The sequence below is a fragment of the Shinella sp. WSJ-2 genome (genome assembly GCF_003432075.1).
Classification (GTDB): Bacteria; Pseudomonadota; Alphaproteobacteria; order Rhizobiales; family Rhizobiaceae; genus Shinella.
In genome coordinates this window covers 782,678-838,638 of the sequence record NZ_QWBU01000001.1, presented here as the reverse complement: position 1 = coordinate 838,638, position 55,961 = coordinate 782,678, and the positions used below count along the sequence as shown (strand labels likewise).

The window sequence follows — 55,961 nt, the reverse complement described above, 5'->3', positions numbered from 1 at the left end:
CAGAAGCCGATCCGACGCAGAACGTCTATCTCGTGCCCGCCTTCACCGGTCTTGGCGCGCCGCATTGGGATCCGGAGGCGCGCGCCGCCATCTATGGCATGACCCGCAATACGGGGCCGGCGGAATTCGCCCGTGCGGCGCTGGAGGCCGTCTGCTACCAGACGCGTGACCTGCTTGATGCCATGCACAAGGACTGGAAGGCCAACGGAAAGGAAACCGTGCTGCGCGTCGATGGCGGCATGGTCGCCTCCGACTGGACCATGCAGCGCCTCTCCGACATCCTCGACGCCCCCGTCGACCGCCCGACCATCCTGGAGACGACCGCGCTCGGAGCCGCCTGGCTCGCCGGCCAGCGCGCCGGTGTGTGGCCCGACCGCAAGGGCTTTGCGAAATCCTGGGCCCGCGACACGCGCTTCGAGCCCAAGATGGACGAGAAGACCCGCGCGGTGAAGATCAAGGGCTGGAAGGACGCGGTGCGGCGGACGCTGAGCGCGGGGTAACTTTCCGCTCCCTCTTCAAGGCGGCGCAGGCGGATGCTATGCGTCGCCCATGCATCCATCCCCGACCATGGTCCCCGGCCGATCCTGCGGCACCTGCACGCTCTGTTGCCGGCTGCCGGATATCGATCTGTTCGACAAGCCGGCGAATGCCTGGTGCCGGCATTGCATCGAAGGGAAGGGCTGTTCGATCTATGCGGACCGGCCCTCGGTCTGCCGCGATTTTCTCTGTCTGTGGATGACCGACGACGCGCTCGGGGAAGCCTGGGAACCGTCCCGTTCGCATATGATGATCTACCGGCAGGGGCCGCAGATCACGGTTCTCGTCGATCCCGACCATCCCGATATCTGGCGGCGCGAGCCGTATCATGCGCAATTGCGGGCCTGGGCGGATGAGGCCCAGCCCAATGGCGGTTACGTCATCGTGTTCTGGCAAGACGACGTGTTCAAGATCTGAGCCCCGCGATCTTCTGTCAAAAATCAAAAATAATCCGGTGCGCCCTGTCGGCTGAGACGCTACTCCTACGTCTTTCAGCCAACGGGAGTTCACCATGCTGTATGCCGTTCTTTGTTACGATTGCGAAAGCGAGATCAATGCCTGGTCGAAGGAACTGGACGACAAGGTCATGGCCGATCTCGGCGCCGTCAACCAGCGGTACGCCGAGGCGAGCAAGCTTGGTCCCGTCGCCCGGCTGATGCCGACGACGGCAGCCGTCACGGTGCGCAAGGGCGCGACCGACGACATCATCATGGATGGTCCCTTCGCGGAAACCAAGGAGCAGTTTCTCGGCTTCTTCGTGCTGGAAGCGGCGACGCTGGACGAGGCGATCACCTTCGCGCGCGAGCTTTCCGCCGCCAATCCGGCCAACGGCACCTATGAAATCCGGCCGTTGCAGTTCTTCAATCCGGGAGTACCCATAACATGACAGATCTTGCCTGGATCGATCTGGCGCTGACATCGGCACGGCCGCAGGCCATGGGGGCGCTGCTGCGCTACTTCCGCAACCTCGACCTGGCGGAGGAGGCCTTTCAGGAGGCCTGCCTTCGCGCGCTGAAGACCTGGCCCGAAAAGGGCCCGCCGCGCGATCCGGCAGCCTGGCTCATCTTCGTTGGCCGCAACAGCGGCATCGACCAGGTACGCAAACGCGCCAAGCACCAGCCGCTTCCGCCCGAGGAGGTTCTGTCCGATCTGGAGGATACGGAAAGCGACCTCGCAGACCGGCTGGACGGCGCGCATTACCGTGACGATATCCTGCGCCTGCTCTTCGTCTGCTGCCACCCCGACCTGCCGGCGACCCAACAGATCGCGCTGGCGCTACGCATCGTCTCCGGCCTCTCCGTCAAGCAGATCGCCCGCGCGTTTCTGGTTTCCGAGGCGGCGATGGAGCAGCGCATCACGCGCGCCAAGGCCAAGGTGGCCGCCGCCGGTATTCCCTTCGAGACGCCGGATGCCGTGGCGCGGGCCGAACGACTCGGCCTTGTCGCGGCGATGCTCTATCTCGTCTTCAACGAGGGCTATTCGGCCGGCGTGCCTGAAAGGGCCGATACGCCGTTCTGCGCGGAGGCGATCCGGCTGGCGCGCCTGCTTTTGACACTGTTCCCCTCCGAGCCCGAGATCATGGGGCTGACGGCGCTGCTGCTCATCCAGCATTCGCGACTCGATGCCCGTTTCGATGCGGATGGCCAGATCGTGCTTCTGGAAGATCAGGATCGCTCGCTGTGGGACCACGCACTCATCGATGAGGCGCTGGTGTTGATCGACAAGGCGATCCGCCACCGCACGCCCGGTGCTTTCCAGATCCAGGCGGCGATTGCCGCCCTGCATGCCCGCGCGGCCACGGCCGCGGAGACGGACTGGCTGCAGATCGATCTGCTCTACCAGACGTTGGAGCGCCTGCAGCCGTCGCCGGTCGTGCGGCTCAACCGCGCCGTCGCGGTGTCCAAGCGGGAAGGGCCGGAAGCGGCGCTTGCGCTGGTCGAGCCGCTCTCGGAGAAGCTCTCCGGCTACTTCTATTTTCATGGCTTGCGCGGTGGCCTGCTCAAACAGCTCGGCCGTTACCGCGAGGCGCATGAGGCCTTCGACCGTGCTATCGCGCTTGCCAGCACGCCGGCCGAAGCCGCCCATATCCGCCAGCATCTCGACTGCGTGCAGCGGGAAATGGCGGCGGCTGAAAAATAATTTGCATTCGATGTCGGATCGCTTCTCCGTGAGGCGTCCTTGATACGAACCAACCAAACATCCCATGAGGAGGACACCCATGACCGTCAACGCCGACATCAAGCCCGCCAACAACCGCGAACTCGTGCTGACCCGCGTGCTGAACGCTACGCCTGCTCAGCTCTTCAAGGCCTGGACGACGCCCGAGATCCTGAAGGAGTGGTTCATGCCCAAGCCCTATGAACTGGCGCTTGTCGATATGGAACCGCACGACGGCGGCAAGTTCCGCACCGTCATGACCGGCCCGGATGGTTTCCACATGGATTCGACCGGTGTCTTCCTGAAGGTCGAGAAGGACAAGCGCATCATCACGACCGATGCTTTCGGCCCGGACTGGAAGCCGACCGAAAAGGCCTTTTTCAGCGCCGAAATCCTGTTCGATGATCTCGGCAACGGCCAGACGCGCTACACCGCCATCGCCCGCCACTGGAGCGTTGAGGATTGCGAAACGCACGAAAAGATGGGCTTCCACGAGGGCTGGGGGCAGGTAGCAACGCAGCTGGAAGAGGTGGCGTCGAAGCTTTGAATCCATGGACGGGGCGGGAAACGCCCTGTTTTGTTCGGCGTAGACGGCGTCGTGAACACACTGTTTCCCGAAGGGGCCTTTCAAGCTGCGATATCCGCCCATATGTGAGGAGAAAACCTTTCATCTGGAACCTCTCCATGGAACTTGGCCTCTATACATTCGCCGATGTCGATCCCACCGCAGCCGACAAGGGGCGAGAAGGGGAGCGGCGGTTGAAGAACCTGCTGGAGGAGATTGAGCTTGCCGATCAGGTGGGGCTCGATGTCTTCGGGCTTGGCGAGCACCATCGGCCGGATTATGCCGCTTCTGCCCCAGCGGTCGTGCTGGCCGCGGCCGCCGCGCGGACGAAGACCATTCGGCTGTCCAGTGCGGTGACGGTGCTTTCGTCGGATGATCCGGTTCGTGTCTTCCAGCAGTTTTCGACGGTCGATCTCATCTCCGGCGGCCGCGCGGAAATCATGGCGGGGCGTGGCTCCTTCATCGAATCCTTCCCGCTCTTCGGCTATGCGCTTGATGATTACGATGTGCTGTTCGAGGAAAAGCTCGATCTGCTGCTGGCGCTGAACGAGAGCGAAAAAGTCTCCTGGAACGGCACGATGCGGGCACCGCTGCCGGGGCTCGGCGTCTATCCGCGTCCGGTGCATGGCAGGATGCCGATCTGGATCGCCGTCGGCGGCACGCCGCAATCGGTGGCGCGGGCCGGCGCCTGTGGCCTGCCGCTGGCGCTTGCCATCATCGGCGGCACGCCGTCGCGCTATGCGCCGCTCTTCGATCTCTACCGCGAAGCGGCGCGCCGCGCCGGCCAGGACGAGACGAAGCTGAAGACCAGCATCAATGTGCACGGCTTCATCGCCGATACGACCGAAGCGGCGGCGGATGCCTTCTATGGGCCGCAGGCCGCGGTGATGAACCGGATCGGCGGCGAGCGCGGCTGGGGCCCGACGAGCCGGGCGCAGTTCGATCAGTCGACCGGTCCGACCGGCCACCTCTTTCTCGGCGATCCCGAGACGGTGGCGAGGAAGATCGTTGCGCACCAGAAAGTCTTCAAGAACGATCGCTTCCTGTTGCAGATGGCGATCGGCCTGATGCCGCATGATCAAATTTTGCGCGGAATCGAGCTGTACGGCACCCGCGTCGCACCCTTGGTGCGCGAGATGCTGGCGGAGCAATCGGCCAGTCAGGAGCCTGCTTCCGCCTGACAGCTGCGCGCGAGCGTGATAGGACGCCCGCGAAAGAGAGAAACGATGACCCTGGAAAACGACGACGACCTCAACGGCCTGAAGGCCATCGGCCGGATCTGCGCCAATGTGCTGCAGCACATGCAGACGGCCGTGCGCCCGGGCATGACCACGGCCGAGCTCGATCTGATCGGTCGGCGCATGCTGGAGGCCGCAGGGGCGGTCTCGGCGCCGGAAAGCTGCTACAAGTTTCCGGGCGCGACCTGCATTTCCGTCAATGAGGAAGTCGCGCACGGCATTCCGGGCGACCGGGTGATCCAGGAGGGCGATCTCGTCAATATCGATGTCTCGGCGGTGCTCGACGGTTATTTTGCCGATACGGGCGCGTCCTTCGTCGTCGGGCGTTCGACACCTTCGGTGGAGCGGCTCTGCCGGGATGGCAAGCGGGCGCTCTGGGTCGGTCTCAAGGAAGTGAAGGCCGGCAAGCCGCTGGCGCAGGTCGGCAATGCCATCGGCGAATTCGCCCGCAAGAACCGCTACACTTTGATCGCCAATCTTGCCAGCCACGGCGTCGGCCGCTCGCTGCACGAGGAGCCGACGGAAATCGCCACCTGGCCCGATCCGCAGGAAACGCGCCGCATGACGGACGGTCTCGTCTTCACGGTCGAGCCGTTCCTCTCGCTCGGCGCCAACTGGGCCGAAGGCGGCGACCGGGACGAATGGACGCTCTACAGCGAGCCGAACGCGCCGACGGTGCAGTTCGAGCACACGGTCGTTGCCACGCGCAACGGGCCGCTGGTCGTGACGCTGCCAGGCTAACGCGCGCTCCCCCGAGCCTTCACCGGCGCTGATCCGTCGATCAATTAATCTCGTTTGTCGCGACCATGTTGCAGTGCGATGGTCGCGCCATGATGCAACGCACTCCAGTCCTGTCGCATGAGCCCGTCCGGGCAGCCCTTGCCGGTGCGGTCGCGATGGCCGTCGCCATGGGGCTGGGGCGCTTCTTCTATACGCCGGTTTTGCCGGGCATGATGGCGGGCCTTGGGCTGAATGCCGCTGATGCCGGGATTATCGCTGCCGCCAATTTCGCGGGTTACCTGCTCGGTGCGGTGCTCGCCGCCTATGGCTGGGCGGCCGGGCTCGAGCGGCGTCTTGCGATCGGAGCGCTGGTGTCAACCGTGGTGCTGCTCGTCGCCATGGGGTTGCTTTCCAGCGTCGCGGCGCTGTCCGTCGTTCGGTTTCTCGCCGGCCTTGCCAGCGCCTTCGCTATGATCTTCACCTCCGGCATCGTGCTGTCCATCGGACTGCGCCATGGCGATCCACGTGTTCAGATGGCGCATTTTTCCGGGGTCGGTTTCGGCATCGCGGTTTCGGCGCTGCTGGTCTATGTGCTCTCGCTCGCCGATACGGCGACGCTTGCGACCTGGCGCATCGACTGGCTTGCCGGCGCGGTGCTCGGTGCTGTCGGCCTGATCCTGGTGATGGGGCTCTTGCCGCGCCCGGAAAGCCATGCAGGCGCGCGGCGTGAACCGGCCATCGTCTGGACGCGGCCGCTTGTGGCGTTGACGCTGAGCTACGGCTTGTTCGGCATCGGTTATGTCGTCACCGCCACCTTCATCGTGGCCATCGCCCGTGAAGGTGCCCATAGTCCCTTGCTCGAATGCCTGACCTGGCTGGTGACAGGTGCTTCCGCCGCTGTCTCCGTCATCGCCTGGAAACCGGTGGAGCGCCGCTTCGGCGTGGCGGCGGCCTATCTTGCGGCACTGCTGGTCGAGATGGTTGGCGTGGCCGTCACCGTGACGCTGCCGTTTCCTGCCTCCGCACTGATCGGCGGCGTGCTGCTTGGCCTCACCTTCATCGTCATCACCGCCTATGGCCTGCAGCTCGGCCGAATTCTGGCGAGCGAAAGCCCGCGGCAGGTCCTGGCGCTGATGACGGCGGCCTTCGGCGTCGGGCAGATTCTCGGCCCGCTCGGGGCGGGCTTCCTTGCCGCGCGCACCGGCAGCTATGTCCTGCCCAGCCTCGCCGCCGCCGCTATCCTGCTTTTGGCCGCCGTGATCGTCGTGCTGGGCGGAACGCTTTCCATTAAATCTCGGTAATCCGGGCACTTGGCGATTGTTGCCTTCGGCAAACTCCTCTAGGTTCGGCGCGAACCGGCGGCGCTGCTGCCATCAGAAAACGAAAGTTTCGCGCCTTGTTCCATTCCTTCTTCCCGCAGCCGAAGCTGTTCTTCACCTCCGGCGCCGTATGGACCATCATCTGCATCGCCGTGTGGTACACGGTGGGGCCGCAAATGGGTGCGGCCATCGGCCTGCCGCCGCTCGGGCCCGACGAGAAGGCGCCGATCGGCCTTGCCTACTTCTTTTCGCCCGATAATCTCTGGTTCTATCTCTATTTCACGATCTTCGTGCTGATCTTCGGCTTCGTCTGGAAAGCCATCGCGCGCAACCATCCCTGGGCGAACTGGGCCATCTGGGGTTCGGCCTTCATCATCTTCATCGCCTATTTCTCGGTGCAGGTGTCGGTCGCGCTCAACAACTGGCGTGGCCCGTTCTTCGATCTTTTCCAGGCCGCGCTCTCCAAGCAGGGCAATGTGACGACCGACCAGCTGTTCACCTTGCAGCTGCGCTTCCTTGAAATCGGCATGGTTGGCGTGGTGCTCAATGTGGTCACAGCCTTCTTTACCAACCACTATGTCTTCCGTTGGCGCACCGCCATGAATGACTATTACATGTCGCAATGGTCGAAGCTGCGTCATATCGAAGGCGCCTCGCAGCGTGTGCAGGAAGACACGATGCGCTTCGCCAATATCCTCGAGGGGCTGGGCGTCACCTTCATCAATTCCATCATGACGCTGGTGGTGTTCCTGCCGTTGCTCTTCCGCATGTCGGAATATGTCGGCGACCTGCCGGTCATCGGCGCGGTTCCCCATGCGCTGTTCTGGCTCGCCATCGTCTGGTCGCTGTTCGGTACGGCGCTGCTCGCCATTGCCGGTATCAAGCTGCCCGGCCTGCAATTCCGCAACCAGCGTGTCGAGGCAGCCTATCGTAAGGAACTCGTCTATGGCGAGGACCATGCGGATCGTGCCGATCCCGTCACGGTGAAGGAGCTGTTCGCCAATGTGCGGCGCAATTATTTCCGCATGTACTGGCACTATTGCTACTTCAACGTGGCGCGCTTCGGCTATGGCCAGCTCGACGCCATCTTCCTGAACTTCATCCTCATCCCGACGATTGTGGCCGGCCGCATCACCATGGGCACCTGGCAGCAGATTGCCACCGCCTTCGGCGAGGTCAGCAACTCGTTCCAATATCTCGTGAACTACTGGTCGACGATCATCGAGCTGCTCTCGATCCACAAGCGTCTGAAGGCCTTTGAAGCGGCGATCGACGACAAGCCGCTGCCGGATATCGACGAGCGCTATCTGCAGCGGGCGGCGGATGAAGGCGAGCTAGCGGCCAACGAGCCGTAACGATCTTAAAGGGCGGCTTCGGTCGCCCTTTTTTCTTTGGCGAGAATGTCGAGGGCTTCGGCGTAGCTCACACATGCGACATCGCTCTTGCCGCAGGTTTCCGTGAGGAACGTGTCGAGCGCGCGCCAGTAGGCGCCCGCATTCATCTCCACGAAATGGAAGCCGAGCTGAAGGGGCACGCGTTCGCCGGCATATTGTTTGGCGAAGGCGGCGCGGTAGGCGGCAAGCGTGCTTTCCTCGAAGGCGGCGCTCTTTTCCGGGGCCTCCTTGCCCTTGGAATGGCGGACATAGAGATTGTAGTCCATGGCGATGACCGGGCGCTGCGCGGTGCCCTCCGGAATCAGCGGCAGGCCGAAGCGCTGGATCTCGCCGCTGGCGACCGGCATGGCCGGCCCCTTTGTCACGAGGCTGGCGTCATAGGTGAAGCCGCTCGCTTCCAGCGCCTTGACCAGGCCGCTGCCGGCCGAAAGGTAAGGCGCGCGAAATCCCTTGATCCCCTTCTCGGCAAAATCCTGCCAGCCTGCGGGCTCCCGTTCGCCGACGCCGGCACTTTGCCACGCGGTTTTCAAAGCCTGCTGGAAGAATGTGAACTCGGCCTTCCAATCCTCGGCGCTCCACTTGCCGCCATCGAAATGGCCGCAGGCATGGCTGCCGATGTCGTGGCCTTCCAGTTTTGCGAGCCAGATTTCGCCAAGCCGCAGGACGGTATCCTCCTTGTCGGGCGCGAAGCCGACATTGGAGCGACCGCGCTTTTCATGCGGCGCCTGGTATTGCGCGCGTTCCGATTTGGGGAAGAGGAAAGTGCAGGACAGGAAATAGGTGAAATGCGCGCCGGTGCGCTTGGCCATGGCCCGGCTCTTTTCCCACAGCAGGTTGTCGTGCGCGCCGTCGAAGGAGACGATGACGAGCTGCTTGCGTTTGGCCGGCTCGATCGCGTCGTCCTTGGCGAGAACCGGGTTTGCGGCAAGCACGGCGGCGAGGGGGAGGAGGAGAAATCGAGACAACATGGCTACCCGCGACAATTTGCAAAGGGTCTGTCATCGTTTCGGAATGCGGCAATCCTTTGATGGGCCTCTGATCGGGCTGGAATTGTCGCGCCGTGACGGCTATTCCAATGGAAACGGCCATCGGGCCGGCCTTTATTCAAGGGATATTTCCATGACTTTGCTCATCGTCGGTCTCGTTCTCTTCATCGCCTCGCATCTTCTGCGCCCCTTCGCGCCCGGCCTGCGCAATGCCGCCATCGCCACGCTCGGCAAGCCGGGCTGGATGGCGGTGCATGGCATTCTGTCGTTGCTCAGCCTCGCGCTCATTGCCTACGGTTTCGTCGATGCGCGGGAAAACGGTGGCACGATGCTCTATTCGCCGCCGACCTTCATGGCGCACATCGCGCTGACGCTGATGCTGATCGCCTCGATCTGTCTCGTCGCCGGCTTCCTGCCGGCCGGCCATATCCGCACGAAGCTGAAGTTCCCGATCCTCGTCGCCATCAAGATCTGGGCGCTCGCCCATCTGCTGGCAAACGGCGAGAGCTACTCGGTACTGCTCTTCGTCACGATCCTCGCCTGGGCCGTTATCCTGCGCATCTCGCTGAAGAAGCGCATTGCGGCCGGCGAGACCAAGCTGCCGGTTTTCGTTTCGGCGAAATACGACCTGATCGCCGTCGTCGTCGGTCTCGCGATCTATGCCGTGATCGTGCTCAAGCTGCACGAATTGGTGATCGGCGTCGCTCCACTGCCGTGATCCTCTGCGTTTTCGCGCCTGCCCCCTTACAACGCGGTGAAAATGGGGTAGAAGGCGCGAACTCCAATCGTCAGCAAGAGCCGGGCAGGGAATGGTAAATCAGGACGACAGCTTTATCCGCGAGGTGAACGAGGAACTTCGCTCCGACCAGATGCGTCTGGTCTGGAAGCGTTTCGGCCGCATCCTCATCGGCCTCGCCGTCCTCGTCGTTCTCGGGACGATCGGCAAGGTGAGCTACGAATATTGGCGCGACAGCGAGGCGTCGGCCGCCGGCGACAGTTTCCTTGGCGCGCTGACCCTTGCCCGCGAAGGCAAGAACGAAGAGGCGCTTGCTGCCTTGACCGCGCTCGAAAAGGATGGCTTCGGCTCCTATCCGGTGCTCGCCCGCATGCGTTCGGCCTCGTTGCTCGCAGCAACCGACGCGCAGGGTGCCGTCAACGCGTTCACGGCGATTGCCAAGGACAGCGCAGTGCCGGAAGCGCTGCGTGATGCCGCCCGCCTGCGCGCTGCCTATCTTCTGGTCGATACCGGTACCTACGAGCAGGTCTCTGCGGAAGCCGAACAGCTTGCCACGCCGCAGAGCGCGCTTCGCCACTCCGCTCGCGAGGTTCTGGGCCTCTCCGCCTACAAGCATGAGGACTATGCCCGCGCCAAGGAATGGTTCGAGGCCATCATCAACGACAGCGAGAGCCCGCGCAACGTTGCTAACCGCGCGCAGATGCTGCTTGACCTGATTGCTGCAAGCGGCAAGCTGTCCTCCTAAAGCCGGTCTTTCGCCGGTCACGAAACGGAACACGTCCATGAGCTTCACCGTCGCCATTGTCGGACGCCCGAATGTCGGCAAGTCCACCCTGTTCAACAGGCTCGTGGGCAAGAAGCTTGCGCTTGTCGACGATACGCCCGGCGTGACCCGTGACCGCCGGCCGGGTGAAGCCAAGCTCATCGACCTGAAATTTCACATCATCGACACGGCAGGCCTCGAAGAGGCGGCACCTGAGACGCTGCAGGGCCGCATGCGCGCCCAGACGGAAGCGGCAATCGACGAGGCCGACCTCTCGCTCTTCGTCGTCGATGCCAAGACGGGCCTGACGCCGGTCGATACCGCGCTCGCCGATATGCTGCGCCGCAAAGGCAAGCCCGTGGTGCTCGTCGCCAACAAGTCGGAAGCCAAGGGCTCCGACGGCGGCTTCTATGACGCCTACACGCTCGGCCTGGGCGAACCGACACCGATTTCCGCCGAACACGGCCAGGGCATGCTCGATCTGCGCGACGCCATCGTCGCGGCGATCGGCGAGGAACGCGCCTACCCGGAAGAGGACGAGGCCGTCACCGATATCGACGTGCGTGCCGAACTGGCGGACGCGGCCGAAGAGGACGAGGATTTCGAGCCGGAATATGACGAGACGAAGCCGCTGCGCGTCGCCATCGTCGGCCGTCCGAATGCTGGGAAGTCCACGCTGATCAACCGCTTCCTCGGTGAAGACCGTCTTCTGACCGGCCCGGAAGCCGGCATCACGCGCGATTCAATCTCTGTGGAATGGGATTGGAAAGGTCGCACGATCAAGATGTTCGATACCGCCGGTATGCGCCGCAAGGCAAAGGTGCAGGAGAAGCTGGAAAAGCTCTCCGTCGCCGATGGCCTGCGCGCCATCCGATTTGCCGAGACGGTCGTCATCGTCTTCGACGCGACCATCCCCTTCGAAAAGCAGGATCTTCAGATCGTCGATCTCATACTGCGCGAAGGCCGTGCCGCCGTGCTCGCCTTCAACAAGTGGGACCTGATCGACGACCCGCAGGCCGTGCTGGCCGATCTGCGCGAAAAGACCGAACGCCTGCTGCCGCAGGCGCGCGGCATCCGCGCCGTGCCGGTGTCCGGCCAAACAGGGCGGGGCCTCGACAAGCTGATGCAGTCGGTGATCGATACGGACCGCACCTGGAACCGCCGCATTTCGACCGCCAAGCTCAATCGCTGGCTCGATGCGCAGCAGACGCAGCATCCGCCACCGGCCGTTTCCGGCCGCCGCCTTAAGCTGAAATACATGACGCAGGTGAAGGCCCGTCCGCCGGGCTTCATGGTGTCGTGCACGCGTCCGGAAGCGCTGCCGGAATCCTATATCCGCTACCTCACCAACGGCCTGCGCAACGACTTCAACCTGCCGGGCGTGCCGATCCGCATCCACTTCAAGGCGACGGACAATCCGTTTGCTTCGAAGGCGAAGAAGAAGCGCTGATTTCAGGATCGGGCCGGATGTGTCCGCGAATAGCGCTTGGGGCGAAGCCGAAACGTGCGCGGAACCGCGCCGCAAAGCGCGATTGCGATTCGTAGCCGATTGCCTCCGCGATGCGCAGGATCGATAGGTCGGTGGATTGCAGGAGCTGCATGGCGATCGACATGCGCACATCGATCAGCAAGGACTGAAACGACCATTTCTCCGCCGCCAATTTACGCCGCAGCGTCGCCTCGCTGACGCCGAGAGGGTCGCACAGGCGTGCGCTCGTCCAGTCTTGGGCGGGATCGGCGGAGAGGAGGTCGCGCACGCGGTCGCTGAAGCGGGCCGGCCGTGGCAGCGCGAAGCGCCCGCCGGCGAGATCGAGCCAGAGCAGGAGTTCGCCGAGCCGGTGACGGGCGATCGCATCGGGAATGCCGCCGGGCTCGACGATCGCCTGGGCGCAATCGGCAAAAGCACTGAAAAATCCCGCATGCGGCGACAGGACCGGAAAGGCGCGCGGGAAGGGCTGGCCCTGGCCCGGCTTTCCGGCAAAGGCGGTGACGGTGTCGGGTTCGAAGGCGATCCAGCGCGCTTCATAGGCCCGCTCGCCTTCGGCAACATTCATCACATCGAAGGTCTCACCCTGGGCGAGCGCGATGCAGCCGCCTGCGGGGACGGCCCATTCCTCGTCATTGCTGCGCAGGATCTTCGTGCCGCGCTCGACGAGGATGAGCACCGGGCGATTGATCAGGATATTGGCATAGCGCAGCCGGTTATATTGCACGATGCGGGCCGAAGCGCCGATATCGGGGCGTATGGCGATGTTCATGCGGTCCATTCCCTGCCTCGTCCGAGCCTATCCTTTCGGGACCGGCCCGGACAAGACATTTGCTGTCAGCGCTTACCCTTCGCCGAGATCGTTGCGGTGGCGAGCGCGTTCATATTACTGACGAAGCCGACCATGGCGGGCGTGGCATTGTCCGGCACTGGAAATTTATCGATGCCGAGCGCCTTCACGGTGATCGTATAGTCATGCTCCGGCCCTTCCGGCGGGCAGGCGCCGAGGAAGCCGGGCGCACCCATATCTGTCGGCGTCATGCGCGCGCCGTCGGGCAGTTTCGCCTTGCCATTGCCGGCACCGGCGGCGAGCGAATTCGCATCGGCCGGCAGGTCGATCACCACCCAGTGCCACCAGCCTGAGCCAGTCGGTGCATCCTTGTCATAGACTGTCACGACGAAGCTCTTGGTGCCCGCGGGCGCATTCGACCAGCGGATATCGGGCGAGAGGTTTTTTCCGGTGCAGCCCATGATGTCGGAGAACTGCGCTGGTTGCACCGTGCCGGAGGCGAAGGCCTCGCTGGTGACGGTGAAATCGGCCGCTTGCGCCGTGAGCGGGCAAAGCGAGAGGGTGGCGGCAAGCGCCGCAAGGAGGCGTGACGGGGTCATGGATCTTTCCTGTCGTCGATGAGAGGCAGGGAAAGATTAGGATGGATTTCACCCCGCGTCGGCGCTCAGCCGATCGATTTTGGTGCCGATCCGATCAATCAGCCTTTCGGCAGCTTGTCCTTTGCCACCAGTGCGCCGTGGTGCTGGATGACGGCGGCGGCTACATCGGCGGCGAAGCGGGCGGCGGCCTCCGGGTTATCCTGCACTGCCAGGTGGGCGAGGAATGCTCCGTTGAAACTGTCGCCGGCGCTCGTCGTATCGACGATCGTTTCGACCTCGGCGGAGGGGACATGGCTGCGCGTGTCGCCGAAGACGAGCGTCGCACCCTTGCTGCCATCTTTCACCACCAGCCCGCCGACGCCGAGCCCACGATAGCGGGCAATCGTGTCCTCCAGCGTAGAGTCGCCGAAATGGGTGGTTTCGTCATCCAGGCTCGGCATGACGAGCGTTGCGGCGCGCGCGCCCTCGGTGATCGTCGCACGCATATAATCCACATCGTCCCAGAGGCGGGGGCGGATGTTCGGGTCGAAGACGACGCGTTTTCCGGCAGCCTTTGCGCGGCGCAGTTCCGAAAGCAGCGTCTCGACATCCTCCGCCGGCAGGATCCCCAGCGTTATGCCGGAAAAGACGATGATGTCGGAGGCTTCAATGGCGGCGCGCAGCCGGTCGCCGTCGCGTGCCAGAAGCTTTGCGGCCGAAACGGACCGCCAGTAGGAGAAGCTGCGCTCGCCCTTGTCGAGATGGATCATGTAGAGGCCGGGTGAGCGGCCCTCGATGCCGGCAATGGTTTCAGTGCCGATGCCATGGCCGGCGATGAAGGCACGCATCTCCTCGGAAATCCGGTCGACGCCGATGGCAGAGAAATAGTCAACATGCCAATCGGCCGGAAGATATTGGCGGGCGTAATAGGCGGTGTTGAATGTGTCGCCGGCGAAGCTCTTGCGCATCAGGCCGCCCTCGGCCTGCATCAGTTCCACCATGCACTCGCCGATCGAGAGCAACCGTCCTGCCATATCGAAATTCCTCCCGGTCGAGCATTTCCAGCCGAAGCGGTATCGCTTCGGCGCCGGACGATGCGTTCTAGTTCCGCCGGAAAGAGGAAATACTGTCAAAGAGTTGGCGGGGCAAGCGGATGCCGGCGCTTTCCGCCGCCCGCTGCCGTCTCCTCCTGTCCAGGCCGGGGATATGGACGTTGTAGTCGGTCGAAAGCCGCGCGGCCTGTTCGGACAGCCGAGTGGAAAAATGATCGGCAAAGAGCTGCGGTGAGAGTGCTAAGACGAAGAGCCCTATACCCGGAGAGCTCTCGCCCGCCTGGAAATCCGGAGCATCGAGCGACCAGTTGCCGCCGGTGAGGCCGGCGGCGATCACTTCGACCATGAGGGCGATATTAGCGCCGCGACTGCCGCCGAAGGCGACAAGCGCGCCTTGAATGGCGGCGAAGGGATCCGTCGTCGGTTGCCCGTCCTGATCGATGGCCCAGCTGTCCGGGATGGTGGCGCCACGGGCGGCCGCATCGCGCACATTGACCAGCGCCGTGGCGCTCGACGACTGGTCTATCAGCAAGATGTCGTCTCCCACGAGTGGTGCGGCAAAGGCGAGCGGATTGGTGCCGTAAACCGGAGTGCGGCTGCCTGCACCGGCCAGCACGGCATGGCTGTTGGTCGCGGCGATCGCGACAAGACCGTCGCTAGCAAGGCTTGCGGCATACCAGCCAAGCTCACCCGTCGTATAGCTGTTGCAGATGGTGAAGACCGCGATACCGAAGGTTTTCGCCTTGGAGACCAGCTCTTCCCGCGCAACGGAAAAGCCGTGCTGGGCGACACCGCCCATCGCGTCACATTTCAAGATGGCCGGCACCGGCGAGGTGAGGAGCGGTTCGGCCTTCCCGGCGATTCGTCCGTCGACGAGGCTTCTGAGATAATCGGCCAGGTGCGCAAACCCGACGGTCGGCTTGCCAGCCGTTTCCGCCTCGACGGTTGCGTGTGCCAGCGCCATCGCGGCTGGTTCGGCCATACCGACGCGCGTCAGCGCCGTCTTCGCCAGTGCGATCGCTTCGCTTATGGAAAGGATGACGTCATCGGCCATGCTATCAACCTTCTCTATGGAATTTGCCGGCATCATTCAGGCGCAGGGCTGCTTCGTCAACCTTCGAAAAATCAGGGCCATGGCCGTTTACGCCCTCAGGCCCCCGCGTTACATCTTCGCAGGACGCATCGGAAAACGGAGCAGCGAAGCATGGCGAAGTCCCCCAAGAAAGCCGACGACTGGTGGCGCGGCGCGGTCATCTACCAGGTCTATCCGCGCTCGTTTCAGGATACGACCGGCGACGGCATGGGGGATCTCAGAGGCATCACCAAACGGCTCGACCACATCGCGTCGCTCGGTGTCGATGCGATCTGGCTCTCACCGTTCTTCAAGTCGCCAATGGGCGATATGGGCTATGACGTCTCGGACTATTGCGATGTCGATCCGATGTTCGGCACGCTTGCGGATTTCGATGCGATGCTGGCCGAAGCTCACAAGCTTGGCATCAAGATCATCATCGACCAGGTGATCTCGCACACCTCCGACCAACATCCCTGGTTCGTCGAGAGCCGCTCCAGCCGGTCCAATTCCAAGGCGGACTGGTATGTCTGGGCTGATCCGAAGCCGGATGGAACGGCGCCGAACAACTGGCTTTCGATCTTCGGCGGGCCGGGCTGGGAATGGGACGGCGTGCGCAAGCAATATTACATGCACAACTTCCTGATGTCGCAGCCGGATCTCAATTTCCACAATCCGAATGTGCAGGACGCGCTTTTGAAGACCGTGCGCTTCTGGCTCGATCGCGGCGTGGACGGCTTCCGCTTGGATACCGTGAACTTCTATTTCCACGACAAGAAGCTGCGCGACAACCCGCCCCACGAGCCGGATCCCGACGGCATCGGCCTCGATGCGCCCGACGTGAACCCCTACGGCATGCAGACGCATCGCTATGACAAGACGCAGCCTGAGAATATCGCTTTCCTCAAGCGCTTCCGGTCGCTACTCGATGAATACAAGGACCGCATGACGGTCGGCGAGGTTGGGGACGGAGCGCGGTCGCTGAAGACCGTCGCAGAATATACGGGCGGCGGCGACAAGCTCAACATGTGTTACACGTTCGACCTGCTGGGGCCGGATTTCACCGCCGAACATGTGCGCAAATGCGTGCAGAGTTTCCAGCGTGCGGTAACGGACGGCTGGGTCTGCTGGGCGTTTTCCAACCACGACGTGACGCGCCATGTCAGCCGTTTCATTCAGGTGCCGGAGGAGCGTGAGCGTGTCGCCAAGCTCGCCATCACGCTTCTCTCGACCCTGCGCGGTTCGATCTGCCTTTACCAGGGCGAAGAGCTCGGCCTGACCGAGGCGGAGCTTGCCTTCGAGGACCTGCGCGATCCCTACGGTATCCGCTTCTGGCCGGCCTTCAAGGGCCGCGACGGGTGCCGCACGCCGATGCCCTGGAGCCACAATGAGGCGCATGCCGGCTTCAGCACGGGCAAACCCTGGCTGCCGGTGCCGGAAGACCACGCTCGCCACGCTGTCGATACGCAGGAAAAGATCGCCGGCTCCGTGCTGAACCACTACCGCGCAACAATCGCTTTCCGGAAGCAGCATGATGCGCTGCACGACGGCGACATGGCCTTCGTGAATTCCAACCACGACATTCTTGCCTTCACTCGCGAGAAGGGTGGAGAAAAGCTGCTCTTCGTTTTCAACCTGACGCGGGAAAAGGCCGAATTCGTGCCGGCCAAATCGCTGAAGCTCGGCGAGCCGCTGCCCGTGCCCGGCTTCGGTGCGAAGCTGAAGAACGGTGCGATCGAGCTGGACGGGCTGGATATGGCGTGCGTCCGGCTGTGATGATCAGGTGGCCGGACGTTATATCGTCCGGCCACGATCCATGAGGCATCACCCGATCAGTGCAAACTTGTCCACATCCACCATGCCCCGGTCCGAAATCTTCAGGTGCGGGATGACGGGCAACGGCAGGAAGGCAAGCTGGAGGAAGGGTTCTTCCAGCGTGGCGCCGAGTGCGAAGGCGGCCTGGCGAAGATGGTGCAGGGTGTCGCGCACGCTCTCATAGGGCTCGAGGCTCATCAGGCCGGCGACGGGGAGCGCGATCTCGCCGGTGACCTTGCTGTCTTCCACCACCACGAAGCCGCCCTTGATTTCTCCGAGACGGTTGGCGGCGAGCGCCATGTCGTCCTCGTCGACGCCGACGACGCAGATGTTGTGGCTGTCATGGCCGACGGTTGAGGCGATTGCGCCTTTCTTCAGGCCGAAGCCCTGCACGAAGCCGTTGGCATGATTGCCGTTCTTGCCGTGACGCTCGATGACGGCGACCTTGATGATGTCGCGCGCGAGGTCGACCGATGTCTGGTTGCCGCGCGCCGGCAGGCGATAACGGCGATGCTCGGTGATGATCTTGCCCGGTAGAACGCCGATAACAGGCGTTTCGCCATCGCTAACCGGCACCGCGAAATGCGCGGCATTGACCGGCCGCGCCTTCACGCTGTCGAGACCGACGGGGGCGACGGGCTTGCGGGTGCCGAAGAGCGCGTCATTCACCTTGCGGCCGGCGGAAAACACCATCTCGGCCTTGCAGTTTTCCAGCGTGTCGACGACGACGAGGTCGGCCCGCCAGCCCGGCGCGACAAGGCCCCGATCCCGGAGGCCGAAGGCCTTGGCGGCGGAGATGGAGGCGGCGCGATAGACGGCGAGCGGTGCGCGGCCATGGCCGATCGCGGTGCGGATCATATAGTCGAGATGGCCCTGTTCGGCGATGTCGAGCGGGTTGCGGTCATCTGTGCAGAGCGCGATGAAGGGGGAGAGGCGCTCGGTGAGGATGGGCATGAGGGCATGCAGGTCCTTGGAGACGGACCCTTCGCGCACGAGGATATGCATGCCCTTGCGGATCTTTTCCAGCGCCTCCTCGGCGCTCGTGCATTCATGCTCGGTGCGGATGCCGGCGGAGAGATAGCCGTTAAGGTCATTGCCTGAAAGCAGCGGTGCGTGGCCGTCGATATGACCGCCCTGGAAGGCTTCGAGCTTGGCGAGACAGACGGGATCCTTGTGGATGACGCCCGGAAAATTCATGAATTCGGCAAGGCCGATGACCTTCGGGTGATGGCGGAAGGGCAAGAGGCGCTCGATCGGCAGGTCGGCGCCGGACGTCTCCAGATGCGTCGCCGGCACGCAGCTCGACAGCTGCACGCGAATATCCATGATGGTTTCCAGCGCGCTGTCGAGGAAGAATTCGATGCCCTCGCTGCCGAGCACATTGGCGATCTCGTGCGGATCGCAGATGACCGTCGTCACGCCATAGGGCAGCACGCAACGGTCGAATTCATGCGGTGTGACAAGCGAGGATTCGATGTGCAGATGCGTATCGATGAAGCCGGGCACGACGATGCGGCCGGTGATGTCGATTTCCGTCCGGCCTGTATAGGGACCGCAGGTGCCGACGATGCGCTCGCCCGAAATCGCGATATCGGAGGCGACCAGCTCACCCGTCACGAGATCGAAGAATTGCCCGCCCTTGAGCACGATGTCGGCGGGTTCCCGGCCGGTTCCCTGATCGATGTAGCGTTCCAAATCGGCCATGGCGATGTCTCCCGAATCCTTTTCAAAAGACTCTAGCGACGTCCCGGCGAGAAGAAAGGCCGCTCAGCCGGGAAAGGTGACGGAGAAGGCGAAACGGCGGCTTTCTCCCGGTGAAAGCTCCGTCGTGAAGGGGCGATCGCGCAATTCGCGCGACCCACCGAATTCCGCCGCCGTGCCGTGCCAGGGCTCGATGCAGAGGAACGGCGCGCCCGGTTTGGTCCAGAGTGCGAGGTTCGGCAGGTTCTCGAAATGGAATTTCAGCGCAGGCCCACCCTCGGCGGCATAGGTCAGGCCGTCGCCCGCGCCTTCGGGAAAGACCATCGCATCGTCGAGGAACTGATCCTGCGCCAGCACGATCCGGCCCTTGTCGAAGGGGGAGGGCGTGCGGCCTGTCGAGAGCAGTCCCTTTTCCAGCGGCTGGCGCTTCGGCTCGCCGGCATTGTCGAGCGTCACCGTGTGGGGTTTTTCCGCTCCGCCGGGCAGCGGCCAGAGGAAGGCGGGGTGATAGCCGAAACCGAACGGCATGGCCGTCTCGCCGCGGTTTTCCACGGTGGAGGCCACGGTCAGCGTCCGGCTGTCGAGGCTGTGCTCGACGGTGAGCCCGAAGTCGAAGGGATAGACGTCCCGCGTTTCGTCGGAGGCTTCGAGCCGGTAGCGGCAGGCGTTAGCCGTCGTGCTGTCGAGCGCAAATTCCCGCCGCCGGGCAAAACCGTGCTGAGCCATCGCATAGGCCGTCCCGTCGATCATGATCGTGTCATCGGGCGCTTTGCCGACGATGGGAAAGAGCACCGGCGAGCGTCCCGTCCAGAAGGCGGCGTCGCCATTCCACAGCCAGGCCTTGCCGTCCATCGTGGTGATCGACTGCATTTCGGCGCCAAGCGAGGAGACTTCGACCGAAAGGTCAGCATTGGCAATGCGGGTGAGGCTCGGCATCGAATCTCCTTTCACGGACTATTGTCGCAGTCTAGCGCGGATCGCCGGGTTTTGCGCGCCGGCTGTGGGGGAATTCGGTTGATAGCACCGGAGCACCGAAATAGGATGACGGCATGAAACAAGACGACAAGGCGGGGCCGATCATCGTTTTCGATGCAGAGTGCATTCTCTGCTCGGCCAATGCGCAATTCGTGCTGCGACATGATCGCAACCGCCGCTTCCGTCTCGCGTCCATGCAGAAGGCCACGGGGGCGGCGCTCTATCGCCGTTTCGGCATCGATCCCGCCAATCCGGAAAGCCTGATCATCGTCGATGGCGATGCCGTGCTGAAGGACAGCGACGCTGTGCTGGCGATCTATGCCGCTCTCGGCTGGCCGTGGAAGGTCCTTGCCGTGCTGCGGTTCATTCCGCGCTTTCTGCGCGATCCCGCCTATCGCTGGCTGGCGCGCAATCGCTACCGCCTCTTCGGGCGGCGCGAGACCTGCTGGGTGCCGTCGCCCGGCGATGCAGATCGCGTGCTTTGAGAAGCGTCGTCGTTCTCGGCGGTTACGGTGGGTTCGGCGCTCGTCTCTGCCGGCGGCTGGCGGCGGATGGCTGGGCGGTGCTGGTGGCCGGGCGCAATCGCGAAGCCGCCGCGCGCCTTGCGTCGGAATTGCCCCAGGCGCAGGCGCTGGTGGCCGACCGGAATGGTGATCTGCGGCCGGTTCTCAGGGCGCATCGTCCCTTTCTCCTGATCGATGCGGCCGGGCCGTTTCAGGGCAGCAGCTACCGCGTCGTTGAGGCCTGCATCGCCTGCGGCGTGCACTATGTCGATCTTGCCGATGCACGGGATTTCGTCAGCGGTATCGGCCGGCTGGATGCGGCGGCGCGGGCGGCCAATGTGGTCGTCATCTCCGGCGGATCGAGCGTGCCGGCGCTTTCCGGTGCCGTCATCGCCGCGCTGAGCAAGGATATGGGGGACGTGCGCTCGGTCGAGATGGCGATCAGCGCTTCGAACCGCGCGACGGCGGGGGCCTCGGTCGCTGCGGCGATCCTGAGTTATGTCGGAAAGCCGTTCAGCCTATGGCGCGCCGGGCGCTGGCGCGAGGAGACCGGCTGGCACCGGTTGCGGCGCGAACGTTTCGAGGTGCCGGGTCGGGCGCCGATCCGCCGCCTGGTGGCGCTTGCCGATGTGCCGGATCATACGATCGTGCCGGAAACCGTTCCCGGCCGCCCGGCGACGATTTTTCGCGCGGGGCCGGAATTCGCCTTCCAGCTTCTCACGCTCTGGCTGCTCAGCTGGCCGGTGAAATGGCGATGGCTCGCGTCGCTGTCGCCCTTCGCGAAATGGCTCCTGCCGCTGCAAGGCCTGAGCGCCCGCTTCGGCTCGGATCGCTCTGCCATGGCGATCGAAGTGAAGGGTTGGGGCGCGGATGGCGCGCGGGTGCGGCGCTGGACGTTGATTGCCGAAGAGGGAGACGGGCCGGAAATCCCGACCATCGCCGCGCATTTGCTGGCCAATGCCATCGCCGCGGGCACGCTCGCGCCGGGTGCGCGCCATGCGGCGGGCGCGGTTGCGCTGGAGGATTTCGAGCCGCATTTTTCGCGGCTGGCGATTGCCCATGCGGTGGAGGACAGGCCCTATCTGCCCCTCTACCGCCGTTTGATCGGCCCGGACTACGATCGTCTGCCGCAGCCGGTCCGCGGCATGCATGACGTCATCGGCGATGGCGGCGCTGCGGGACGCGGGCGGGTCCGGCGCGGCCGCGCGCTGCTGGCCCGGCTGGTCTGTGCCGTCATGCGCTTTCCGCCGGAGGGCGAACATGATCTGCATGTCGCCTTCGAGGAGTGCGAAGGGGTGGAGCGCTGGACGCGGGATTTTGCCGGCAACACCTTTTCCAGCGAACTCAGCCAGTCCGGTGCGCGCCTTGTCGAACGCTTCGGCCCGATGCGGTTTTCCTTCGATCTGCCATGCGACGAACACGGCCTGACGATGGTGATGCGCGGCTGGTCCGTCTTCGGTGTTCCCATGCCGCTCCGGCTTGCACCGAAGAGCAAGGCAAGGGAATGGGCCGACGGCGAGGCTTTCTGCTTCGACGTGCCGATCGCTTTGCCCGTTATCGGCACCGTCGTGCATTATTCCGGCCATCTGCGCCGGCTTTGATCCCCAAACGAAAATGGCGGCCGAAGCCGCCATGTCCGTGGTCGTGATAGGCTGATCAGATGTTGTTCTGAAGCACGTCGCGCAGCTTGCCGAACAACTCGTCGATCTGAGGCTTCTCAATGATCAGCGGTGGCGAGAGCGCGATGATGTCGCCCGTCGTGCGGATCAGCAGGCCTTTCTCATAGGCCTTGAGGAAGGCATTGAAGGCGCGCTTGGTCGGCTCGCCGGCGATCGGCGAGAGCTCGACGGCGCCGATCAGGCCGACATTGCGGATGTCGATAACATTGGGGCAATCCTTCAGCGAATGCAGGCCGTCCTCCCAGTAGGAAGCGAGTTCGGCGGCGCGGGTCAGCAGGCCTTCTTCCTTGTAGGTGTCGAGCGTGCCGAGCGCGGCGGCGCAGGCGATCGGGTTGCCGGAATAGGTGTAGCCGTGGAAGAACTCGATCATGTGTTCCGGGCCGTTCATGAACGTGTCGTGGATTTCCGACGTCACGAAAACGGCGCCCATCGGGATCACGCCGTTGGTCAGGCCCTTGGCGGCGGTGATGATATCGGGCTTCACGTCGAAATACTGTGCGGCGAAAGGCGCGCCGAGGCGGCCGAAACCGGTGATCACCTCATCGAAGATCAGCAGAATGCCGTACTGCGTGCAGATCTCGCGCAGCTTCTGGAGATAGCCCTTCGGCGGAATGAGCACGCCGGTGGAGCCGGCGACCGGCTCGACGATGACGGCGGCGATGGTGGAGGCGTCATGCAGTGTGATGATGCGCTGCAATTCGCTGGCGATATCGCCGCCATGCTCCGGCTCGCCGCGCGAGAAGGCGTTCTTGTCGGGGAAGTGGGTGTGCGGCATGTGGTCGACGCCGGTCAGAAGCGTGCCGAACATCTTGCGGTTCGAGACGATGCCACCGACGGAGATGCCGCCGAAATTGACGCCGTGATAGCCGCGCTCGCGGCCGACCAGACGGAAGCGCGAACCGTCGCCCTTGGCGCGGTGATAGGCGAGCGCCACCTTCAGCGCGGTCTCGACCGATTCCGAACCGGAATTGGTGTAGAGCACGTGGTTCATGCCCTCAGGCGCGATGTCGACGAGGCGGTTGGCAAGCTCGAAGGCCTTGGGATGGCCGAGCTGGAAGGCGGGCGCATAATCGAGTTCACCGGCCTGTTCGCGGATCGCCTCGGTGATCTTCGGGCGACAGTGACCGGCATTGACGCACCAGAGGCCTGCCGTGCCGTCCAGCACCTGACGACCGTCATGGGTCGTGTAGTACATGTCCTTGGCGCCGACGAAGAGCCGCGGTTCCTTCTTGAACTGTCGGTTGGCCGTGAACGGCATCCAGAAGGCGCGCAGATCGTTGGGTGTGTTGAGGCGGTTGGACATGCGGTCTCTCCATGATGTTTGGAATGTGGGGATACTTGGGGCCTTGGCCGGACGGTGATTTTTACCCGATGGTCAAATTATCAAGACGCCCAAGAGCGTCAAGCGATGTTCGCCGGCCGGTCGGTCCGCTCTTCAGCTCAGCCGGCCTTTTCGAAAATCAGTTTCACCACGAACTTGCCGTTCGCTTTTGCCTTGGTCTTGGTTGTCATTTTGACAGGCACGCCGAAATGCGCCTCCACCTTCGCGATGGCATCCCGCGCCTCAGCGACCGCGGCCAGATAGGCGCTGTTGTCCCGTTTCGGTTCGTTGACGATATCGCTGACGAGCGCGTCCATTTCGCTGCGGGATTTGCGCATGGTCTTGCTCCAACGGTTGCGTACAGCCGAACGGCTTGGTCCGGTGTCTTAGCCCGCTTCGCGAATACCGCGCAACGTGACGTGCCAAAGCAAAACGCCCCGGAGATGATCCGGGGCGTTGTCGGTCGATGGGCTCGACAGTTCAGGCGATGCGGAGTTTCTTTTCCGAAGCGCCGTTGCCAGGGGCCTTGTAGATGCGGTCGAGCGCCGCAAGCACGGTCAACACGGCATCCGATTTGCTGGAATAGTAGATCGTCTGGGCGTCACGGCGGGTGGTCACCAGATTCTGCGCACGCAGCTTCGACAGGTGCTGGGAGAGCGCGGACTGGCTGAGGCCGACCTGGCCGGCGAGCGCGCCGACGGCGATCTCGCCCTCAACAAGAACTTTCAGAATCAGGAGGCGCTTGGGGTTCGCCATGGCGGAAAGAAAGTCGGATGCAACTTCGGCCTGCGCATGCTCTGCGTCTGAAATCTTGTCCATCTGAAACTCCTTTGGGCGTTTCCGCTTCAAATCATGTGATTTTATGTGAATGCGCTTGTTAGCATATAAACAAAACCTCCCCCATCAAGAGCAAGAAATGGGGGTAGGGCGCACGCATAGCGATAGGCTGGCTGCTTTCGACCCCGAAAGCGTCCGGCTGGACGGATACGGAAACGCTGATCTATCAGTCCACTGCCCTTGCTTCGCGAAGCAAACGCGCAAGCTCGCCGCGCAGTTCCGAGGCCTGATCAAGTTCGCGTGAATATTCCAGGCGCTTCAGTTTGTCGCCGCTTGCAAGGTCAATTCCCGCGGCATCGAGGCCGACGATGATCCAGTCGCCGTCCTTGGCGCCGCAATAATGGCGGGCATAGATGCCGGCGGCCTCGGCGTGATCGCTGTTCATGTGCTCGATGGCGCCGGTTTCCATCGCGGCGAGCGCGCCGCGGGCGGCTGAACGAATCAGTAGATCCTCGGCCGACAGAACGAAAGCCTTGCCGAAGCCGCCGTTGAGATGGGCGCGCAGCGGTACGAGGCGGAAGAAGGCGAAGTCGGGGAAATCGACATAGAGCTTTGCCTTGGGGTGGCGGCGCACGAAGCGTTCGCGCAGGGCCGTATGGATATCGCTGTCGCGGGCGACCTCTTGGGCCTCGCAGATCACGGTGAGGCGCGGATGGGCGAGTGGATCGCCCTTGCCGGGCTCGCCTGCGAGCAGCGAGGCGCGGGGGTCGGCGCGTAGCGCCTGGGTGTGGACGGAGAGCGCTGAGACGAGGATGACGGGGGTGCCGTCCGTATCGGTGCCGGTTAGCGTGCGGCTGGCAAAGGGCGTGCCGGTTTCCGGTTCGAGGACCGCGAGCGCGCAGCTGCGGGCGGAGCGCAGCAGGGTGCGGGCGAGGCGGCGGGCATCGTCGTCCGTTTCGCGCAGAACGCTCGGCTTGTCCTTCTCGGTCATCTCGTTCTCCCGGTCTTCGCGAGGAAAAAGGCAGCGCCCGTTTCGGAGCGCTGCCTTATCTAATCCGATCGGTGCGGGCTGTCAGCCGCGGCGACGGTGCCGCGTCAATCCGTTCACGATATCCTGCGCGTTGATCGTGCCGATCACCGTGCCGTTGTCGACCACGCCGACATTGCCCGGCGTGCGCGACATGGCGTCGAGGATGTCGACGAGCGGGGTCTGGGCGGTCGCCGTTGCCGTCACGCCGCCATTGCTGGAGGCGCCGTGCTGCATGACGTCGGCAGCGGTCAGCATGTTGATCGGGTTCATGTTCTGCACGAAATCCGCGACATACTGGTTGGCCGGGTTCTTCACGATCTCCTGCGGCGTGCCGCACTGGATGATGCGCCCGCCTTCCATGATGGCGATGCGATTGCCGATGCGGAAGGCCTCGTCGAGATCGTGGCTGACGAAGATGATGGTCTTCTTCAACCGGCGCTGGAATTCCAGCAGCTCGTCCTGAAGACGGGTACGAATCAGCGGGTCGAGCGCCGAGAACGGCTCGTCCATCAAGAGGATCGGCGCACCTGTCGCAAAGGCGCGGGCGAGGCCGACGCGCTGCTGCATGCCGCCGGAGAGTTCGTTGACCTTGCGGTTGGCCCACTTGGTCAGGTTGACGAGTTCGAGCTGTTCGGCGACGCGCGCCTTGCGCTCGGCCTCCGGCACATTGGCAAGCTCGAGACCGAAGCCGACATTGTCGGCGACGGTGCGCCAGGGCAGGAGCGCGAACTGTTGGAACACCATGGAGACGGTGTGCATGCGGAAGTCGCGCAGTGCTTTCGGCGTCGTCGCATAGGGATTGACGAAGCTGTTGCCGGCCTTGACCTGCACCTCGCCGCGCACCACGGGAGCAAGCCCGTTGACGGCGCGCAGCAGCGTCGACTTGCCGGAGCCCGACAGGCCCATCAGCACGAGGATCTCGCCCTCGGTGATCGACAGCGTGGCGTCGGCGACGCCGAGCACCAGGCCGGTTTCCGCGCCGATCTCGTCACGCGACTTGCCGGCATCGGCGAGCGCAAGCGCCCTTTGCGGATTGTCGCCGAAGATGATGGAGACGTTCTTGAAGACGACGGATTCGGTCATCATGCGTCTCCATCATCGGAAGAGCGGAAGAGGCGGTCGAGGATGATCGCGAGGATCACGATACAGAGGCCGGCCTCGAATCCCATGGAGATGTTCACGGTGTTGAGCGCGCGCACCACGGGAACGCCAAGACCCTTGGCGCCGACGAGGGCGGCGATGACCACCATCGACAGCGAGAGCATGATGGTCTGGGTGAGACCGGCCATGATCTGCGGCGTGGCGAAGGGCAGCTCGACCTTGCGCAGCACCTGGCTCGGTGTCGCGCCAAAAGCCTGGGCGGCTTCGACCAGCGAAGGCGGCGTCGAGATGATGCCGAGGCGGGTGAGGCGGATGGGCGCGGGAATGGCGAAGATCACGGTCGCGATCAGGCCGGGCACCATGCCGAGGCCGAAAAGGATGAGCGCCGGGATGAGGTAGACGAAGGTCGGGATCGTCTGCATCAGGTCGAGCGCGGGCCGCAGGATCGAATAGAACCACGGGCGGCGGGCGGCGGCGATGCCGAGCGGGATGCCGACGACCATGCTGACGCCGGTCGCCGCCAGCACGAGGGCCAGGGTCTCCGTCGTCTCCTTCCAGTAGCCCTGGTTCACGATGAGCAGCAGGCCGAGAAAGGTGAAGACGGCGACACCGATCGAACGGCGGAAATACCAGCTGGCCCCCGTGACGAGCACGATGAGGGCGATGGCATAGCCGAACTTGCCGCCGGCGGACGAGAAGGGGCCTTGCAGCAGGAAGAGCACGGCATCGATGCCAGCCTGCAGGAAGACCTTCAGGAAGTCGAACAGGCCCTTGCCATTGGTCGTCAGCCAGCTGACGGCTTCCTTGGCGATCGGACCGATCGGAATTTTAGAGACGGTGAGCCAATCCACGGCAGCGAGCCCCAGTCTGGAGGTTGACGACGATATGCAACAAGCGTTTCGCAATTCCGGACATCAAGCTGTCCGGCGGTTTTGCTGGTGGTGCACTATCCGGAGAGAAGAAGGGCGGGAAAGTTTCCTTCCCGCCCTATTCTTGCCTGTTAGAGACCAAGCGCGGTTTTGACCGCCGCCAAGCCTTCGCCGCTGCCGTCCTTGGTGGTCACCCCGGCGAGCCACGGTTCGATGGCGGCCGGGTTCGCCTTGATCCAGTCGGTCGCTGCTGCCTCCGGGTCCTGACCGTCGTTCAGGATCTTGCCCATGACCTGGTTTTCCATGTCCAGCGAGAACTTGAGGTTCTGGAGGAACTTGCCGACGTTCGGGCACTCGGTGACGTAGCCCTTGCGTACGTTGGTATAGACCGTCGCACCGCCGAAGTTGGGGCCGAAGATCTCGTCGCCGCCCGTCAGGTAGGTCAGCTTGAAGTTGGCGTTCATCGGGTGGGGTTCCCAGCCGAGGAAGACGATCGGCGATCCGTCGCCCTGTGCGCGGGCGACTTCGGCCAGCATGCCCTGTTCGGAGGATTCGACCACTTCGAAGCCGGTCAGGCCGAACTTGTTGGCCGAGACCATGTCGATGATCAGGCGGTTGCCGTCATTGCCGGGCTCGATGCCGTAGATCTTGGAGCCGAGCGCATCCTTCTGCTTGGCGATGTCGGCGAAATCCTTGATGCCGAGCTCGGCGCCCTTGGCATTGGTTGCGAGCGTGTACTTCGCGCCTTCGAGGTTTTCGCGCACCGTCTCGACCGAGCCGTCTTCGCGGAACGGCTTGATGTCGGCTTCCTGGGTCGGCATCCAGTTGCCGAGGAAGACGTCGATGTCCTTGTTGCTGAGCGAGGTATAGGTGACCGGAACCGAGAGAACGGTGACTTCCGTCTCGTAGCCGAGGCCCTTCAGGATAACGCTTGCGGTGGCGGTCGTGGAGGTCACGTCCGTCCAGCCGACATCCGAGAAGCGGACCTTGCCGCAGCTTTCGGCTTCCGCAGCCGAAGCACCGGCCACGCCGAGCGCGATAACGGAAACGGCGGCGGCAAGCAGGGTCTTCAATGGTGATGCAGTCTTCATATTTTTGCTCCCCTTATAACTGGTGGTTTAGCCAATCATCAAAACGATATGCTTTCAAGCACCTTGGCGTAGCCGGAACACCCTGAATCGTCCAATTAATTTCGCACCGGTTCGCAATTTTGCACATGGATGTCGCAACGGATGGGCCGCGCGGATTTCTGTGGTTTTCCGCCCTTTCCGGCTGGAAAAACGGCTTTTCCCGCGTCATGACGCGGGGACGGAGAAAATCATGGCCAAGCTCTATTTCAGTTACGCGACGATGAACGCGGGCAAGTCGACGCTGCTCCTGCAGGCGTCCTACAACTACCAGGAACGCGGCATGCGCACGGCGATCTTCATCGCCTCCTTCGACGACCGCGCCGGGGCCGGCCGCATCTCCTCGCGCATCGGGCTCTCCTCCGATGCCATCGCCTTCGACCATACGGACGACCTCTACAGCCATATCGAGGACTTGAACGGCGATGGCGGCGGCGCGATCGCCTGCGTCTTCGTCGACGAGGCGCAATTCCTCTCCGAGGAGCAGGTCTGGCAGCTCGCCCGCGTCGCCGACCGGCTCTCCATCCCCGTCATGGCCTATGGGCTGCGCACGGATTTCCAGGGCAAGCTTTTCCCCGGTTCGAAGGCGCTGCTCGCCATCGCCGACGAAATGCGCGAGGTGCGCACCATCTGCCATTGCGGCCGCAAGGCGACGATGGTCGTGCGCCTCGGCGCCGACGGCAAGGTGGCAAAATCCGGCGCGCAGGTGGAAATCGGCGGCAATGACAAGTACGTTTCCTATTGCCGCCGCCATTGGGACGACATCATGAACGCCGGGTGAGGCGGTGACCAAGGGGACGCAGGATGAAATCGCATTCGACATTTGCCATCTTCCTCTGTCTTGCCGCCCCGGCTTTTGCCGAGGGCGACGCGGTGGCCGGCAAGGCGGTGTTCAAGAAATGCGCCCCCTGCCATTCGGTGGAAAAGGTCAACCGCGTCGGGCCGACGCTGTCGGGCATCATCGGCCGGCCGGTCGCTACGATTGAAGATTACAGCTATTCCCCGGCCATGCGGGCCTTCGGCGAGGACGGCAAGGTGTGGAGCGAGGCGCAGATCGCCGAGTATCTCCTGTCGCCCAAGGCGATGGTTCCGGGCACGCGCATGACCTTTGCCGGTCTGAAGAAGATCGAGGACATCGCCAACCTCATCGCCTATCTGAAGGCGCCGGCCGACGACTGACGATCGACAGAAAAATTGGCGCCACCATCTTGCGGTGCGCCCGCCGTGTCCCACATGTTCTGGCGGGGCAGGTTCCTATCTGTCTGAATTCGTATAGTGTTACCGCGATGGAATAAATCGGGCGACGAAGACGTCTGCCGTGGAGAACGTAAGGGGGACAAGGCATGGCCACACTTCAGAACTTCGACGCGGAAATCGAAAAGACCCGCAGCGTCGTCAACCAGATGCGCAGCAAGATGGAGCAGTCGAGCACCGTTCTCGACCAGTTCGCCAAGGCGGACACCAAGCTCGGCGACGTCAATTTCGATATCGAGAACGCCCGGATCTCCGACGTCATCAACCAGCAGAAGGTGATGGAGGGCAATATTGCCGATCTCATCATCGGCCTGGAGGATGCGACGAACATCTTCGGCACCGAATTCGAGAGCATGAAGAGCTATACGGGCTATGAAAAGTTCATCGGCATCTTCTCCAAGCAGAAGATGCAGCGCATGCGCACCGATCGCGTGCGCAACATGTCGCTGGCCGGCAATCTGCAGGAGCTGCTCTCCAAGTCCGACACGATCGTGGGCATCCTGAAGGAGCAGAAGTCGATCCTCGACCAGCGCTACAAGACCTCGGAAGCCAGCCTCATTCAGGTCATCGAGCGCCGCAAGGGCACGATGACCAATCTGGAAGCGACCCAGAAGCGCATCGAGGAACTGAACCCGCTGCTCATGGATCTCGAAAACCGCATCGCCGCCTCGACGGACCAGAAGAGCCGCACGGAACTCGAAGGCGAGCGCTCGGCGCTGGCCACCGAATACAACATGATGCAGGCGAAGGAGCAGGAGCTTCTGGCCGAAAGCCAGACGCTCGAACGCTACACCTCGATGTTCCAGACCTTCGTGGATTCGCTCAACAACCAGATCGCCGCGCAGAACACGCTGATCAACAAGCTGACCATCGATACCGAGCAGCGCATCGTGCTCTACAAGGCGCTGGAAGACTCGTTGAAGACCGCTGCCCAGCAGGACGTAGCGCACAAGATCAACACGCTGGGTTCGCAGGTCGATACGGCGGCGGAAGAGACCATGGCCGGCATCGGCTCGGCCTCGCAGCGCCATATCGGCGACCTTCTCGAAATGCATGAGAAGAACATGCTGGCGACGCAGGACATCCAGCGCCGCAAGAAGCTCGCCGACGACGCCTTCGCCCGCCGCTTCCAGGCTGTAATGGACAAGCACAACACCGCGAACTACGTGAAGCAGTGATGGTCCGCATGCCCCATCGTGCGCTTGCCGTTTCTCAACGGGCGCGATGCCCATGAACGCCCCCGCAGACAGCGCCGTCGCGCAATATTTCTCCACCATCCGCGCCGCGTTGGGTGGTCTTGAAATCTTCCTGGGTGACCGCAATTCCCCGCTCTACCGCAATTCCGTGGTGGGCGAGGTCGTCATGCCCTATCTCGCCCGGCTGAAGGCCTCTTTCGCCTGCTGGGAGAACCGCATCGGCTTCGTCGAGCAGTTCCGCGTCTCGCGTGCCGAAAGCGGCTTTCCGATCTTTCAGAATGTGCTGGAGCTGGAAAACGACCGGCAGAGCGCCGAAAAGCGCCTCGCTGCAATGCCGAATGCCGATCAGTTGCGTGGCGAAATGGCGGATTTCATTCTTCGCCAGAAGGCTTTCCCGAGAGATCTTCAGGCCCGCATGGCCGAGCGGCTTTATTTGGAACAGATCGGCAAGGGCGACATATTCTCACCCTTCGTTTTGCCGGAGACGATCCGCGTCGCGGTCAATCCGAAGACCATGCGGCCCTATTACGTCGTCAGCTGGGGTGCCTTCGATGGTACCGCGACCTTGCCAATGATCTACATGGCGACCATCGAGGATTCGAGCGACAATGTCGTCAAGATGTTGGTGGGGCAGGACGGCAAGCTCAATCCGGATGTGGACATCCCGCTGCCGGTCGGCGGCCTGCTCAATCCCGAACTTGCCAGCCGTTTCGACGATTTCACGCTGAAGAACAGCGCCTATTCGCTGACGCCGGTGACGATCGCCACCAATCTCGACAAGGATTTTCCCACACTGCACCCCAAGCAGCTGCGGCGCATCGTGCTCGGCCCGTTCTATTCGGCGGGCATCACCGAAAACAACGAGCGCGTCAACGACATCCTCTCCAAGGTGCGCAAGCCGGAGAACGCCTGGCTGCTCACCTGGACGGTGCAGGAGGTCTTCTCCAAGGCCGAGCGCCCGGCGCAGAAGGGCTTTTGGAGCTCGACACCCGCGCAGGAAGAGTTCCATATCGAGACCGACGATCTCGAAGCCACCCGCATGGGCGTCAGCGCCTACGAGAAACATGCGCTCGTGCCGCATGATGCCTATCAGGCGCTCTACGCCGCCGGCGAGACGCAGGGCATTTTCGGCGCCTACAAGGTGCATGTCATCTCGGGAAACCAGGTAATCAGCGAGGGCTAACAAATGAGCCTTAATGCCGGACTGACGACGATCCACGAAGACGATATCGCCAAGCATCAGGCGGCGGCGCAGAGCCTCGTCACCAAGCTCGTCATTCTCGAAAGCGAGGATGGCAAGAGCGGGACGACATTGGCGGGCACCGGTCGTCGCTTGGTCTCGACGGTTTCGACCGCCGGCACGCGTCGCACGCGCGAGGTGGAACTGGCAAGAACCATCCAGTCCGTGCACGCCGCCGATCCCCTGTTGTCGCCGCAGCAGCATGCCGTGCTGTTCCGTTCGCGCCGCGGGTTGCAGGTCGCGCTGGCGGTCTCCGATGTCTTTTCCCGCCAGACCAATCTGGAGAGTTTGCAGGCGCGCAATCTCACTTCGCCGCTGGCCGGCGACGAGGCCAACCAGTTCAAGGCGCTGCTCTCGGCCTCCGCTTATATCGCTGCCTTCACCTTCGCCGCCTATCTCGGCGCGACGCTGCCGGGCGAGGGGGAACCGGTGGAGGATGGTGGTGAGCCCGACTATCTCTTCGACACGCCGCAGGATGCGCTGAAAAGCATGGTCTCCGGCCTCGACCGCACGCTGGCCGGTGCGCCCGACGATGCGGCGCTGGTCAGCCGCGCCCGCGCCTTCTCGCGCGTCGCCATCGAGGGGCTGATTTCCCGCCGCGCGCGGTTCACCGGCCTTGCCGGTTTCGAGAATGCGCATATCCGCATCGAGCAGGATGACTTCACGCTTTCGGGCTTCGACGTTGCGCCGGGCCAGAAGCGCAAGCCGCTGGTCATGACCTTCAAGAAGCCGGAAGAGATCATCGGCAACCACATCGCCAAACACCAGGCGATGAAGCTCGCGAAGATGCTGGTCGCCTATGATTTCGAGCGTCAGCTCAACCCCTTCGTCGAGCTCGGCGGCTTCCTCTTCACCTTCATCGGCGACGGCATGCCCGGCACCGGCAAGACGATTCTCATCCAGATGCTGGCCGGCTTGGTCAACGACTACTGCCAGATCGCCGGCTACGCCTTCCACTATGAGAATTTCGGCGTCGACCAGATCTCCTCCTACCAGGGAAAATCCGGCCAGAACTGCAAGGAATTCGTCAACAACGTCATCAACCCCAAGGCGATCGGCTTCGGCACGATCGACGACGTCGACCAGGTCGCGGCCAAGCGCTCGGATGATCGCGCCTCGGCCGGCCAGCACGAGGTGACGGCGGTGCTGATGGAAAGCTTTGCCGGCGCCTCCACAGTGATACGCGGCAACTGCACTTTCGGCATGTTCTCCAACTATCCGGAGAACGTGGACGATGCGTTGCGCCAGCGTGCCGGCGCCCGCTGGCTGGTGGATGGGCCGCAGACCGAGGATGACTATATCGATATCTTCGCGATGTTGGTCGGCAAGAACCATGCGATCCCGCTCGGCGATCACACGCTGTTTGCGGGCCAGGAGATCAAGCGCGCCGTCTCGACCTCCTACGAGCAGCATGCCAAGCCGCAGGAGGATGGTCTGCTCGCCGTCTGGGAGGCTCATGAGAAGGAGCACGGCGCGATCAGGTCTCTCGCCGATGTCGGCGCCTATCTGCACCGCATCAAGCTTGCCGAACCGCGCTTCACCGGCCGCGCCATCAAGAACATCACCGATGCCATCAAAATGCGCGCCATGGATGTGGAGCTGCCGGACGACTGGTTCGCCAATGCCGGCGCCTTCATGCACAAGGGCTACGACGAGAAGAAGGCGATGATCGAGGAGCTGCGCGGTCCGATTTCGATGGAGATGGTGTTGCAGGAGATCAACCGCTACGCCGACTCGGAGTTCCGCTACACCGACAAATCCGATGATGCCGCCGTCTCCGACATCATCCGCCGCGAACGCCAGCGCGAGAAGGCGATCCGCGAGATGGAGACGATGAAGGCCGAGGGGCGCTGGTGAGAGACGACGCATGAAACTTCTCCTCGAAGCCGAACTGATCTACGGCCGGCTGTTGCCAGTGGATGAGCCGCATTTGGTCGAGCGCTATAACAAGGCGCTCGACGGATTTGGTATCCGGCGCACGGCGCTTACCAGCTTCCGCATTGATATGACCGGTTTCTCGCCTGAAATCGCCGACGAGCTGGGCGACCGGGACTATCTCGACCCGAACCGCGTCAACCGCCGCTTCATCATCATGACGCCGGAGCAGGTGAACCTGCCGGTGGTGCATACGAGCTTTTCGAACACCGCGGCGCTGATGCACGAGTTCTTCTCGGCCAATGCGCGGGCGATCAACGCGATCACCATCCGCGATGCGCTCTATGGCGAGATCGAGGACTCGGTCTCCGTCGTCAACGACATCGACGACCTGCTCTCGATCAACGAGGTGCGTTTCAAGGTGCTGTCGGCCGAGGATATGCTCGGCAAGGCGGGGGAGTTGCGCGGGCTGGTCGACCGGCTGAAAACGGTGCCGAATGCCTGGTCCGACGACGCGATGCTGAACCGCATGGTAGATCTCGCCAAGCAGACGGGTGACATCCGCCTGAATGCGCTGGTGCCGGACCAGCTGGTCTTTCGCCACGAGGCCTTCTGGGCAAACCATTTCGGCGGCGTCTATGTCTTTCTCGACGACAAGACGACGACCGTCATCTGCGACCCGAGCGTACCGGGCTTCCGCCGTTCGCGACCCTGGCAGGTGAGCTACATCGCGCTTGACGATCCCAAGCGCATCTTCGATTTCCTCGCCTCGACCAAACGGCTCGAACTGCCGCGCGCCTCCTGGGTTGAACCGTCGGGTCTTTTCCAGCATCGCGCCGAGATGACGGTGGTCAATCTCGTCAACCAGAGCGATCCGACCACGGATATCCAGAAAGCCGACCGCATCTGGCTGCAGACCTGGATGCACCGCAATGCCGATCTCGTCGCCCGCGACGGCACTTATCCCTTCCTGCAGGAGGCGATCCGCACGGTTTCGTCGACCGGCGAGATCAAGGTGGGGCAGGTCGCCCCCGACCGGCGCTTCCAGCTCGTGCGCGCGGCACCTGATCATCCGGATCAATGGCTGGTCAACCGCCTGATTTCACAGATGGTTCCCTATGACTTCGTCTCCCGCTTCGTCTTCGACAAGCAGGGTTTCTATGCCGCTTATGAACACTACAGCGAAAAGTTCCGCGAATATGTTGTGGCGACGTTGACGCGGACCTATCTGCAAGACAAGGCTGCTTTCCGCAGGAAACTGTTCGGCATCAGAGAGGACGACGCCAATGCTTGACCCGATCGTCGCGTTTTTCCAACGCATCTTCGCGGCCATCGGCCGGGGCATCGGCCTCGTGATCGCCTGGATTCTCTGGCCGTTCATCACGGCGACGAACTGGTACAAGGCGCGCAGCTGGATCATCAAGGGGCCGATCGGCATCGGCCTTGTCCTGCTCTTCGGCTTCTATGCCTATTTTATCTGGCAGACGCAGGTCTGGAGCGGTTTCAACCCCGATTACATCAACAGCTACAATCTTGCCCAGCGCAAGCAGGATGCGGGCGTTACCGCATCCGGTACCGCCGCAACCACGCCTGCAACGGGTGAAGTGGCCGAGCCCGAACCCAAGACCTGCGTGCGTTCGGCGATCGTCGATGTGACGGCCGATCTGATCGACTTCAACGTGAACCAGAACGCGTGGATCTCGTCCATGCTGCTCTACAAGCTCGGTCTCTTCGGGCTGGACTGGGAAGACACGCCCTGGATGGACAACAAGGCCGCCTTCCAGCGCGGTGTGAACCAGACGATCCGCCGTACAGCCGTAGAACTCGTCGATGCACTCGGCCGCGTGCGCGGCACGTCCGGCATCAATTCGGACCTGCAGCGCGCCCGCGGCAACATGCAGTTCGATGAGGAAACTTGGTATTTCGGCTCGGATTCGCTGCTGCCGAAGACGCCGACGCCGAACTACTATCGCACCGCGATGGCGGACCTGCGCAAGTTCAATACGGCGCTCGAATCCTGCGAGGCGATCTTCGACGGCCGCTCGGACAACCTGATCGAATTCCTCGACCGTATCTCCAACGATATCGGCTCCACCTCCGCCATCATCCGCGAGCGCTCGGAATTCCACAATGGCGGCTGGTTCGATACGAGGGCAGATGATCGCTTCTGGTTCGCCTATGGCCAGCTCTACGGCTATTACGGCATCCTGTCTGCTGCCGGCGCCGATTTCGACGCCGTCATCAAGGCGCGGGGCATCGAACCGCTCTGGACGGAAAGCATCAAGCAGCTGCGCTCTGCGCTGAAAATCCAGCCGGCGATCATCTCGAATGGTCGCGAGGACGGCTGGATCATGCCGACGCATCTCGCCACGATGGGCTTCTATATCCTGCGTGTGCGCTCCAACCTTGTGGAAATGCGCGACGTGCTGGCACGCTGACCCCACGGCACTTTCAAGGCGGCGTGTGTCTTCGGTTGCGCGCCGTTTTGTTTCGGGCGCAAATTAATCGGCAAATGTCGCGTCTGGCGTATCGGGCGGCAAATTACGACGTGGCGTTGCGGACCGCTTCACGCTGAAATGGCGTTGCAAGACAAGAAAGCGCCGCCTTCGGGAGAGGAGCCCGACTGCGGTAGCAAAGCGCTGAAGAGGGAGCGACACCGTATGGCCGATGTGAAGTCCGATATCGAAATCGCCCGCGCCGCCACGAAGAAACCGATCCTGGAGATCGGCGCCAAACTTGGCATTCCCGCCGAACACCTGCTGCCCTACGGCCATGACAAGGCGAAGATCAGCGCTGAATTCATCGCCGAACAGAAGGGCAAGAAGAACGGCAAGCTGATCCTCGTCACCGCGATCAACCCGACGCCGGCCGGCGAGGGCAAGACGACCACGACGGTCGGTCTCGGCGACGGCCTCAACCGCATCGGCAAGAAGGCGATCACCTGCATTCGCGAGGCGTCGCTTGGTCCCTGCTTCGGCGTGAAGGGGGGAGCGGCTGGTGGCGGCTATGCGCAGGTCGTGCCGATGGAGGACATGAACCTTCATTTCACCGGCGATTTCCACGCCATCACCTCGGCGCACAATCTTCTGTCGGCGCTGATAGACAATCATATCTATTGGGGCAACGAACAGAATATCGACATCAGGCGCATTGCTTGGCGGCGCGTCATGGACATGAACGACCGGGCGCTTCGTCACATCGTCGCCTCGCTGGGGGGCGTCGCCAACGGCTATCCGCGCGAGACGGGTTTCGATATCACGGTCGCGTCGGAGGTGATGGCGATCCTGTGTCTGTCGACCGACCTCAAGGATCTCGAAAAGCGCCTCGGCAACATCATCATCGGCTATCGCCGCGACAAGTCGCCGGTCTTTGCCCGCGATATCAAGGCGGATGGCGCGATGACGGTTCTGCTGAAGGACGCCATGCAGCCGAACCTCGTGCAGACGCTGGAAAACAATCCTGCTTTCGTGCACGGTGGCCCTTTCGCCAATATCGCCCATGGCTGCAACTCCGTCATCGCCACCACGACGGCGCTCAAGCTTGCCGATTACGTGGTGACGGAGGCCGGCTTTGGTGCCGATCTCGGCGCGGAAAAGTTCTTCGACATCAAGTGCCGCAAGGCCGGGCTGAAGCCGGATGCGGCCGTTATCGTCGCCACGGTGCGCGCCATGAAGATGAACGGCGGCGTCAAGAAGGACGACCTCGGCAAGGAGAATGTCGAGGCCGTGAAGAAGGGCTGCGCCAATCTCGGCCGCCATGTGCAGAACGTCAAAAAGTTCGGCGTGCCCGTCGTTGTCGCCATCAACCATTTCACGTCCGACACGGAGCTTGAAATACAGGCGGTGAAGGATTTCGTCGCGACTCTCGGCGCCGAGGCGATCCTGTGCAAGCACTGGGCCGAGGGCTCCGCCGGTATCGAACCGTTGGCCCGCAAGATCGTCGAGCTTGCCGAATCCGGCCTGTCGCAGTTCTCGCCGCTCTATCCGGATGCCATGCCGCTGTTCCAGAAGATCGAGACGATCGCCAAGGACATCTACCATGCCGGCGAGGTCATCGCCGACAAGGCGGTGCGCGACCAGCTGCGCGTCTGGGAGGAGCAGGGTTACGGCAACCTGCCGGTCTGCATGGCCAAGACGCAATATTCCTTCTCGACCGACCCGAACCTGCGCGGCGCGCCGTCGGGCCATACGGTGCCGGTGCGCGAAGTTCGGCTATCGGCTGGCGCCGGCTTCGTCGTCGTCATCACCGGGGAAATCATGACCATGCCCGGCCTGCCTAAGGTGCCGTCGTCGGAGAAGATTTTTCTAAACGAGCAGGGCTATATCGAGGGGCTGTTTTGAGCTGCTCGAAGGTTGCTGCCCTAGGCTATGTCCTGTCGACCGCCATGGTCGGGCTTGACCCGCTCACCCACGCTCTGGGTGCGGCGTTGGATCCTCGGGTCAAGCCCGAGGATGATGTCGGTGGGGAGGAGGGCTCTTAGCCAACCTAAAAGGTTGGCCACCAGCCGTGCTTACGCGCGTCCCAAGAAGTCCAGCTTGCCGACAGCGACGCCGTTGTGGCGCAGGATGGCGTAGGCCATGCTCAGGTGGAAATAGAAATTCGGCAGGACGAAGGTGAAGATGTACTCCTTTCCGGAGGAGCTGAGCTCGCCGCCGCGCGTCTTGACCGTCACGATGCGTTCGGCCGCGCCCTCGAAGGCGGATTCCTGCACGGTGGCGAGATAGTCCGTCGTTTTCTGGAGGCGGGCGCGCAGGTCGGCCAGCGTCACCTCGTCGTCAGAAAAGCTTGGCGCGTCCGTGCCGGTGAGGCGGCCTGCGGCGGCCTTTGCGGTATCGCTGAGGCGCTGGATTTGACCGGCAAGCGAGAGCATGTCTGGCGCAAGACGCGCATTGACGAGGATTTCCGGCTTGATTTTCTTTTCCTCGGCAAAGGCCTCGGCCTTGTCGAGCAGTTTGGTGAGCACGGCAAAACCGCGCTGCAGGGCGGGAATGGTGAGTTCATAGGCGGAAATCGACATGAAGGGGTCCCTTAGAGGATGACGCGGCGGATGCCGCGCTACAGATAGGAAGCGGTGTGCCGGCTTACCAGCAGTAGCGATAGCCGCCGCGCCGTTCCTTCACGTCGAGATGCAAATGGTTCTGATGGGCGGCGTCGCTGCCGGGATCGAGCACCGTCGTGAAGTAAAGGCAGGCGGCCTCCGTGATGGCGCGCTGAAAGGCGCCCTCCAGCGTCGGCTCTTTGTCGGCCGGGCGGATGGTGATCGTCTTGCCGCTTTTCAGGGTAAAGCCGGCAATATCGAGTGCATTGCCGAAGGCGTGTTCGGAAATCTTGCCCTCCTCGGCGCCGTTGCGGTTCTTACAGACATAGGCGGAGGCCTGCGAAAGCACCGTGATCGTTTCGCCGGGCATGGCCGCTTCCAGCGAGGGCTTGACCGATCCATCCAGCCAGCGGGCGACCTGCAACGCTGTCTCGCAGCGCACCGTCGCCTCCGGTACGACCTTCACGTCGCCCGGAAGCCCCTTGAGCAGAACCGGTTTGTCGATACCGCAGGCCGCGCCATCGTTGACAGCCGGCGCCTCCTCGAAGGTCACGCCGAGGGCTTTGAGTTCCGCCCTGCATGCCGCTTGCGCCTTCGCGTCCTCATGCGGGCGCTGCGCTGCCTTCTCCGCCTCTGCACTGGCCTTCTCTTCCGTTTCCGCCTTGGCGTCGTCCTTTGCCTTGCGCTCAGCATCCCCTTTCACCGAGGTATCCGGCACTGTTTCGGCTTTCTTGCTGGTCTTGTCCTCGGTTTTCTGCTCGGGTCTTGATACGGGCAGGGGACCGTCCTTCGGCAGGTTGGCGGCACCGGCGAGAAGCGGAATGGCGAGGATGAGGAGGAGGGCGCGGCGATGTGCGATGGGTCGATCTCCCGGCTGACAAGGTCAGCGGGGAAACGCCGTTCGACGAAATTGGTTGCCGCCGGCGTGCTAGATGCCGGCGCCGTGCGCGATTTCCATCGCTAGATCGCAGCGCGAAGCACAGTCATCGACGATTGTGCGAACTTTCTCGATCAGGTGGATATTGTCCCCCGCATCGTTGTCGCCGATGAGATCGAGGAAGAAGCCAGCCATGGTGCGCGCCTCCTCTACGGTTTGCGGTTCGTGCTGGTAGATGGCGTCGAAGACATGCGCGATCTGACCGTCGAGCTCCTTGAACTCGGGAGTTTCGTAGTCTTCCAATGTGCCCGCGAGCCGGCGCTGCATCTCGCGGAACGCTTCGACCATAACATCGACCATAGGGTATTTGCCTTGATTCTAATGTTCCAGGCCGCGGGCATTAGCACATGCTCACGCAATGAGCAAATCTCCTGACATGGCGAATTTCGCGAGCTTGACAATTTGTTGCGTGTTGATCTCGCGGGGAGCAGGATTGATAAAGATGGAAGCGCTTTGGCCGCAATTTCCAGCAAGGCAGCCCATTCCTGTAATGGCTCTTGCACGGCGTCGCACTTCACGCTAACACTTCGGCCCATGGAAAAGATGATCAACATCGCTGGTTGGTGGTGGGCTCGCTGAGGCGGCCTTGACCAGTCATGCGTGATTGAGACGACAAGCCGCCCGGAAGTTTCGAGGCGGCTTTTTTGTTTTCAGCCGCCTTGAAACCGGGCCTGAAACGGAGTTGGGGAATGGCGACGAGAATTCTGGAAGACGGCGGCGAAGCCTATGAAACCAAGGGCGGCGTGACCGTCACCCGCCGCCGTCGCGCGGCGGATTACGCAAATGCAATCTCCACCTATGTCGACAAGCTCGACGAACGGCGCGGTGCCGTCTTCTCCTCGAACTACGAATATCCAGGCCGCTACACGCGCTGGGACACCGCCGTCGTCGATCCGCCGCTCGCCATCTCCTCCTTCGGCCGCGCCGTCTGGATCGAGGCCTACAATGGTCGCGGCGAGGTGCTGCTGGCCTTCATCGCCGAGCGCTTGGCCAATGTGCCGGAGCTGAAGCTCGGCGCGCGCACCTCCACCCGCCTCGATCTCGACGTGAAGCTGCCCGACCGGGTCTTCACCGAAGAAGAGCGCTCCAAGATGCCGACCGTCTTCACTGTGCTGCGCGCCGTGACGGATCTCTTTCATTCCGATCAGGATGCCAGCCTCGGCCTCTACGGCGCCTTCGGATACGACCTCGCCTTCCAGTTCGACGCCATCGACCTGAAGCTGAAGCGGCCGGATGACCAGCGCGACATGGTGCTCTTCCTGCCGGATGAAATCCTCGTCGTCGACCACTATGCCGCAAAGGCCTGGATCGACCGCTACGACTTCGCCAAGGACGGTCTTTCGACCGAAGGCAGGGGTGAAACGATCGCCTCCGAGCCGTTCAAGACCGTTGATGTCATCCCGCCGCATGGCGATCATCGTCCCGGCGAATATGCCGAGTTGGTCGTCAAGGCGAAGGAAAGTTTCCGGCGCGGCGATCTCTTCGAGGTGGTGCCGGGTCAGAAGTTCTTCGAGCGCTGCGAAAGCAAGCCGTCGGAAATCTCGCGCCGCCTCAAGGCGATCAACCCGTCGCCCTATTCGTTCTTCATCAATCTCGGCAACCAGGAATATCTCGTCGGCGCCTCGCCGGAAATGTTCGTGCGCGTGTCGGGCCGCCGCATCGAGACCTGCCCGATCTCGGGCACGATCAAGCGCGGCGACGACCCGATCGCCGACTCGGAGCAGATCCTCAAGCTCCTGAATTCGAAGAAGGACGAATCCGAGCTCACCATGTGCTCGGACGTCGACCGCAACGACAAGAGCCGCGTCTGCGAGCCCGGTTCGGTCAAGGTTATCGGTCGTCGGCAGATCGAGATGTATTCGCGCCTCATCCACACGGTCGACCATATCGAAGGCCGTCTTCGCGACGATATGGATGCCTTCGACGGCTTCCTGTCGCATGCCTGGGCCGTCACCGTCACCGGCGCGCCGAAGCTCTGGGCGATGCGCTTCATCGAGGCGCATGAGAAAAGCCCGCGCGCATGGTATGGTGGTGCGATCGGCATGGTCGGGTTCAATGGCGACATGAACACCGGCCTGACGCTGCGCACCATCCGCATCAAGGACGGCATTGCCGAGGTGCGCGCCGGCGCGACCCTGCTTTACGATTCCAATCCTGACGAAGAAGAAGCCGAAACCGAACTGAAGGCCTCCGCCATGATCGCAGCCATCCGCGACGCCAAGTCAGGCAATTCCGCAAAGAGCCAGCGCGACGTCGCGTCGGTCGGCGCCGGCGTCAAGATCCTGCTCGTCGATCACGAGGACAGTTTTGTCCACACGCTCGCCAATTACTTCCGCCAGACCGGTGCCGACGTGACGACGGTGCGCACGCCCGTGCCGGAAGAAATCTTCGACCGGATCAAGCCCGACCTCGTCGTTCTCTCGCCCGGCCCCGGCAGCCCGAAGGATTTCGACTGCAAGGCGACGATCAAGAAGGCGCGCGCCCGCAGCCTGCCGATCTTCGGCGTCTGCCTCGGTCTGCAGGCGCTGGCGGAGGCCTATGGCGGCGATCTGCGCCAGCTCGCAATCCCCATGCATGGCAAGCCTTCGCGCATCCGCGTGTTGGAGCCGGGCATCGTCTTCTCCGGCCTCGGCAAGGAAGTGACGGTCGGCCGCTACCACTCGATTTTCGCCGATCCCTCGACCCTGCCGCGTGATTTCATCATCACGGCGGAGAGCGAGGACGGCACGATCATGGGCATCGAACATGCCAGCGAGCCGGTGGCCGCGGTGCAGTTCCATCCCGAATCCATCATGACGCTCGGCCAGGATGCCGGCATGCGCATGATCGAGAACGTGGTGGCGCACCTCTCCAAAAAAGCCAAGGTAAAAGCCGCCTGAGGCTTTGACAAAGCGGCCAAACTGGCCGATAGGGAGTTCAAGAGAAAACCGCGTGCACGTCCCCGTGCGCGCGGTTTTGCGTTGATGGGCCAGGCTTTTTGCAACTCGTTTGCATGCGCATGGAGAGCTTTATGGAAAAGACGGATAGCAGCACGGTCAAGCGGCTGGCGCTTTGGGGCATTCCCCTGTCCCTGGGCGTGATGGGGCTGAAGCTCGTCGCCTGGTGGGTGACGGGCTCGGTGGCGCTTCTGTCGGACGGCCTGGAATCGACCGTCAATGTAGTCGCGGCCATCGTCGCCTTCGCCGCGATCAGCTATGCGGCCAAGCCCGCCGACACGACCCATCCCTTCGGCCACCACAAGGCGGAATATCTTTCGGCGGTTTTGGAGGGCGTGCTGATCGCCGTGGCGGCGCTGCTCATCGTGAAGGAGGCCCTGCCGGCCGTCTTCGCGCCGACGACCATGGAAGCGCCGGTGCTAGGCCTTGCAATCAACTTCCTGGCAGCCGCCATTAATGCGCTCTGGGCCTATGTGCTGATCCGCGCCGGTCGCCGCTATCGCTCACCGGCGCTATCAGCGGACGGGCAGCACATCCTCTCCGACGTCGTGACCTCGGCGGGCGTGCTCGTCGGCCTCGTGCTGGCCATCCTGACGGGCTATGCGGTGCTCGACCCCTTGCTGGCCGTGCTCGTTGCGCTCAACATTCTCTATCAGGGCTGGAAGGTCATTACCCATTCGGTCGATGGTTTGATGGATCACGCGGTGGAGTCGGGCGAGGCGGAGGCCATCAAGGCTGCTATCGCCACCCATGGCGCGGGCTCGCTTGGCGTGCATGACCTGAAGACCCGGCGGGCGGGATCGGCCACCTTCGTCGATTTCCACCTCGTGGTGCCGGCGGCGATGCCAGTCGGGCAGGCCCACGAGATCTGCGACCGCCTCGAGGCGGCGATCGTCGCGGTGCAGCCCGGTGCGCAGATCGCCATCCATGTCGAGCCGGAAACCGAAAAGGCGCATGGCATCAAGGTCAAGATCGAAAGGATCCCACGATGAGCAAGACGGACGTTTCAGGCCTTTCCCAGCTCGGGCAGAAGGTCGATCTTCCCGCAAACCCCGATACGGCGGTGCTGGAGCGGGTGCCGAGCAGCCACGCGGGCACGGATTTCGTCGTGCGCTTCACCGCACCCGAATTCACCTCGCTTTGCCCGATGACCGGCCAGCCGGATTTCGCGCATATCGTCATCGATTACATTCCGAACGGCTGGCTGGTCGAATCGAAATCGCTGAAGCTCTATCTGCACTCGTTCCGCAACCACGGCGCCTTCCACGAGGATTGCACCATCGATATCGCCAAGCGGCTCGTCGACCTCCTGGAGCCGAAATGGCTGCGCATCGGCGCCTACTGGTATCCGCGCGGCGGTATCCCGATCGATGTGTTCTGGCAGACGGGAGCGGCACCCGAAGGCGCGTGGATCCCCGAACAGGGCGTGCAGCCCTATCGCGGCCGCGGCTGACCGGTGCCATTTACTGTGTTTTCCGGTCGTGCCGGCAGGCTCTATCGCCCTCTATCGGTTTTGTTGCATTGTCTTGGCCAGTGAGTCGCATTATCTGACACAGCGACCAAGACTATTCTGACGACAAATCCGGAGACTTTGGATGAGCGACGAGGACGACAAGAAGACGGAACTGCCCCTGGGCAAGGAAACGGAGGCGAACCTTTTCAAGTCGCGTTCGATCTTCATCTATGGGCCGATCAACCAGGAACTGGCGCAGAAGGTCTGCTCGCAGCTCGTGGCGCTTGCCGCCGCCAGCGACGAAGACATCCGCATCTACGTCAATTCGCCGGGCGGTCATGTCGAATCGGGCGATTCGATCCATGACATGATCAAGTTCATCAAGCCGAAGGTCTGGATGATCGGTACGGGCTGGGTCGCCTCCGCCGGCGCGCTGATCTATGTCGCCGCACCGAAGGAACAGCGCCTTTGCCTGCCCAACACCCGCTTCCTGCTGCATCAACCGTCGGGCGGCACCCGCGGCATGGCATCGGATATCGAGATCCAGGCCCGTGAAATCATCAAGATGAACGAGCGCCTGAACAAGATATTCGCCGACGCCACCGGCCAGCCGATCGAAAAGATCGCCAAGGATACGGACCGCGACTACTGGCTCTCGGCCGAGGAAGCCAAGGGCTACGGCCTCGTTTCGCGCATCGTGACCTCGCAGGCCGATATCTGAGCGACCGCGCTTTCGCTGAATTGAGAACCCTCCGCCTCAGGGCGGAGGGTTTTTTATTGCTTGCGGCGCGAGAACGGATCGCGTGGATCGTTGTTGCCGATCGAGCGCTCGTAAAGGCACTGGGTCTTGTAGTCGCTGACGGCGCCGTAGAGGCGGGTGCAGTAGGCATTGTCCTCGATCGTCTGGGGCGAGGGCGGCGTCATGCATCCGGCAAGGAATGCGAGGGGGATAAGGGAAAGATACTTCATCATTGTCCGCCTAAGCTGCGTGCTTCGATTGTTCGCGTCAATTGTGTCTTTTAATGAACGGCGCGGCAGGTATCAAAGTTTCAGGCGGCGGGCGCTTGCGCTTTCATTATCCCGCCGGTATAGACGGCCTATGTTGAAGACCAGCGCACAGATCATCGAACGTGTTTCCCGCGGCAGCACTGCTGTTCGTGAGCGTTCGCGCGGCTTCTCCTCGCTTCTTCTTCTCGGCCTTACGCGCGGTTGCCGGGTTCGTTGAGGAGCGCCCGGCGGCCGACAAAGCCCGCCCGGCAATAGCTCCTCGTTTCACCCCCAGTGTATGAATTCCGGTGCATTCGCGCTCTTTAGGCGCTATGACGCTTTCGCGAATGCCGGGATGACGAAGAGACGAAGCAATGATTTTGAAGACCCATTCTCCCAAGCAGGGCATGCCTGAAGCCGCAAGCAAGTATCAGCCCTATCCCACGATCAACATTCCCGACCGCACCTGGCCGGGCAAGGTGATCGACAAGGCGCCGATCTGGTGTTCGGTCGACCTGCGCGACGGCAATCAGTCGCTGATCAACCCGATGGGCCACGACCGCAAGGCCCGTATGTTCCAGCTGTTGCTGGACATGGGTTTCAAGGAAATCGAGATCGGTTTCCCCTCTGCCTCGCAGACCGATTTCGATTTCGCCCGCTGGTGCGTCGAGCAGGGCAATGTGCCCGAGGACGTGTCCTTGCAAGTCCTGGTTCAGTGCCGCCCGGAGCTGATCACCCGCACCTTCGAGGCGCTGGAAGGCGCGCATAACCCGATCATCCACTTCTACAATTCGACAAGCGAATTGCAGCGCCGCGTGGTCTTCGGCAAGGATGTCCATGGCATCAAGCAGATCGCCACCGACGCCGCCAAGATGATCACCGACATGGCTGCCAAGGCCGGCGGTGGCTATCGCTTCGAATATTCGCCGGAGAGCTTTACCGGTACCGAGTTGGAAGTGGCGCTGGAAATCTGCAACGCGGTCGTCGAGATCGTGAAGCCGACGGCGGACAACAAGCTGATCCTGAACCTACCCTCGACCGTCGAGATGGCGACGCCCAACATTTATGCCGACCAGATCGAATGGATGTGCCGCAACATCGACAACCGCGAGAACGTCATCATCTCGCTGCACCCGCACAACGACCGCGGCACCGGTATCGCCGCCACCGAACTGGGGCTGATGGCCGGTGCGGACCGTGTCGAAGGTACGCTGTTCGGCAATGGCGAGCGCACCGGCAATGTCGACGTCGTTACGCTGGCCCTGAACATGTACACGCAGGGCGTCGATCCCAAGCTGGATTGCTCGGATATCGAGCGCATCAAGTCGGTCTATGAATATTCCAACGAGATGGCCATTCCCGAGCGCCACCCCTATGTCGGCGAGCTGGTCTATACCGCCTTCTCGGGCTCGCACCAGGACGCCATCAACAAGGGCATGAAGGCCATCAAGAAGGCCAACAAGCCCTTGTGGGAAGTGCCCTATCTGCCGATCGACCCGCAGGATGTCGGCCGCTCCTACGAGGCGATCATCCGCATCAATTCGCAGTCCGGCAAGGGCGGCATCGCCTATATCCTGCAGGAAGACTACGGCATCAACCTGCCGCGCAACCTGCAGGTCGAGTTCCGCGACGAGATCCAGCGCATCACGGACGAAGAGGGCGTCGAGCTGCCGGCCAAGCGCATCCATGAGAGCTTCATGGAGCGTTACGTCAAGCAGCCGGGCACGCGCCTGCGCTTCGTCGACCACCACACCTATCCGGATGAAAGCGGCCAGAAGGGCTCGCGCATCGTCGCCGCAGAGGTGACCGACGGGGGCGAGACGAAGCGCATCGAGGGCAAGGGCACCGGGCCTATCGACGGTTTCATCAATGCGCTGTCGATCTATCTCGGCATTCCGATGTCCGTCGCCGACTATTCCGAGCATTCGCTCCAGCAGGGCTCGAATGCGGCGGCCATCGCCTATGTCGAGGTGGTGCATCCCGGCGGCAAGCTGTTCGGTGTCGGCATCAACACCAACATCGTGACGGCCTCGCTCGAAGCCATCGTCTCGGCCGCCAACCGCGTGCTCGCAACGCGCGGCTGATTGTTTGGCCTTTCAAAACAAAAGCCCGGCAGCGTTTGCTTCCGGGCTGTTCTTTTGGGCTTGCGGAAGCCCTATCCGGCAAACAATGCCGTCGCGGTGAGCACATAAAGCACTGCCACACCCACGACGATCGTCACCACACGCTTGCTCTTTGCGAAGGCGGCCGTAAGAAGGAGTGCGTAGTAGATCGCATTGAGCGTGGTCCATAGCGCGAAGGTCGGGAGTGGCCATGGTGTCGTTACGGCAGAGATCGCCGGCGGTATCTGGGTCATCAGATTGCTGCCGAGCACGCAGAACACGACGATGCGGCGATGCTCCATGATGTGGTTGTCGAGCGTGTCCTTTTCGGTCGCCTTCGGGAAAACCTGGGTGGCGGCGAAATAGTAGAGCAGGGCGACCACCGCGACCGCATAGGCGATCATGTAATTAACTTCGGCCATGTCGCGATAGGCCCAGGCATTCATCCAGAAGGTGATGAGATCGACCAGAAGCAGCAGGCCGAAGAGCGGCGCGACAATGCCAATCTTGCGTTGCCGACGCTCGTCATAGGCGCGCGAGAAGCCGGAGGCGACCTCGACGACGGCAAGGCCCAGCAGCAGGCCGTAAAAGGCGAACATGAAACCGAAGGCTTCGCTCATTCCATTCTCCCCAATATCAAACCCTCATGGACGATCACTGCGGCGCCCACAAGTGGCCGCCGTGTACGGATGCGGCGCACGACTTGGCCAAAGTTGGGGTGTAATCGCAGGGAAGATCGCGGCGCCGACCGAAAACGCTGAAGGCGCATAGGCGCGGCGGAGGCGTAACGCTAACGACTTGGGGTGCGTCGGTTGGTCAGATGTTTGTGGAAACCGCTTCGGCGATACGCTCGAGATTGGGATCCGCCGACGGGCCGACCACGACGTAGGAAGCCTTGCCCTGCTGCCAGGAGACGAGACCGATATCGTTGCGCATGCTTTCAGCCAGCGTCGTCTTGCCTTCAACCGGGTCGCTTTGCAGGAAACAGATGGCGAAGATCTCGTTTTCGGCATCGCGGTAGAGCAGCTGGGCGGTCGGCTTGCCGCCGGCGACGAGCAACCGCGCGCCTTCGAACTTCAGGTTCTGGCCGGAAAGGTCAGGCAGCTTAAACGGCACGCCGGTGCTGGCCGAAAGCCATTCCACGATGTGGTCTTGGTCGCTTGCGGGCACTTCAACGAGATGGCGTGTCTGGCGCGCATAAATGCGGTGGTAATCCGCGATATCGTCCAGCCAGGTACGGGGCGCGGCGGCAATCTGTAGCGGTGCGTCGGTGTCTTGCTGCTCGGAGATCAGATAGCCGGCAACGCCGCCCGCCATGAAAATCGCAAGCGACGCGGCAAGCGCCTGCGGCCAGAACGCGCTGCGGCGCGGGGCAGGCGTGGCGGCGACCGGAATAGCGGCAATGCCGAGCTTCGGCGCGTCGTCGTCGCTGCTGCGGGCTTCCTTGATGTTGCGTACGAGATCAAGCGGGATCGGCTCCTGCAACATGCGCTCGAAGGCGCGCGCGCCGAATTCGCTGCCGAGCTTCAGCTTTTCGAAAACCGCGCGCGCATCGTCGTCCTGAGCGAGGATTTCGTCGATTTCGCTCATTTCCGCTTTTGGCAGTTGCCCATCGAGATAGGCCGATAGCCGCACTTCGATCGGAAGACCCTGTGTGCTTTCCACGCTCAGGCCCTCCTTTCAGTCTGCTCGGAGATCATGGCCGCCAGTCGGATACGGGCTGCCGAAAGCCGGCTCATCACTGTGCCTATCGGAATGCCGAGAATGTCGGCGGCGTCGCGATAGCTATGGCCTTCCACATTCACCAGGAGAAAGACGCTGGAAAGGCCTTCGGGCATGGTCATGATCAACTTGTGCAACTGTTTGGCATAGACCGCTTTGTCGGCCGACGCCTCGATGTGAAGAGTATCCTGCTCGGCTACATCTACCGTGCCTGACCCTGTGCGGACCTTTCGCTTGCGGATCTCGTCCACCCACAGATTGCGTGTCATGGCATAAACCCAGCTTTCCAGCCGGCCTTCCCCGTTCCAGAGATGAGCCCGCGTGATGGCTCTTTCGCAAGCCTCCTGCACGAGATCGTCCGCATCGCTGCTGTTGCGCGTCAGCGTCATGGCAAAACGACGCAACTTCGGCAGCAGATTGACCAATTCTCGCCGGAACTCATTCGATTCTGCCGTCGGACGCATTGCTTTTCCAAGGAAACGTTCGGGATCAAAACTCTATTCGCTCCATAAGCTGAAGCGACCGCCTGATATGAAACATTCTTCCTAGGGTCTGCAAGCATGAACGGCGTTCCGGAGCGCAGTTTCCCGCGTTCCTCAACGATTGATCTGGATGTGATGGGCGCCGTCCCGTTTTCGGACGGCGCCTGACGGCAGGTCAGTAAGTGATCCGCTCGCCGCCGAGCGATTGGAGGAGGGCGCGGTAGGCCCAGGTATTTTCGCCGCCACGGTCGCGAATTTCGGCGAGCTGGACGCGGGCCCCCTCGATGTCGCCCTGTTCAATCAGTGCCTGGCCCATATAAGAGCGGGCGAGGATGTAGTTCTCGTCCTTCTGCAGTGCACGTTTGTAGTAGGTCATGCCGAGCTCGATGTTGCCGAGCTTGCGGGTGTTGTAGCCCATATAGTTGAGGATGCGCGGGTCGTCCTGGTCATAGGCGGCGCGCAGCGCCCGCAGCGCGTTCTCATGCTGGCCAGCATAGGCGAACTCGCGGGCGGCGGCATAGAGCTTGTCGTCGATCTCGCGCTCGGTCTTCTTCTGCTCTTCGGTCTTGGCCTTGTCGTCTGCCGGCGTCGTGCCTTCGGCCGGCTTGGTCTCGGCCGGTTTCATGTCCTCGGGCGCGACGCATTCCTTCTTTTCCTCGTTCCAGATCTTGCCGTCGGTGCAGGTCGTCGTCGTTTCCGTGGCGACCGGCGGCGTGGTGGTGTCGGAATCGGCGGCACGTGCAGCCGAAAGCGCCGTAAACGAGACGGCGGCGCAGAATGAAAGCAGCATGGTGTGGCGGAGCATGATCATGGGTTCCCTCTCGATCGGAATCTGCCGGACGCGGGCCGTCTTGAACGGTCTGCGTTCGGCAGACCGCTCTGAGAAGGAGGTACGGACGGGCGAGAGGATTTATTCGCGGGAAAGCGTCAGAAACGCGTGGTTTCCGCTAGCGTCAACGCAAGGCCATCCGCCGTCAGCGCGTAGCGTTCGCGCATGAGGTTCCAGTTTCCGGGCGCGCCTGCGATCGTGAAGAGATTGTAGCCCGCCGGAGGCTTGTGGCCGCCCGGTCCCTGCGAGGCCGAGGCGATGCCAACCACCGGCACCTGCTTCGTCTGGCCGGGTAGCCAGTGCACGGTGTTGAGGTGGGTATGGCCATGCAGCACGAGTTCCGCGCCGCCGGTGGAAATCGTCGCGGCGAAGCGGCGGATGCCGATCATGCGCTTGTGGAACGCGGTGGCGCCCCGGATTGGCGGATGGTGGATCATCACGACCCTGAAGAGCCCTGCCTCGCCGGCCGCCCGCAGAAGATTGACCGTCTCGCGCGCCTGTCGGCTGCCGAAGTAGCCGGAGGCCGAGAAGGGCGGGGTGGCGACGGCCGTCGAGCAGCCGATGATGGCGACTTGTCCGCGAATGCGCAGATAGGGGAAGACATGCCTGTCCTCTTCCCATTCGGCCGGCGCCGCATCGCCGCGCATATAAGGATACCAGGCCCGCGTCGTCTTCTCGTAGGCGCCGCGAACATAGGCGTCGTGATTGCCCGGCACGACCGAGACATGTTCCGGCGTCCCGGCTTCCGGTAGCCATTTCTTGACCGCAGAGATTTCAAGCGATGTGGCGAGGTTCACCAGATCGCCGGTGATGGCCAGATGGTCCGGATCGCGCCGCTCGATATCATCGAGCACGATGTCCAGTGTGTTGGTAAAGAGATGCCGTCGGCGATTGCGGTGCCAGTTGACGAAACCGGTGATCCGCTTGGAGAAAAGCTCGAGAAAGGTGAGGGCGGGCAGCGGACCGAGATGAACGTCCGATATGTGGGCAAGTCTAAACATACCCCCCTCCTTAGAGCATAAGTTCGCCCAGGGAAACGCGAAGCGCGTGGATATTCCCGAAGCTTCGGCCAGCAAGGCTTGATTTGCCCGAAAGGTTCCGGCGAAGTGCCGGAATGGAACAGGACAGGCCAGAACCCGCTTCACCGCCGACCCGCAGCCTTGCGGTGCGCGCCGTGACGCGCCTGGCGCATCTTTATTTTTCGCTGACCCGCGGCATGACGATGGGGGTGCGCGCGGCCTGTTTCGATGAGGCGGGCCGGGTCTTCCTCGTGCGCCACAGCTATGTACCCGGCTGGCATCTGCCGGGCGGTGGCATCGAGCGGGGTGAGACGGCGCTCGAGGCTGTCGCCAAGGAAATCCGCGAGGAAGGCAATCTCGTGCTGCAAGCGCCGCCGCAGCTTTTACATGTTTATTTCAACAGGCAGACGAGCAAGCGCGATCACGTCCTGCTCTATCGCTGCGATAGCGTCACGCAGACTGCGCCGCGCCTTAAGGATCGCGAAATCGTCGAGGCCGGCTTCTTCGCGCTCGACGCGCTGCCGGCGGCAACCACGGCAGCGACCCGCCGGCGGCTGGAGGAAATCGCCGGGCGGGCCGTCTTCGCGGATTTCTGGTAGGACTTAGGCCGCCTTCAGCGTATCGCGGCCATGCGGCGTTGTGAGATGGATATCCGGGCCGACGGGAACGATCCCGGTCGGATTGATCATCGTGTGGCTGCGGTAATAGTGCTCCTTGATGTGGCGCATGTTCACCGTCTCGGCGATGCCCTCCACCTGATAGAGCTCGCGCAGATAGCCATAGAGGTTCGGATAGTCGGCGATCCGGCGGATGTTGCACTTGAAGTGGCCGACATAGACGGGATCGAAGCGCACCAGCGTGGTGAAGAGCCGCCAGTCGGCTTCGGTGATGCGGTCGCCGGTGAGGTAGCGCTTCGTCGAAAGCCGGTCTTCGAGGCTGTCCAGCATCTCGAAGAGTTTGGTGACGCTGCCTTCATAGGCCTCCTGCGTCGTCGCAAAGCCGGCCTTGTAGACGCCGTTGTTGACGGTGTCGTAGATCCTGTCGTTCAGCGCATCGATCTCGGCGCGCAGGATGTCCGGGTAATAGTCGTCGCGCGAGCCGGTGAGGCCGTCGAAGGCCGAGTTGAACATGCGGATGATCTCGGCAGATTCGTTGGAGACCATGCGGTTCAGTTTCTTGTCCCACAGGACCGGCACGGTCACGCGGCCGGAATAGTGCGGGTCAGCCTTGAGATAGACCTCATAGAGCGCCGAGGCGTTGAACAGCGGATCGAGCGTGCCGCCGTTCTCGCCCTTGAATTCCCAGCCCTTGGACAGCATCAGGGGATCGACCACCGAGACGGTGATCAGGTCTTCCAGCTTCTTCAATTTGCGAAAGATCAGCGTGCGGTGTGCCCAGGGACAAGCGAGCGACACATAGAGGTGGTAGCGGCCGGCCTCGGCTGCAAAACCGCCTTCGCCAGTCGGGCCAGGCGCGCCATCCGGCGTGATCCAGTTGCGGAACTGCGAGACGGAACGCTTGAAATGACCCTTCGTCGCCTTGGTATCGTACCAGACGTCATGCCAGACGCCGTCAACGAGCATGCCCATGATGATCTCCTTTGTGGCCGGTCGCGGCCTGAACTTGGGTTCATAGATAGCGCATGGGCATGTGCTGGATAGGTGCTTTTTAGTGAACGGTGCGTTTTGCTCTTTGACAGAAGGAAAATTTCTGCTATCCGCGCAGATCAGCACCGGCGCTCAAGCCGGCGAGGAAGACGATCGCATGTTCTACACGGGAAACCCACGACGACGCTGATGCTCCTGCTGCGCCCCCTTCGGCGGCGGCGCGATAACCCGCATCCCTAGCTTCGTATCCGGTTTCCTGACACCATGAACATGCTCAAGCACGACATCGTCTACCTGACGGAAGATGCCTCCCACGACGCGGCCATCGAACATATCAACGAAGAAGCCTTCGGTCCCGGCCGGCATGTGCGTGCCGCAGCCCGCATCCGCGAGCAGGGGCCGCACGATCTGTCGCTCTCCTTCGTCTGCACGGACGACGGCGAGACGATCGCTTCCGTCCGCATGACGCCGGTTCTGGCCGGCGGCGTGAAGGCGCATCTCCTCGGTCCGCTCGCGGTCCGGCCCTCGCACAAGAACCGGGGCATCGGCCGCGAATTGTTGCACATCGCCTGCGCCGCCGCCAAGCGGAAGGGGTCCGAGGCCGTCGTGCTCGTCGGCGATCCGCCCTATTACGGCCCGCTCGGTTTCGAAAAGGTCGCCTGGAATGCGCTGGCTTTCCCTGGCCCGGTCGATCCCGCCCGCGTGCTCGTCATGCCTTTTGCGGACGACACGCATGAGCGGCTGAAGGGCGTCATCGCCTGGCGGGCGGAGTGACGAGGGGCAAACCCCTCGTCGTTGCTTCCTAGTCCTTGTGCTCCATGAAGCGGATGCGGTTCTGGAAGGGATCGGTGACGGTCACCTCCAGCCGCGTGCCCTCGTCTTCGAGGCCGGGCTTCATATAGCGGTAGTCCTTGGCGATCAGTTCCTTCTGGAAGGCGCGGATGCCCTTCATGTAGACGACCATGTTGCCGCCCGGCGTCGCATCGCCCGCATGTTCCGATAGATGCAGCCGCAGACCGCCGCGCGAAACCTGCGTGTAGAGCGGGAAATTGTCGCCGTACCGGTGTTCCCAGTCGGTCGTGAAGCCGAGAAAGCCGAGATAGAATTCCTGCGCTTTCGGCACGTCGAAGATGCGTACAATCGGCACGGCCTGTTCGAACTCTACGACGTCGGATTTCGGTTTTGCCTCGATCTTTGCCGACAGGATGTTCCAGGTATCGACGCCGAACTGGCGGGCGACGATTTCCAGCGCTTCGCTGTGGCTGATCTCGGTGTTGCGGGCTGCAAGGGTTTCGCGCAGGGCTTTTGCCATGGCTTTGGCATCGCGATAATCGCGCATGTCCGTTCCTTTCGTTCCGGCGAAGTCTTCGTCAGTGCCCGCATTGCCGACGCCTTCGCCCACGATGAACGGTGGAGAAAGGTTTTTTTGGAGGCGTTCGCCATGCCTTGAAAGGCGCGGGTCTGCCGGCCGCCTCCGGCCGTGGCGGAACCATAGCCAGGGAAGGATGCTTTGAAAAGTCGCTTCCGTCATTCATCGAAAGGGTAGTGCGTGCTATGCTCAGACAATTGCAGGAGGATCGGATGCGCAGGAACAGAGCCCTTTTCACCGTTGTCGCCGTGATGATGGCAGGCGCTTTCGGCATGGCGGGTTGCACGACAGCTCCGTCTCGGGAGGCCGGTACGCAGTATTCCAGTTCCGAAGCGCAGCTGCGCGCGCATCAACGCAAGCAGCAGCTCCGCGCGGAACAGGGCGGTTACAAACGGCTTTATCGACCCAGCGATTGCCGGTCTGCGATCAGCAGCAAATGTAGTGGCTTTCCGACCTACAATCCGTCCTGACCAGACACGCCCATCAACGAAAAGGCCGCCCTCAAATGTTTGGGGCGGCCTTTTCGATTCGAATCCAAAAGCTTCAGGTCGAGAGGTAGGACGAGATGATCGAGGCGATCTCATCGTTGCCCGATCCGGACGAGGTTCCCGTATCCGACGAGGTGTCCGTGAACGAGAAGCTCTGCACCGAAGCACCGCCCGAGCCGGCCTGCGACAGGGCACTGATCTGCGCCGAGGTCATGCTCGCCAACTGGCCGGGCGTGAAGGCGTTGGCCTGATCGGAGGTCAGGCCGGCGAGCGTGGCCGTGCTGAGGCCGGAGATTGCGTTGGAGCTCAGCGCCAGGATGTGATCGACCGAGAAGTGGCCGAAGTCATCTGCGCCCAGCGCGGCCGCCTGTGTTGCCGTCAGTGCGCCGACCTGATCGGCCGAGAGCGCGCCGATCTGCGTGGCGCTCAGTGCCGCCATCTGGCTATAGCTCAATGCGGCAAGCTGGGTCTTGCTGAGCGCAGCGACGTTCTCGGTGGAGAGCGAGCCCATGGCGGCAGAGGAGAGGCCTTTGAGAGCGGCGGGGCTGATCGCGGCGAGTTCGTCGGCCGAGATCGTCTGCATCTGAGCGGTTGTCAGGCCGGCGAGGCCGGATACGCTGAGCGCCCCGATCTGCGCAACCGAGAAGGCTTCCAGCTGTGTGACGCTGAGCGCGCCGATTTGGGCGCTGGTCAGGCCTGAGATCGCGCCGGTGCTGAGGGCCTCGATTTCGGCGTCCGACAGGGTCGCAAGGTAGCTGGCCGGCAGGCCGCGGATGGCGGTGGAGCCGATGGCCGAGAGCTTGGCCAGCGAGAGCGTGTCGAGTGCCTGCGTCGAGAGGCCGGCCAGTGCGCCTGAGCTCAGCGATGCGACCTGTGTCGAAGAGAGCGCTTCGGCCTGCTCCTGTGTCAGGGCTGCGGCCTGTAAGCCTGTGAGACCTGCGATACCGTTGGCGCTGAAGGCGGCGATCTGTGCTGCCGTCAGGGCGGCGATGTCATCCACACCGAGTGTGCCGATCTGGCGGGAGCCGAGGGCGGCGAGCTGCGCCGTGGAAAGCCCGGCGATCTGGCTCGTGCTGAGCGCATCGATCTGGCTCGTCGACAGGCCGGCGAAACCGGCCGGGCTGAGGGCCGCGATC

56 protein-coding genes (2 of these 56 running past the window's edge) are annotated in these 55,961 nt (G+C 62.7%); 30 read left to right on the top strand and 26 right to left on the bottom strand.

The genetic code is table 11. The features are described from left to right. From glpK to sbmA, 9 genes are all read left to right on the top strand, one after another. Positions 1-500: the 3' end of a glycerol kinase GlpK gene (gene glpK / locus D0Y60_RS03980; protein WP_117366923.1), read on the top strand. Its footprint begins 994 nt before the window's first position; only the last 500 of its 1,494 coding nucleotides appear in the window; the start codon falls outside the window, past its left edge; the stop codon is at positions 498-500. Between the two features lie 49 nt (positions 501-549). Next, a complete protein-coding gene (locus D0Y60_RS03975; protein WP_117366921.1) occupies positions 550-954 on the top strand; it encodes a hypothetical protein in 405 nt (134 codons plus the stop codon). A 94-nt stretch (positions 955-1,048) separates the two neighbouring features. Then, positions 1,049-1,423, top strand: a complete 375-nt coding sequence (locus D0Y60_RS03970) for a YciI family protein (RefSeq protein WP_117366919.1) — start codon at positions 1,049-1,051, stop codon at positions 1,421-1,423. Then, on the top strand, positions 1,420-2,676 hold the full coding sequence (locus D0Y60_RS03965) for an RNA polymerase sigma factor (protein ID WP_117366917.1): 1,257 nt from the start codon (positions 1,420-1,422) through the stop codon (positions 2,674-2,676). Before D0Y60_RS03970 ends, D0Y60_RS03965 begins: the two co-directional genes overlap by 4 nt. A gap of 79 nt (positions 2,677-2,755) precedes the next feature. Continuing rightward, entirely contained in the window at positions 2,756-3,241 is a 486-nt protein-coding gene (locus tag D0Y60_RS03960; RefSeq protein ID WP_117366915.1) for an SRPBCC family protein, read from the top strand. Positions 3,242-3,378: 137 nt separating this feature from the next. Then, entirely contained in the window at positions 3,379-4,440 is a 1,062-nt protein-coding gene (locus tag D0Y60_RS03955) for an LLM class flavin-dependent oxidoreductase (RefSeq protein WP_117366913.1), read from the top strand. A gap of 45 nt (positions 4,441-4,485) precedes the next feature. Continuing rightward, on the top strand, positions 4,486-5,238 hold the full coding sequence (map, locus tag D0Y60_RS03950) for a type I methionyl aminopeptidase (protein ID WP_117366911.1): 753 nt from the start codon (positions 4,486-4,488) through the stop codon (positions 5,236-5,238). An 89-nt stretch (positions 5,239-5,327) separates the two neighbouring features. Continuing rightward, positions 5,328-6,518 carry a YbfB/YjiJ family MFS transporter gene (locus tag D0Y60_RS03945; protein ID WP_245409077.1) on the top strand — a complete coding sequence of 397 codons (1,191 nt, stop codon included), beginning with the start codon at positions 5,328-5,330 and terminating at the stop codon, positions 6,516-6,518. A 95-nt stretch (positions 6,519-6,613) separates the two neighbouring features. Further along, entirely contained in the window at positions 6,614-7,891 is a 1,278-nt protein-coding gene (gene sbmA / locus D0Y60_RS03940; RefSeq protein ID WP_117366907.1) for a peptide antibiotic transporter SbmA, read from the top strand. A 5-nt stretch (positions 7,892-7,896) separates the two neighbouring features. On the opposite strand, the gene D0Y60_RS03935 is transcribed toward sbmA, so the two are convergent. Beyond that, positions 7,897-8,898 (bottom strand): polysaccharide deacetylase, encoded by a 1,002-nt coding sequence (locus D0Y60_RS03935; RefSeq protein ID WP_117366905.1) that lies wholly within the window; start codon positions 8,896-8,898, stop codon positions 7,897-7,899. A gap of 151 nt (positions 8,899-9,049) precedes the next feature. Between D0Y60_RS03935 and D0Y60_RS03930 the strand changes: the two genes are divergently transcribed. The 3 genes from D0Y60_RS03930 (at position 9,050) to der (ending at position 11,865) form a co-directional block, all read left to right on the top strand. Then, positions 9,050-9,634: an NnrU family protein gene (locus D0Y60_RS03930; protein ID WP_117367092.1), complete on the top strand. Its 585-nt coding sequence runs from the start codon at positions 9,050-9,052 to the stop codon at positions 9,632-9,634. 91 nt (positions 9,635-9,725) lie between these two features. Further along, a complete protein-coding gene (locus D0Y60_RS03925) occupies positions 9,726-10,397 on the top strand; it encodes a tetratricopeptide repeat protein (RefSeq protein ID WP_117366903.1) in 672 nt (223 codons plus the stop codon). 37 nt (positions 10,398-10,434) lie between these two features. Further along, a complete protein-coding gene (der, locus tag D0Y60_RS03920; protein WP_117366901.1) occupies positions 10,435-11,865 on the top strand; it encodes a ribosome biogenesis GTPase Der in 1,431 nt (476 codons plus the stop codon). Here der and D0Y60_RS03915 read toward each other — a convergent pair. The 4 genes from D0Y60_RS03915 to D0Y60_RS03900 form a co-directional block, all read right to left on the bottom strand. After that, positions 11,816-12,673 carry an AraC family transcriptional regulator gene (locus tag D0Y60_RS03915; RefSeq protein WP_158565398.1) on the bottom strand — a complete coding sequence of 286 codons (858 nt, stop codon included), beginning with the start codon at positions 12,671-12,673 and terminating at the stop codon, positions 11,816-11,818. The genes der and D0Y60_RS03915 overlap by 50 nt on opposite strands. A 65-nt stretch (positions 12,674-12,738) precedes the next feature. Then, entirely contained in the window at positions 12,739-13,290 is a 552-nt protein-coding gene (locus tag D0Y60_RS03910; RefSeq protein WP_117366897.1) for a YbhB/YbcL family Raf kinase inhibitor-like protein, read from the bottom strand. A gap of 98 nt (positions 13,291-13,388) precedes the next feature. Next, complete coding sequence (locus D0Y60_RS03905) at positions 13,389-14,303, bottom strand: sugar kinase (protein ID WP_117366895.1); 915 nt, start codon at positions 14,301-14,303, stop codon at positions 13,389-13,391. A gap of 67 nt (positions 14,304-14,370) precedes the next feature. Beyond that, a complete protein-coding gene (locus tag D0Y60_RS03900) occupies positions 14,371-15,375 on the bottom strand; it encodes an Ldh family oxidoreductase (protein ID WP_117366893.1) in 1,005 nt (334 codons plus the stop codon). Between the two features lie 150 nt (positions 15,376-15,525). Here D0Y60_RS03900 and D0Y60_RS03895 point away from each other — a divergent pair, with 150 nt between their 5' ends. Further along, positions 15,526-17,169 (top strand): alpha-glucosidase, encoded by a 1,644-nt coding sequence (locus D0Y60_RS03895; RefSeq protein ID WP_117366891.1) that lies wholly within the window; start codon positions 15,526-15,528, stop codon positions 17,167-17,169. Positions 17,170-17,217: 48 nt separating this feature from the next. Here the strand turns inward: D0Y60_RS03895 and ade are convergent, their stop codons facing one another. After that, the gene (gene ade / locus D0Y60_RS03890) at positions 17,218-18,912 is read right to left on the bottom strand and encodes an adenine deaminase (RefSeq protein ID WP_117366889.1); all 1,695 of its coding nucleotides are present in this window, start codon (positions 18,910-18,912) and stop codon (positions 17,218-17,220) included. 63 nt (positions 18,913-18,975) lie between these two features. Then, entirely contained in the window at positions 18,976-19,845 is an 870-nt protein-coding gene (locus tag D0Y60_RS03885; protein WP_117366888.1) for an aldose 1-epimerase family protein, read from the bottom strand. 113 nt (positions 19,846-19,958) lie between these two features. On the opposite strand from D0Y60_RS03885, the gene D0Y60_RS03880 reads away from it, so the two are divergent. Together D0Y60_RS03880 and D0Y60_RS03875 are read left to right on the top strand one after the other, a co-directional pair. Further along, positions 19,959-20,369, top strand: a complete 411-nt coding sequence (locus D0Y60_RS03880) for a thiol-disulfide oxidoreductase DCC family protein (RefSeq protein ID WP_117366886.1) — start codon at positions 19,959-19,961, stop codon at positions 20,367-20,369. After that, positions 20,366-21,988, top strand: coding sequence for an SDR family oxidoreductase (locus D0Y60_RS03875; protein ID WP_117366884.1), 1,623 nt, complete (start codon positions 20,366-20,368; stop codon positions 21,986-21,988). The genes D0Y60_RS03880 and D0Y60_RS03875 overlap by 4 nt, the downstream gene beginning before the upstream one ends. Positions 21,989-22,043: 55 nt before the next feature. Here D0Y60_RS03875 and D0Y60_RS03870 read toward each other — a convergent pair whose 3' ends face one another. The 7 genes from D0Y60_RS03870 to D0Y60_RS03840 form a co-directional block, all read right to left on the bottom strand. After that, positions 22,044-23,369: an aspartate aminotransferase family protein gene (locus D0Y60_RS03870; RefSeq protein ID WP_117366882.1), complete on the bottom strand. Its 1,326-nt coding sequence runs from the start codon at positions 23,367-23,369 to the stop codon at positions 22,044-22,046. Between the two features lie 137 nt (positions 23,370-23,506). Continuing rightward, positions 23,507-23,725, bottom strand: a complete 219-nt coding sequence (locus D0Y60_RS03865) for a hypothetical protein (RefSeq protein ID WP_117366880.1) — start codon at positions 23,723-23,725, stop codon at positions 23,507-23,509. A 142-nt stretch (positions 23,726-23,867) separates the two neighbouring features. Beyond that, on the bottom strand, positions 23,868-24,206 hold the full coding sequence (locus D0Y60_RS03860; protein ID WP_117366878.1) for a metalloregulator ArsR/SmtB family transcription factor: 339 nt from the start codon (positions 24,204-24,206) through the stop codon (positions 23,868-23,870). A 184-nt stretch (positions 24,207-24,390) separates the two neighbouring features. Beyond that, positions 24,391-25,155 carry a DUF2470 domain-containing protein gene (locus D0Y60_RS03855; RefSeq protein ID WP_117366876.1) on the bottom strand — a complete coding sequence of 255 codons (765 nt, stop codon included), beginning with the start codon at positions 25,153-25,155 and terminating at the stop codon, positions 24,391-24,393. 81 nt (positions 25,156-25,236) lie between these two features. Further along, a complete protein-coding gene (gene choV / locus D0Y60_RS03850; protein WP_117366874.1) occupies positions 25,237-26,277 on the bottom strand; it encodes a choline ABC transporter ATP-binding protein in 1,041 nt (346 codons plus the stop codon). Then, positions 26,277-27,146 (bottom strand): choline ABC transporter permease subunit, encoded by an 870-nt coding sequence (choW, locus tag D0Y60_RS03845; RefSeq protein WP_117366872.1) that lies wholly within the window; start codon positions 27,144-27,146, stop codon positions 26,277-26,279. Before choW ends, choV begins: the two co-directional genes overlap by 1 nt. Before the next feature lie 149 nt (positions 27,147-27,295). After that, positions 27,296-28,255, bottom strand: a complete 960-nt coding sequence (locus D0Y60_RS03840) for a choline ABC transporter substrate-binding protein (protein WP_117366870.1) — start codon at positions 28,253-28,255, stop codon at positions 27,296-27,298. Positions 28,256-28,484: 229 nt separating this feature from the next. Here D0Y60_RS03840 and D0Y60_RS03835 point away from each other — a divergent pair, with 229 nt between their 5' ends. The 8 genes from D0Y60_RS03835 (at position 28,485) to D0Y60_RS03800 (ending at position 38,196) form a co-directional block, all read left to right on the top strand. Further along, complete coding sequence (locus D0Y60_RS03835; protein WP_117366868.1) at positions 28,485-29,072, top strand: thymidine kinase; 588 nt, start codon at positions 28,485-28,487, stop codon at positions 29,070-29,072. Between the two features lie 23 nt (positions 29,073-29,095). After that, the gene (locus tag D0Y60_RS03830; RefSeq protein WP_117366866.1) at positions 29,096-29,470 is read left to right on the top strand and encodes a cytochrome c family protein; all 375 of its coding nucleotides are present in this window, start codon (positions 29,096-29,098) and stop codon (positions 29,468-29,470) included. A 164-nt stretch (positions 29,471-29,634) separates the two neighbouring features. Then, the gene (locus D0Y60_RS03825) at positions 29,635-30,723 is read left to right on the top strand and encodes a hypothetical protein (protein WP_117366864.1); all 1,089 of its coding nucleotides are present in this window, start codon (positions 29,635-29,637) and stop codon (positions 30,721-30,723) included. Between the two features lie 52 nt (positions 30,724-30,775). Continuing rightward, positions 30,776-31,924 carry a hypothetical protein gene (locus D0Y60_RS03820; protein ID WP_117366862.1) on the top strand — a complete coding sequence of 383 codons (1,149 nt, stop codon included), beginning with the start codon at positions 30,776-30,778 and terminating at the stop codon, positions 31,922-31,924. A gap of 3 nt (positions 31,925-31,927) precedes the next feature. Next, a complete protein-coding gene (locus tag D0Y60_RS03815) occupies positions 31,928-33,838 on the top strand; it encodes an AAA family ATPase (protein WP_117366860.1) in 1,911 nt (636 codons plus the stop codon). A 10-nt stretch (positions 33,839-33,848) separates the two neighbouring features. Continuing rightward, positions 33,849-35,150 carry a DUF6638 family protein gene (locus tag D0Y60_RS03810; RefSeq protein ID WP_117366858.1) on the top strand — a complete coding sequence of 434 codons (1,302 nt, stop codon included), beginning with the start codon at positions 33,849-33,851 and terminating at the stop codon, positions 35,148-35,150. Further along, on the top strand, positions 35,143-36,294 hold the full coding sequence (locus tag D0Y60_RS03805; RefSeq protein WP_117366856.1) for a DUF2333 family protein: 1,152 nt from the start codon (positions 35,143-35,145) through the stop codon (positions 36,292-36,294). The genes D0Y60_RS03810 and D0Y60_RS03805 overlap by 8 nt, the downstream gene beginning before the upstream one ends. A gap of 222 nt (positions 36,295-36,516) precedes the next feature. Next, positions 36,517-38,196, top strand: a complete 1,680-nt coding sequence (locus D0Y60_RS03800) for a formate--tetrahydrofolate ligase (protein ID WP_117366854.1) — start codon at positions 36,517-36,519, stop codon at positions 38,194-38,196. Between the two features lie 170 nt (positions 38,197-38,366). Here D0Y60_RS03800 and D0Y60_RS03795 read toward each other — a convergent pair whose 3' ends face one another. The 3 genes from D0Y60_RS03795 to D0Y60_RS03785 all read right to left on the bottom strand — a co-directional run bounded on the left by D0Y60_RS03795 (position 38,367) and on the right by D0Y60_RS03785 (position 40,131). Beyond that, positions 38,367-38,873, bottom strand: a complete 507-nt coding sequence (locus D0Y60_RS03795; protein ID WP_117366852.1) for a DUF1993 domain-containing protein — start codon at positions 38,871-38,873, stop codon at positions 38,367-38,369. 64 nt (positions 38,874-38,937) lie between these two features. Then, entirely contained in the window at positions 38,938-39,597 is a 660-nt protein-coding gene (locus tag D0Y60_RS03790) for an extensin family protein (protein WP_245409076.1), read from the bottom strand. Positions 39,598-39,822: 225 nt separating this feature from the next. After that, entirely contained in the window at positions 39,823-40,131 is a 309-nt protein-coding gene (locus D0Y60_RS03785) for a hypothetical protein (protein WP_117366848.1), read from the bottom strand. A gap of 389 nt (positions 40,132-40,520) precedes the next feature. Here D0Y60_RS03785 and D0Y60_RS03780 point away from each other — a divergent pair, with 389 nt between their 5' ends. From D0Y60_RS03780 to D0Y60_RS03765, 4 genes are all read left to right on the top strand, one after another. Then, positions 40,521-42,710, top strand: a complete 2,190-nt coding sequence (locus D0Y60_RS03780; RefSeq protein ID WP_117366846.1) for an anthranilate synthase — start codon at positions 40,521-40,523, stop codon at positions 42,708-42,710. A 131-nt stretch (positions 42,711-42,841) separates the two neighbouring features. Then, the gene (locus D0Y60_RS03775) at positions 42,842-43,759 is read left to right on the top strand and encodes a cation diffusion facilitator family transporter (protein ID WP_117366844.1); all 918 of its coding nucleotides are present in this window, start codon (positions 42,842-42,844) and stop codon (positions 43,757-43,759) included. Continuing rightward, positions 43,756-44,220: a preQ(1) synthase gene (gene queF, locus D0Y60_RS03770; RefSeq protein WP_117366842.1), complete on the top strand. Its 465-nt coding sequence runs from the start codon at positions 43,756-43,758 to the stop codon at positions 44,218-44,220. The genes D0Y60_RS03775 and queF overlap by 4 nt, the downstream gene beginning before the upstream one ends. 142 nt (positions 44,221-44,362) lie before the next feature. After that, entirely contained in the window at positions 44,363-44,941 is a 579-nt protein-coding gene (locus D0Y60_RS03765; protein ID WP_117366840.1) for an ATP-dependent Clp protease proteolytic subunit, read from the top strand. Positions 44,942-44,994: 53 nt separating this feature from the next. On the opposite strand, the gene D0Y60_RS03760 is transcribed toward D0Y60_RS03765, so the two are convergent. Beyond that, positions 44,995-45,189: a hypothetical protein gene (locus D0Y60_RS03760; protein WP_117366839.1), complete on the bottom strand. Its 195-nt coding sequence runs from the start codon at positions 45,187-45,189 to the stop codon at positions 44,995-44,997. Between the two features lie 392 nt (positions 45,190-45,581). Between D0Y60_RS03760 and leuA the strand changes: the two genes are divergently transcribed. Beyond that, positions 45,582-47,291: a 2-isopropylmalate synthase gene (gene leuA / locus D0Y60_RS03755; RefSeq protein WP_117366837.1), complete on the top strand. Its 1,710-nt coding sequence runs from the start codon at positions 45,582-45,584 to the stop codon at positions 47,289-47,291. Positions 47,292-47,362: 71 nt separating this feature from the next. Here leuA and D0Y60_RS03750 read toward each other — a convergent pair whose 3' ends face one another. The 5 genes from D0Y60_RS03750 to D0Y60_RS03730 form a co-directional block, all read right to left on the bottom strand. Beyond that, positions 47,363-47,929, bottom strand: coding sequence for a hypothetical protein (locus D0Y60_RS03750; RefSeq protein ID WP_117366835.1), 567 nt, complete (start codon positions 47,927-47,929; stop codon positions 47,363-47,365). A 196-nt stretch (positions 47,930-48,125) separates the two neighbouring features. Further along, positions 48,126-48,974, bottom strand: coding sequence for an anti-sigma factor (locus tag D0Y60_RS03745; RefSeq protein WP_117366833.1), 849 nt, complete (start codon positions 48,972-48,974; stop codon positions 48,126-48,128). Positions 48,975-48,976: 2 nt separating this feature from the next. After that, on the bottom strand, positions 48,977-49,495 hold the full coding sequence (locus tag D0Y60_RS03740; RefSeq protein ID WP_117366831.1) for an RNA polymerase sigma factor: 519 nt from the start codon (positions 49,493-49,495) through the stop codon (positions 48,977-48,979). Between the two features lie 193 nt (positions 49,496-49,688). Continuing rightward, positions 49,689-50,318, bottom strand: coding sequence for a tetratricopeptide repeat protein (locus D0Y60_RS03735; protein ID WP_117367090.1), 630 nt, complete (start codon positions 50,316-50,318; stop codon positions 49,689-49,691). 122 nt (positions 50,319-50,440) lie between these two features. Continuing rightward, complete coding sequence (locus D0Y60_RS03730; protein WP_117366829.1) at positions 50,441-51,343, bottom strand: metallophosphoesterase; 903 nt, start codon at positions 51,341-51,343, stop codon at positions 50,441-50,443. A gap of 215 nt (positions 51,344-51,558) precedes the next feature. Between D0Y60_RS03730 and D0Y60_RS03725 the strand changes: the two genes are divergently transcribed. Beyond that, a complete protein-coding gene (locus D0Y60_RS03725) occupies positions 51,559-51,960 on the top strand; it encodes an NUDIX domain-containing protein (RefSeq protein ID WP_245409087.1) in 402 nt (133 codons plus the stop codon). 3 nt (positions 51,961-51,963) lie between these two features. Here the strand turns inward: D0Y60_RS03725 and D0Y60_RS03720 are convergent, their stop codons facing one another. Further along, on the bottom strand, positions 51,964-52,950 hold the full coding sequence (locus D0Y60_RS03720) for a glutathione S-transferase family protein (RefSeq protein ID WP_117366825.1): 987 nt from the start codon (positions 52,948-52,950) through the stop codon (positions 51,964-51,966). 282 nt (positions 52,951-53,232) lie between these two features. Here D0Y60_RS03720 and D0Y60_RS03715 point away from each other — a divergent pair, with 282 nt between their 5' ends. Then, the gene (locus D0Y60_RS03715) at positions 53,233-53,742 is read left to right on the top strand and encodes an N-acetyltransferase (RefSeq protein ID WP_117366823.1); all 510 of its coding nucleotides are present in this window, start codon (positions 53,233-53,235) and stop codon (positions 53,740-53,742) included. 28 nt (positions 53,743-53,770) lie between these two features. Here D0Y60_RS03715 and D0Y60_RS03710 read toward each other — a convergent pair whose 3' ends face one another. Next, on the bottom strand, positions 53,771-54,307 hold the full coding sequence (locus tag D0Y60_RS03710) for a glyoxalase superfamily protein (RefSeq protein WP_117367088.1): 537 nt from the start codon (positions 54,305-54,307) through the stop codon (positions 53,771-53,773). Positions 54,308-54,880: 573 nt separating this feature from the next. Beyond that, on the bottom strand, positions 54,881-55,961 hold the end of the coding sequence (locus D0Y60_RS03705; protein ID WP_117366821.1) for a hypothetical protein. The gene runs 5,681 nt beyond the window's last position; 1,081 of the gene's 6,762 nt are visible here — the last part of the coding sequence; its start codon lies beyond the right edge, outside the window; its stop codon occupies positions 54,881-54,883.

Excerpts from the sequence above, each read along its gene's own strand:
- D0Y60_RS03725 (WP_245409087.1), top strand. The coding sequence starts at position 51,559 with ATGACGATGGGGGTGCGCGCGGCCTGTTTCGATGAGGCGGGCCGGGTC.
- ade (WP_117366889.1), bottom strand. The coding sequence starts at position 18,912 with ATGGCCGATTTGGAACGCTACATCGATCAGGGAACCGGCCGGGAACCC.
- choV (WP_117366874.1), bottom strand. The coding sequence starts at position 26,277 with ATGACCGAATCCGTCGTCTTCAAGAACGTCTCCATCATCTTCGGCGAC.
- D0Y60_RS03830 (WP_117366866.1), top strand. The coding sequence starts at position 29,096 with ATGAAATCGCATTCGACATTTGCCATCTTCCTCTGTCTTGCCGCCCCG.
- D0Y60_RS03970 (WP_117366919.1), top strand. The coding sequence starts at position 1,049 with ATGCTGTATGCCGTTCTTTGTTACGATTGCGAAAGCGAGATCAATGCC.
- D0Y60_RS03720 (WP_117366825.1), bottom strand. The coding sequence starts at position 52,950 with ATGGGCATGCTCGTTGACGGCGTCTGGCATGACGTCTGGTACGATACC.
- D0Y60_RS03820 (WP_117366862.1), top strand. The coding sequence starts at position 30,776 with ATGAACGCCCCCGCAGACAGCGCCGTCGCGCAATATTTCTCCACCATC.
- D0Y60_RS03740 (WP_117366831.1), bottom strand. The coding sequence starts at position 49,495 with ATGCGTCCGACGGCAGAATCGAATGAGTTCCGGCGAGAATTGGTCAAT.
- D0Y60_RS03905 (WP_117366895.1), bottom strand. The coding sequence starts at position 14,303 with ATGGCAGGACGGTTGCTCTCGATCGGCGAGTGCATGGTGGAACTGATG.
- D0Y60_RS03885 (WP_117366888.1), bottom strand. The coding sequence starts at position 19,845 with ATGCCGAGCCTCACCCGCATTGCCAATGCTGACCTTTCGGTCGAAGTC.
- D0Y60_RS03930 (WP_117367092.1), top strand. The coding sequence starts at position 9,050 with ATGACTTTGCTCATCGTCGGTCTCGTTCTCTTCATCGCCTCGCATCTT.
- D0Y60_RS03800 (WP_117366854.1), top strand. The coding sequence starts at position 36,517 with ATGGCCGATGTGAAGTCCGATATCGAAATCGCCCGCGCCGCCACGAAG.
- D0Y60_RS03760 (WP_117366839.1), bottom strand. The coding sequence starts at position 45,189 with ATGAAGTATCTTTCCCTTATCCCCCTCGCATTCCTTGCCGGATGCATG.
- D0Y60_RS03715 (WP_117366823.1), top strand. The coding sequence starts at position 53,233 with ATGAACATGCTCAAGCACGACATCGTCTACCTGACGGAAGATGCCTCC.
- D0Y60_RS03815 (WP_117366860.1), top strand. The coding sequence starts at position 31,928 with ATGAGCCTTAATGCCGGACTGACGACGATCCACGAAGACGATATCGCC.
- D0Y60_RS03945 (WP_245409077.1), top strand. The coding sequence starts at position 5,328 with ATGATGCAACGCACTCCAGTCCTGTCGCATGAGCCCGTCCGGGCAGCC.
- D0Y60_RS03865 (WP_117366880.1), bottom strand. The coding sequence starts at position 23,725 with ATGCGCAAATCCCGCAGCGAAATGGACGCGCTCGTCAGCGATATCGTC.
- D0Y60_RS03960 (WP_117366915.1), top strand. The coding sequence starts at position 2,756 with ATGACCGTCAACGCCGACATCAAGCCCGCCAACAACCGCGAACTCGTG.
- D0Y60_RS03895 (WP_117366891.1), top strand. The coding sequence starts at position 15,526 with ATGGCGAAGTCCCCCAAGAAAGCCGACGACTGGTGGCGCGGCGCGGTC.
- D0Y60_RS03870 (WP_117366882.1), bottom strand. The coding sequence starts at position 23,369 with ATGTCCAACCGCCTCAACACACCCAACGATCTGCGCGCCTTCTGGATG.
- D0Y60_RS03735 (WP_117367090.1), bottom strand. The coding sequence starts at position 50,318 with ATGCTCCGCCACACCATGCTGCTTTCATTCTGCGCCGCCGTCTCGTTT.
- D0Y60_RS03910 (WP_117366897.1), bottom strand. The coding sequence starts at position 13,290 with ATGACCCCGTCACGCCTCCTTGCGGCGCTTGCCGCCACCCTCTCGCTT.
- D0Y60_RS03805 (WP_117366856.1), top strand. The coding sequence starts at position 35,143 with ATGCTTGACCCGATCGTCGCGTTTTTCCAACGCATCTTCGCGGCCATC.
- D0Y60_RS03935 (WP_117366905.1), bottom strand. The coding sequence starts at position 8,898 with ATGTTGTCTCGATTTCTCCTCCTCCCCCTCGCCGCCGTGCTTGCCGCA.
- D0Y60_RS03775 (WP_117366844.1), top strand. The coding sequence starts at position 42,842 with ATGGAAAAGACGGATAGCAGCACGGTCAAGCGGCTGGCGCTTTGGGGC.
- D0Y60_RS03965 (WP_117366917.1), top strand. The coding sequence starts at position 1,420 with ATGACAGATCTTGCCTGGATCGATCTGGCGCTGACATCGGCACGGCCG.
- D0Y60_RS03840 (WP_117366870.1), bottom strand. The coding sequence starts at position 28,255 with ATGAAGACTGCATCACCATTGAAGACCCTGCTTGCCGCCGCCGTTTCC.
- D0Y60_RS03880 (WP_117366886.1), top strand. The coding sequence starts at position 19,959 with ATGAAACAAGACGACAAGGCGGGGCCGATCATCGTTTTCGATGCAGAG.
- D0Y60_RS03750 (WP_117366835.1), bottom strand. The coding sequence starts at position 47,929 with ATGAGCGAAGCCTTCGGTTTCATGTTCGCCTTTTACGGCCTGCTGCTG.
- D0Y60_RS03710 (WP_117367088.1), bottom strand. The coding sequence starts at position 54,307 with ATGCGCGATTATCGCGATGCCAAAGCCATGGCAAAAGCCCTGCGCGAA.
- queF (WP_117366842.1), top strand. The coding sequence starts at position 43,756 with ATGAGCAAGACGGACGTTTCAGGCCTTTCCCAGCTCGGGCAGAAGGTC.
- map (WP_117366911.1), top strand. The coding sequence starts at position 4,486 with ATGACCCTGGAAAACGACGACGACCTCAACGGCCTGAAGGCCATCGGC.
- D0Y60_RS03900 (WP_117366893.1), bottom strand. The coding sequence starts at position 15,375 with ATGGCCGATGACGTCATCCTTTCCATAAGCGAAGCGATCGCACTGGCG.
- D0Y60_RS03825 (WP_117366864.1), top strand. The coding sequence starts at position 29,635 with ATGGCCACACTTCAGAACTTCGACGCGGAAATCGAAAAGACCCGCAGC.
- der (WP_117366901.1), top strand. The coding sequence starts at position 10,435 with ATGAGCTTCACCGTCGCCATTGTCGGACGCCCGAATGTCGGCAAGTCC.
- D0Y60_RS03855 (WP_117366876.1), bottom strand. The coding sequence starts at position 25,155 with ATGACCGAGAAGGACAAGCCGAGCGTTCTGCGCGAAACGGACGACGAT.
- D0Y60_RS03975 (WP_117366921.1), top strand. The coding sequence starts at position 550 with ATGCATCCATCCCCGACCATGGTCCCCGGCCGATCCTGCGGCACCTGC.
- D0Y60_RS03780 (WP_117366846.1), top strand. The coding sequence starts at position 40,521 with ATGGCGACGAGAATTCTGGAAGACGGCGGCGAAGCCTATGAAACCAAG.
- D0Y60_RS03785 (WP_117366848.1), bottom strand. The coding sequence starts at position 40,131 with ATGGTCGATGTTATGGTCGAAGCGTTCCGCGAGATGCAGCGCCGGCTC.
- D0Y60_RS03795 (WP_117366852.1), bottom strand. The coding sequence starts at position 38,873 with ATGTCGATTTCCGCCTATGAACTCACCATTCCCGCCCTGCAGCGCGGT.
- leuA (WP_117366837.1), top strand. The coding sequence starts at position 45,582 with ATGATTTTGAAGACCCATTCTCCCAAGCAGGGCATGCCTGAAGCCGCA.
- D0Y60_RS03835 (WP_117366868.1), top strand. The coding sequence starts at position 28,485 with ATGGCCAAGCTCTATTTCAGTTACGCGACGATGAACGCGGGCAAGTCG.
- D0Y60_RS03765 (WP_117366840.1), top strand. The coding sequence starts at position 44,363 with ATGAGCGACGAGGACGACAAGAAGACGGAACTGCCCCTGGGCAAGGAA.
- D0Y60_RS03955 (WP_117366913.1), top strand. The coding sequence starts at position 3,379 with ATGGAACTTGGCCTCTATACATTCGCCGATGTCGATCCCACCGCAGCC.
- D0Y60_RS03730 (WP_117366829.1), bottom strand. The coding sequence starts at position 51,343 with ATGTTTAGACTTGCCCACATATCGGACGTTCATCTCGGTCCGCTGCCC.
- D0Y60_RS03810 (WP_117366858.1), top strand. The coding sequence starts at position 33,849 with ATGAAACTTCTCCTCGAAGCCGAACTGATCTACGGCCGGCTGTTGCCA.
- D0Y60_RS03860 (WP_117366878.1), bottom strand. The coding sequence starts at position 24,206 with ATGGACAAGATTTCAGACGCAGAGCATGCGCAGGCCGAAGTTGCATCC.
- D0Y60_RS03915 (WP_158565398.1), bottom strand. The coding sequence starts at position 12,673 with ATGAACATCGCCATACGCCCCGATATCGGCGCTTCGGCCCGCATCGTG.
- D0Y60_RS03925 (WP_117366903.1), top strand. The coding sequence starts at position 9,726 with ATGGTAAATCAGGACGACAGCTTTATCCGCGAGGTGAACGAGGAACTT.